The sequence below is a fragment of the Mycobacterium bourgelatii genome, assembly GCF_010723575.1.
GTDB classification, from domain to species: domain Bacteria; phylum Actinomycetota; class Actinomycetes; order Mycobacteriales; family Mycobacteriaceae; genus Mycobacterium; species Mycobacterium bourgelatii.
This window is the reverse complement of the sequence record NZ_BLKZ01000001.1, coordinates 3,279,139-3,335,744: the sequence shown is the minus strand read 5'-3', so window position 1 is coordinate 3,335,744 and position 56,606 is coordinate 3,279,139. Positions and strand designations below refer to the sequence as shown.

General features: G+C 63.9%; 55 protein-coding genes and 2 pseudogenes (2 of these 57 only partly in view). 26 read left to right on the top strand and 31 right to left on the bottom strand.

The features are described from left to right. Positions 1–2,245, top strand: partial view of a tetratricopeptide repeat-containing protein gene (locus G6N68_RS14500; RefSeq protein ID WP_163713371.1) — the 3' portion only. Its footprint begins 533 nt before the window's first position; only the last 2,245 of its 2,778 coding nucleotides appear in the window; its start codon lies beyond the left edge, outside the window; the stop codon is at positions 2,243–2,245. Between the two features lie 293 nt (positions 2,246–2,538). On the opposite strand, the gene G6N68_RS14495 is transcribed toward G6N68_RS14500, so the two are convergent. Further along, complete coding sequence (locus tag G6N68_RS14495) at positions 2,539–2,889, bottom strand: type II toxin-antitoxin system PemK/MazF family toxin (protein WP_240355473.1); 351 nt, start codon at positions 2,887–2,889, stop codon at positions 2,539–2,541. Next, positions 2,871–3,008 (bottom strand): hypothetical protein, encoded by a 138-nt coding sequence (locus G6N68_RS30835; protein WP_240355472.1) that lies wholly within the window; start codon positions 3,006–3,008, stop codon positions 2,871–2,873. Before G6N68_RS30835 ends, G6N68_RS14495 begins: the two co-directional genes overlap by 19 nt. A gap of 269 nt (positions 3,009–3,277) precedes the next feature. Here G6N68_RS30835 and G6N68_RS14485 point away from each other — a divergent pair, with 269 nt between their 5' ends. Further along, complete coding sequence (locus tag G6N68_RS14485; protein ID WP_371871584.1) at positions 3,278–3,499, top strand: hypothetical protein; 222 nt, start codon at positions 3,278–3,280, stop codon at positions 3,497–3,499. Between the two features lie 87 nt (positions 3,500–3,586). On the opposite strand, the gene G6N68_RS14480 is transcribed toward G6N68_RS14485, so the two are convergent. From G6N68_RS14480 to G6N68_RS14465, 5 genes are all read right to left on the bottom strand, one after another. Next, a complete protein-coding gene (locus tag G6N68_RS14480; RefSeq protein ID WP_163713368.1) occupies positions 3,587–4,450 on the bottom strand; it encodes a bestrophin family protein in 864 nt (287 codons plus the stop codon). A 268-nt stretch (positions 4,451–4,718) separates the two neighbouring features. Continuing rightward, the gene (locus tag G6N68_RS14475) at positions 4,719–4,976 is read right to left on the bottom strand and encodes a hypothetical protein (protein ID WP_163713366.1); all 258 of its coding nucleotides are present in this window, start codon (positions 4,974–4,976) and stop codon (positions 4,719–4,721) included. 378 nt (positions 4,977–5,354) lie between these two features. After that, positions 5,355–7,142, bottom strand: coding sequence for an N-acetylglutaminylglutamine synthetase (gene ngg / locus G6N68_RS14470; protein ID WP_163713363.1), 1,788 nt, complete (start codon positions 7,140–7,142; stop codon positions 5,355–5,357). A 244-nt stretch (positions 7,143–7,386) separates the two neighbouring features. Then, positions 7,387–7,719 carry an integrase core domain-containing protein gene (locus G6N68_RS30830; RefSeq protein WP_240355471.1) on the bottom strand — a complete coding sequence of 111 codons (333 nt, stop codon included), beginning with the start codon at positions 7,717–7,719 and terminating at the stop codon, positions 7,387–7,389. After that, entirely contained in the window at positions 7,719–8,516 is a 798-nt protein-coding gene (locus G6N68_RS14465) for an IS3 family transposase (RefSeq protein ID WP_240355470.1), read from the bottom strand. The genes G6N68_RS30830 and G6N68_RS14465 overlap by 1 nt, the downstream gene beginning before the upstream one ends. Before the next feature lie 250 nt (positions 8,517–8,766). On the opposite strand from G6N68_RS14465, the gene G6N68_RS14460 reads away from it, so the two are divergent. Further along, a complete protein-coding gene (locus G6N68_RS14460; RefSeq protein WP_163713360.1) occupies positions 8,767–9,561 on the top strand; it encodes an alpha/beta hydrolase in 795 nt (264 codons plus the stop codon). A gap of 31 nt (positions 9,562–9,592) precedes the next feature. Here the strand turns inward: G6N68_RS14460 and G6N68_RS14455 are convergent, their stop codons facing one another. The 6 genes and pseudogenes from G6N68_RS14455 to G6N68_RS14425 form a co-directional block, all read right to left on the bottom strand. Next, a complete protein-coding gene (locus G6N68_RS14455) occupies positions 9,593–10,714 on the bottom strand; it encodes a coiled-coil domain-containing protein (protein WP_163713357.1) in 1,122 nt (373 codons plus the stop codon). Positions 10,715–10,864: 150 nt separating this feature from the next. Next, a complete protein-coding gene (locus tag G6N68_RS14450) occupies positions 10,865–11,062 on the bottom strand; it encodes a hypothetical protein (RefSeq protein WP_163713354.1) in 198 nt (65 codons plus the stop codon). 525 nt (positions 11,063–11,587) lie between these two features. After that, positions 11,588–12,208 carry a DUF6308 family protein gene (locus G6N68_RS30825; RefSeq protein WP_240355469.1) on the bottom strand — a complete coding sequence of 207 codons (621 nt, stop codon included), beginning with the start codon at positions 12,206–12,208 and terminating at the stop codon, positions 11,588–11,590. 313 nt (positions 12,209–12,521) lie between these two features. Next, positions 12,522–14,027, bottom strand: a complete 1,506-nt coding sequence (locus G6N68_RS14435; protein WP_240355468.1) for a protein kinase domain-containing protein — start codon at positions 14,025–14,027, stop codon at positions 12,522–12,524. Between the two features lie 19 nt (positions 14,028–14,046). Further along, a pseudogene (locus tag G6N68_RS14430) lies at positions 14,047–15,207 on the bottom strand (IS3 family transposase). A gap of 68 nt (positions 15,208–15,275) precedes the next feature. Next, positions 15,276–15,461: pseudogene (locus tag G6N68_RS14425) on the bottom strand (serine/threonine protein kinase StpK7); the annotation flags it as partial. A gap of 478 nt (positions 15,462–15,939) precedes the next feature. On the opposite strand from G6N68_RS14425, the gene G6N68_RS14420 reads away from it, so the two are divergent. After that, positions 15,940–18,585, top strand: coding sequence for a serine/threonine-protein kinase PknD (locus tag G6N68_RS14420; RefSeq protein ID WP_163713346.1), 2,646 nt, complete (start codon positions 15,940–15,942; stop codon positions 18,583–18,585). A 162-nt stretch (positions 18,586–18,747) separates the two neighbouring features. Here the strand turns inward: G6N68_RS14420 and G6N68_RS14415 are convergent, their stop codons facing one another. The 5 genes from G6N68_RS14415 to G6N68_RS14395 form a co-directional block, all read right to left on the bottom strand. Beyond that, positions 18,748–19,080 (bottom strand): YnfA family protein, encoded by a 333-nt coding sequence (locus G6N68_RS14415; RefSeq protein ID WP_163713343.1) that lies wholly within the window; start codon positions 19,078–19,080, stop codon positions 18,748–18,750. A gap of 177 nt (positions 19,081–19,257) precedes the next feature. Further along, a complete protein-coding gene (locus G6N68_RS14410) occupies positions 19,258–19,683 on the bottom strand; it encodes a type II toxin-antitoxin system VapC family toxin (RefSeq protein ID WP_163713340.1) in 426 nt (141 codons plus the stop codon). Next, the gene (locus G6N68_RS14405) at positions 19,680–19,919 is read right to left on the bottom strand and encodes a type II toxin-antitoxin system Phd/YefM family antitoxin (protein WP_163713337.1); all 240 of its coding nucleotides are present in this window, start codon (positions 19,917–19,919) and stop codon (positions 19,680–19,682) included. The genes G6N68_RS14410 and G6N68_RS14405 overlap by 4 nt, the downstream gene beginning before the upstream one ends. Positions 19,920–20,178: 259 nt before the next feature. Beyond that, positions 20,179–20,814, bottom strand: a complete 636-nt coding sequence (locus G6N68_RS14400; RefSeq protein WP_240355467.1) for a TetR/AcrR family transcriptional regulator — start codon at positions 20,812–20,814, stop codon at positions 20,179–20,181. Beyond that, positions 20,811–21,716 carry an oxygenase MpaB family protein gene (locus tag G6N68_RS14395; RefSeq protein WP_240355466.1) on the bottom strand — a complete coding sequence of 302 codons (906 nt, stop codon included), beginning with the start codon at positions 21,714–21,716 and terminating at the stop codon, positions 20,811–20,813. The genes G6N68_RS14400 and G6N68_RS14395 overlap by 4 nt, the downstream gene beginning before the upstream one ends. A gap of 144 nt (positions 21,717–21,860) precedes the next feature. Here G6N68_RS14395 and G6N68_RS14390 point away from each other — a divergent pair, with 144 nt between their 5' ends. Then, on the top strand, positions 21,861–22,397 hold the full coding sequence (locus G6N68_RS14390) for an FKBP-type peptidyl-prolyl cis-trans isomerase (RefSeq protein WP_276068478.1): 537 nt from the start codon (positions 21,861–21,863) through the stop codon (positions 22,395–22,397). A 27-nt stretch (positions 22,398–22,424) separates the two neighbouring features. On the opposite strand, the gene G6N68_RS14385 is transcribed toward G6N68_RS14390, so the two are convergent. Next, positions 22,425–22,772: a WhiB family transcriptional regulator gene (locus tag G6N68_RS14385; RefSeq protein WP_275899974.1), complete on the bottom strand. Its 348-nt coding sequence runs from the start codon at positions 22,770–22,772 to the stop codon at positions 22,425–22,427. Positions 22,773–23,019: 247 nt separating this feature from the next. Between G6N68_RS14385 and G6N68_RS14380 the strand changes: the two genes are divergently transcribed. Continuing rightward, the gene (locus tag G6N68_RS14380) at positions 23,020–23,463 is read left to right on the top strand and encodes a hypothetical protein (protein ID WP_163713334.1); all 444 of its coding nucleotides are present in this window, start codon (positions 23,020–23,022) and stop codon (positions 23,461–23,463) included. A gap of 9 nt (positions 23,464–23,472) precedes the next feature. Here G6N68_RS14380 and G6N68_RS31785 read toward each other — a convergent pair whose 3' ends face one another. Continuing rightward, complete coding sequence (locus tag G6N68_RS31785) at positions 23,473–23,865, bottom strand: hypothetical protein (RefSeq protein ID WP_308205880.1); 393 nt, start codon at positions 23,863–23,865, stop codon at positions 23,473–23,475. 74 nt (positions 23,866–23,939) lie between these two features. Between G6N68_RS31785 and zwf the strand changes: the two genes are divergently transcribed. Next, positions 23,940–25,436 carry a glucose-6-phosphate dehydrogenase gene (gene zwf / locus G6N68_RS14375; RefSeq protein WP_163713331.1) on the top strand — a complete coding sequence of 499 codons (1,497 nt, stop codon included), beginning with the start codon at positions 23,940–23,942 and terminating at the stop codon, positions 25,434–25,436. Positions 25,437–25,460: 24 nt separating this feature from the next. Here zwf and G6N68_RS14370 read toward each other — a convergent pair whose 3' ends face one another. Then, positions 25,461–25,895 carry a VOC family protein gene (locus tag G6N68_RS14370; RefSeq protein ID WP_163713328.1) on the bottom strand — a complete coding sequence of 145 codons (435 nt, stop codon included), beginning with the start codon at positions 25,893–25,895 and terminating at the stop codon, positions 25,461–25,463. Between the two features lie 142 nt (positions 25,896–26,037). Between G6N68_RS14370 and G6N68_RS14365 the strand changes: the two genes are divergently transcribed. Further along, the gene (locus tag G6N68_RS14365; protein WP_163713326.1) at positions 26,038–26,826 is read left to right on the top strand and encodes an SHOCT domain-containing protein; all 789 of its coding nucleotides are present in this window, start codon (positions 26,038–26,040) and stop codon (positions 26,824–26,826) included. Positions 26,827–26,842: 16 nt separating this feature from the next. Here G6N68_RS14365 and G6N68_RS14360 read toward each other — a convergent pair whose 3' ends face one another. Then, a complete protein-coding gene (locus tag G6N68_RS14360; protein WP_205351336.1) occupies positions 26,843–27,262 on the bottom strand; it encodes a pyridoxamine 5'-phosphate oxidase family protein in 420 nt (139 codons plus the stop codon). A gap of 136 nt (positions 27,263–27,398) precedes the next feature. Between G6N68_RS14360 and G6N68_RS14355 the strand changes: the two genes are divergently transcribed. Further along, on the top strand, positions 27,399–28,856 hold the full coding sequence (locus G6N68_RS14355; RefSeq protein WP_163713322.1) for an aldehyde dehydrogenase family protein: 1,458 nt from the start codon (positions 27,399–27,401) through the stop codon (positions 28,854–28,856). Between the two features lie 3 nt (positions 28,857–28,859). On the opposite strand, the gene hrpA is transcribed toward G6N68_RS14355, so the two are convergent. Next, entirely contained in the window at positions 28,860–32,777 is a 3,918-nt protein-coding gene (gene hrpA, locus G6N68_RS14350) for an ATP-dependent RNA helicase HrpA (RefSeq protein WP_163713320.1), read from the bottom strand. A 197-nt stretch (positions 32,778–32,974) separates the two neighbouring features. On the opposite strand from hrpA, the gene G6N68_RS14345 reads away from it, so the two are divergent. From G6N68_RS14345 to G6N68_RS14330, 4 genes are read left to right on the top strand one after another with little or no spacing between them, the layout of a single operon-like run. Beyond that, positions 32,975–34,297: a PPE family protein, SVP subgroup gene (locus G6N68_RS14345; protein ID WP_163713317.1), complete on the top strand. Its 1,323-nt coding sequence runs from the start codon at positions 32,975–32,977 to the stop codon at positions 34,295–34,297. Between the two features lie 48 nt (positions 34,298–34,345). Continuing rightward, positions 34,346–34,528: a hypothetical protein gene (locus G6N68_RS14340; protein ID WP_163713315.1), complete on the top strand. Its 183-nt coding sequence runs from the start codon at positions 34,346–34,348 to the stop codon at positions 34,526–34,528. Further along, positions 34,525–35,421, top strand: a complete 897-nt coding sequence (locus tag G6N68_RS14335) for an SGNH/GDSL hydrolase family protein (RefSeq protein WP_163713313.1) — start codon at positions 34,525–34,527, stop codon at positions 35,419–35,421. Before G6N68_RS14340 ends, G6N68_RS14335 begins: the two co-directional genes overlap by 4 nt. Before the next feature lie 41 nt (positions 35,422–35,462). After that, positions 35,463–36,557, top strand: a complete 1,095-nt coding sequence (locus G6N68_RS14330; RefSeq protein ID WP_163713310.1) for a YihY/virulence factor BrkB family protein — start codon at positions 35,463–35,465, stop codon at positions 36,555–36,557. Here the strand turns inward: G6N68_RS14330 and G6N68_RS14325 are convergent. Then, on the bottom strand, positions 36,545–37,657 hold the full coding sequence (locus tag G6N68_RS14325) for a spore photoproduct lyase family protein (RefSeq protein WP_163713307.1): 1,113 nt from the start codon (positions 37,655–37,657) through the stop codon (positions 36,545–36,547). The genes G6N68_RS14330 and G6N68_RS14325 overlap by 13 nt on opposite strands. 48 nt (positions 37,658–37,705) lie before the next feature. On the opposite strand from G6N68_RS14325, the gene G6N68_RS14320 reads away from it, so the two are divergent. Further along, the gene (locus G6N68_RS14320) at positions 37,706–38,044 is read left to right on the top strand and encodes a DUF3253 domain-containing protein (protein ID WP_205351335.1); all 339 of its coding nucleotides are present in this window, start codon (positions 37,706–37,708) and stop codon (positions 38,042–38,044) included. Positions 38,045–38,087: 43 nt separating this feature from the next. Then, a complete protein-coding gene (locus tag G6N68_RS14315) occupies positions 38,088–38,732 on the top strand; it encodes a cutinase family protein (protein ID WP_163713304.1) in 645 nt (214 codons plus the stop codon). Between the two features lie 46 nt (positions 38,733–38,778). On the opposite strand, the gene G6N68_RS14310 is transcribed toward G6N68_RS14315, so the two are convergent. Beyond that, complete coding sequence (locus G6N68_RS14310) at positions 38,779–39,642, bottom strand: PPOX class F420-dependent oxidoreductase (protein ID WP_163713301.1); 864 nt, start codon at positions 39,640–39,642, stop codon at positions 38,779–38,781. Positions 39,643–39,953: 311 nt separating this feature from the next. Here G6N68_RS14310 and G6N68_RS14305 point away from each other — a divergent pair, with 311 nt between their 5' ends. Both G6N68_RS14305 and G6N68_RS14300 read left to right on the top strand, forming a co-directional pair. Next, the gene (locus G6N68_RS14305; RefSeq protein WP_163718587.1) at positions 39,954–41,156 is read left to right on the top strand and encodes a L,D-transpeptidase; all 1,203 of its coding nucleotides are present in this window, start codon (positions 39,954–39,956) and stop codon (positions 41,154–41,156) included. Between the two features lie 69 nt (positions 41,157–41,225). Then, the gene (locus G6N68_RS14300; RefSeq protein ID WP_163713299.1) at positions 41,226–41,921 is read left to right on the top strand and encodes a DUF899 domain-containing protein; all 696 of its coding nucleotides are present in this window, start codon (positions 41,226–41,228) and stop codon (positions 41,919–41,921) included. Here G6N68_RS14300 and G6N68_RS14295 read toward each other — a convergent pair. Continuing rightward, on the bottom strand, positions 41,905–42,768 hold the full coding sequence (locus G6N68_RS14295) for a cyclopropane mycolic acid synthase family methyltransferase (RefSeq protein WP_163713296.1): 864 nt from the start codon (positions 42,766–42,768) through the stop codon (positions 41,905–41,907). The two genes, G6N68_RS14300 and G6N68_RS14295, sit on opposite strands and share 17 nt — an antisense overlap. A 104-nt stretch (positions 42,769–42,872) precedes the next feature. Next, positions 42,873–43,151 (bottom strand): hypothetical protein, encoded by a 279-nt coding sequence (locus G6N68_RS14290; protein WP_163713292.1) that lies wholly within the window; start codon positions 43,149–43,151, stop codon positions 42,873–42,875. A 406-nt stretch (positions 43,152–43,557) separates the two neighbouring features. Between G6N68_RS14290 and G6N68_RS14285 the strand changes: the two genes are divergently transcribed. Next, positions 43,558–44,973 (top strand): APC family permease, encoded by a 1,416-nt coding sequence (locus G6N68_RS14285; protein WP_263991883.1) that lies wholly within the window; start codon positions 43,558–43,560, stop codon positions 44,971–44,973. 11 nt (positions 44,974–44,984) lie between these two features. On the opposite strand, the gene G6N68_RS14280 is transcribed toward G6N68_RS14285, so the two are convergent. Continuing rightward, the gene (locus tag G6N68_RS14280; RefSeq protein WP_163713287.1) at positions 44,985–45,782 is read right to left on the bottom strand and encodes a DUF1906 domain-containing protein; all 798 of its coding nucleotides are present in this window, start codon (positions 45,780–45,782) and stop codon (positions 44,985–44,987) included. 224 nt (positions 45,783–46,006) lie between these two features. On the opposite strand from G6N68_RS14280, the gene G6N68_RS14275 reads away from it, so the two are divergent. The 3 genes from G6N68_RS14275 (at position 46,007) to G6N68_RS14265 (ending at position 49,722) form a co-directional block, all read left to right on the top strand. Next, positions 46,007–46,447: a Fur family transcriptional regulator gene (locus G6N68_RS14275; protein ID WP_163713284.1), complete on the top strand. Its 441-nt coding sequence runs from the start codon at positions 46,007–46,009 to the stop codon at positions 46,445–46,447. Between the two features lie 33 nt (positions 46,448–46,480). Further along, positions 46,481–48,718: a catalase/peroxidase HPI gene (gene katG / locus G6N68_RS14270; protein ID WP_163713280.1), complete on the top strand. Its 2,238-nt coding sequence runs from the start codon at positions 46,481–46,483 to the stop codon at positions 48,716–48,718. 164 nt (positions 48,719–48,882) lie between these two features. Next, positions 48,883–49,722 carry a glucose 1-dehydrogenase gene (locus G6N68_RS14265; protein WP_163713276.1) on the top strand — a complete coding sequence of 280 codons (840 nt, stop codon included), beginning with the start codon at positions 48,883–48,885 and terminating at the stop codon, positions 49,720–49,722. On the opposite strand, the gene mmaA2 is transcribed toward G6N68_RS14265, so the two are convergent. Together mmaA2 and G6N68_RS14255 are read right to left on the bottom strand one after the other, a co-directional pair. Continuing rightward, on the bottom strand, positions 49,723–50,589 hold the full coding sequence (mmaA2, locus tag G6N68_RS14260; protein WP_163713273.1) for a cyclopropane mycolic acid synthase MmaA2: 867 nt from the start codon (positions 50,587–50,589) through the stop codon (positions 49,723–49,725). A gap of 66 nt (positions 50,590–50,655) precedes the next feature. Beyond that, positions 50,656–51,504 carry a hypothetical protein gene (locus G6N68_RS14255; RefSeq protein ID WP_163713270.1) on the bottom strand — a complete coding sequence of 283 codons (849 nt, stop codon included), beginning with the start codon at positions 51,502–51,504 and terminating at the stop codon, positions 50,656–50,658. A 120-nt stretch (positions 51,505–51,624) separates the two neighbouring features. Between G6N68_RS14255 and G6N68_RS14250 the strand changes: the two genes are divergently transcribed. Beyond that, positions 51,625–52,317 (top strand): cutinase family protein, encoded by a 693-nt coding sequence (locus tag G6N68_RS14250; RefSeq protein WP_371871581.1) that lies wholly within the window; start codon positions 51,625–51,627, stop codon positions 52,315–52,317. A 22-nt stretch (positions 52,318–52,339) separates the two neighbouring features. On the opposite strand, the gene G6N68_RS14245 is transcribed toward G6N68_RS14250, so the two are convergent. Further along, a complete protein-coding gene (locus G6N68_RS14245) occupies positions 52,340–52,591 on the bottom strand; it encodes a hypothetical protein (RefSeq protein WP_163713267.1) in 252 nt (83 codons plus the stop codon). A 783-nt stretch (positions 52,592–53,374) separates the two neighbouring features. On the opposite strand from G6N68_RS14245, the gene G6N68_RS14240 reads away from it, so the two are divergent. The 4 genes from G6N68_RS14240 to G6N68_RS14225 all read left to right on the top strand — a co-directional run. After that, entirely contained in the window at positions 53,375–53,674 is a 300-nt protein-coding gene (locus G6N68_RS14240; protein ID WP_069419359.1) for a PE family protein, read from the top strand. A 26-nt stretch (positions 53,675–53,700) separates the two neighbouring features. Further along, positions 53,701–54,879 carry a PPE family protein gene (locus tag G6N68_RS14235; RefSeq protein ID WP_163713264.1) on the top strand — a complete coding sequence of 393 codons (1,179 nt, stop codon included), beginning with the start codon at positions 53,701–53,703 and terminating at the stop codon, positions 54,877–54,879. Positions 54,880–54,942: 63 nt separating this feature from the next. Beyond that, positions 54,943–56,121 carry a PPE family protein gene (locus G6N68_RS14230; protein WP_163713262.1) on the top strand — a complete coding sequence of 393 codons (1,179 nt, stop codon included), beginning with the start codon at positions 54,943–54,945 and terminating at the stop codon, positions 56,119–56,121. A gap of 74 nt (positions 56,122–56,195) precedes the next feature. Continuing rightward, positions 56,196–56,606, top strand: the 5' end (the start) of a protein-coding gene (locus G6N68_RS14225) for a glycoside hydrolase family 16 protein (protein ID WP_163713260.1). It continues 432 nt past the right edge of the window; only the first 411 of its 843 coding nucleotides appear in the window; the start codon lies at positions 56,196–56,198; its stop codon lies beyond the right edge, outside the window.

The window sequence follows — 56,606 nt, the reverse complement described above, 5'->3', positions numbered from 1 at the left end:
GCCGGGCGCCGTGACATGCCAGCTGCTGGTGTCGATCCTTGTCGACTACATCTTCAGCGCCGCGGCGGGGACAGAACCGAACAGAATCTCGGCCCTCGATCTCCTCGACAAGCTCGTCATGCCTGACGCGACCATCGCGCAAGTCGCCGGCGGATTTGATTGGGGCTTACCAATCACCAACATCCCCAATTATCTCTCGACCGTTCCCAGGCTGAGCTACCTCGATGTGCTTCAAAACCAACTCCACCTTACAAAGAACGCGTCGGCTCCCTCCCGTGTGGTGCTAACAGGCCGTACGGGAAACGGGAAAACCGTTCTTGCATCAGACTATTGCCATATCGAAGCCATCACATATGCGTTTATATGTTGGATCGACTGCCGCGACGTCGATTTCATAGAACCGCAGATCCGCAACCTTGTTGAGCAACTCAACGAGACCGTCCCAACCGGCGCGGCGGTCGGCCCGGTGTTCGCTGGTATCCTCGGTCGCCAGGCCGGCCCCTGGTTGCTCGTCTTTGACGGACTCCAAAACCGAAGCGACATTGAGGAATACATCCCGTCGCGGGGTTACGGCTCGATCATCGTCACATCCAACAACAGCCTCAACTGGTGGCCGAGCACACCAATCATCGAAGTAGGTGAGCTCACTGAAGATGAAGCCATCGACTGCTTCGCAACATATGCCGATATCGCGTCTGCCGAGCTTGACGCTACCCGCGACTCAATCCGAGATATTGTTGTTCGTCTAGGTCTGGTGCCCCTGGCTGTAAGCATGTCCGCGATCTACTTCAGGAACACGGAGGGGCAACTCGACGAGTTAGCTTTGCAGTACTTCAGCGATTTGGACGCGCTCGCCGACGATGCGTCAATACCGCCAGGGTTTCCTACGACTGCGTTCGCGGCGATCCAACATGCCTCCCGCAGCCTTGCAAAGGGCACCCGGACCGGAGAATTGTACGGGCTGTCGGCACGAGCCGTCGTCGAGATCGGCTGCTTGCTCGCACCAGAACTATTGCCGCTCAACTTCATTCTGCAGGCAACAGCGGAATCCGTCCAAGTCAACCTCGCCAACCTTCCGGTACCAAGCGAAGTAGATCGAACTGTCCGGCGTGGAGTCCTGTCTGCGTTGCGCACGCAGTCCATCGCTGAACGAGTAGTGAACGATGGCGAAGGTAACCGCACTCCCGTCAGTGAGACGGTTGCTGTCCATCCGCTCGTCCACGAGATCCTGCGCCGGTCATACTTGGCCGCCGTACCCCCTGGATATCTAGAGTCACAGTGCACCGTCTTCATGTACTTCCTTGTTGGCTGGCTCGGACAGTTGCGGGACCAGGCTGAATTCTTCGCAGTCGAACAGCTTCGGCTCCACGCCAGTGCGCTACTGACGCTCATCGTGGAGAACGAGCCGATGTCATCGCTTTCAACGCAGAATCATCGTGTTTACACCTATGCGAAGGCGCTGCTGCGCGGCGAACTCAGCACATGCGCCGCGAGCCGAGGTCGGCTGCAGGAGGCACTGGAGCTCGGTCACGCTGCGACACAAGACCTAGCACCATGGCTACACGAACAATATGCGCGACTCATCCGAGCAAAGATCCTGAGCAACATGATCGGTGATCTATCCATCGGCGAGGCAGCTCCGGAAGCAGTTGCCACTCTCGTGGATCCACTCTTGGTGGCGGTTCGGGAGGCTGAAGCCAACGCCGACGAGTCAAAACGCAGGGTCGGCTACACGATCGCCGCCGAGACCTTTAGCTATCTCAATCGAACTGACCTACACCGAAATTCGCCGTTGTTATTTGATGCGCGAACAGAACTCGCCGACATTGCGAACCGTGACCCCTCGCCGAACCAGGGAGGTGCCATACAGAACAATCTCACGAATCGCCTTTACGAGGCTGGGCAGTTTGATGAGCTCCTTCACTATGCAGTCCAGTGGCGCGACGCCAACAGCTCGGTCGAAAACGGCGTGCTTCTCGACGCCCTGGTCATCATCTGCCAGCTTCACACCGGCGCAATCGACGATGCACTCGCCGCCATTGACGCTCTCGTGTCCACCACCGTGCACGCCAATTACCTACTCCTGTCGCTACACGAAGCCCTGAAGAAGGTTGGCCGGGAGCTCCACCGTGTGAACCCCGCCCTGCCCGGAGACCGAGATCGGCTCCAGCCCGCGTTGGAGCGCGTACTCGAGCGATACAACGAGCTCGGCGGCCTAGCTGCAGGCAGCACTCCACCTGGCTAGTTAGGACCGTTGGATTGCAGTGATAAGGGCGCTGATCAGATTGGTTGTAAGCGCTCACGCGAGGCCCGATCTCTTCGATGCAATGCGGCAACCGCCATGAGCGAGCTAGGAGTCTTAAGCGTGGGAATTCGACAAATCTTGATATCACCGATATCCAATGGAGTATGTCATGTTCATCTGATGAATCACGGGCCGTGCGAATGCCTCTCACCCGTTGCGTGGGTTCAACTCGGCGAAACCATCAGTGGTAGTCGATCGCCCACCTTGAGGCTGCACCAGCGGGCGGCTCGGCATCACAGGTCGAGCACAAAGCGCAGCGCTTGGTCAATGGCCCGCATCTGGTCTGGGCCGATCAATCCCTGGCGAGATGACAGTCGTTCGACGGAGACCACTCGTAGTTGGTCGCAGCGAGCATAGGAAGTGCGGTCTAATCCGCTGTCCGCTGGCTCAAGCTCGACATGGCTTCGCAGCCCGTAGCTGGCGGTCGTGATCGGGACGACAACTACCAGCCCGCCCGGTCCGTTGTTGAGAATATCGACCGACACCGCTACCGCCGGGCGTCGAAAGGCCGGCTCGTGGCCGATCGGCTGGCCGAGATCGACGTGGTAGACCTCCCCCCGCCAGATCAAGCCGGAGCGTCCCACTCGCGACGCTCGGCCACGTACTGCTCCCACAGTTCGGGGTTGTTACGCAGGCGCTGGTAATCCCCGTTGAGTCCCCGTAGGAACTCCTGCCGTTCCAAGGCGTCGATGGCTGCATGCACGACGTCGACGACGGCGGTTTGACGAGCTTGGCCAGCGACTGGAGCCGCTCAGAATCTCGACGGCGGACTCGGACAGTTGTGGTTTCTGCTGCCATGAGCCCTGTGTAGACGAAATGTAGACATCAGGTTCGATTGCGGATCGTCCGCCTGGCGCTGCTAGATAATTTGGCCAAAGCCTTGAGGTCAGCGATTCATAGCTGCTAGTTCCATGCGCGAATTTCCCCGTCGGTGAGCAGTTTCCAGGACTGCATGCCGAGGAGACGAGCGAGATGGCTCTGCATCTGGACGCCGGTCGGCAATGGGCGCCACCAGATGGTTACCTCGGCCGCGCCGCCATCGAAATGGCGGCGCCCGGCCACGTGGAGGACGTCCGTCGGAACTTCATTGACCTCTTTACCCCGGCCGAGCTCGACGTGCTTGCCGCCCTCAATGAACGAGTCCTGCACCACCTGGCCGAGATCGACCGCCCCGCCAAAGGCAAGCCTTCATGACCTCTTCTAGCTGTGAGCGATTCAGCCGGAGGGACTTGCGTTGTCTGACAGTGTGATTCGCAGAGGCACGGTCGCGGTGCCCCGCGCCTAAATCCCCGCCTGGGCGTAGACGTTCTTGTGGATCGTTTCGGAGATGTGCTCGATGGGGATGTCGTTCGCGTCATGCCCGAAGGGGCTTTCGATCTCGACGCCGATTTCCTCGATGCCGAAGAACGTGTAAGCGATGAAAAGGACGTCGACGATGGTCGTCCAGCCGAAGGTCTCGACCATGGCGAACGGGAGGGTGAAGCAGTAGAGCACCAGCGCCCGGCGCAGGTGAACGGCGTAGGCGAAAGGCATGGGTGTCTTGCGAATTCGTTCGCAGCCGCCGAGGTAGTCGATCAGGAGCTGAATGTTCTGGTCCATCGACGTGAGAATCATGTCGGAGATCAGCCCGCGATCGCGCGCCTCCCGGAGGCAGTCGGACATCTTGCCGGCCACAGCGAGAGCGGGATGTTCGGCGTCGACAGCCTCCTGCGCCTCATCGGGCGGAAGTTCAGCGATTTGTGGCCCGAGGCCTTTGGTTCCGCGCAGGCTGTGCACGGCCGTCCACGGAAAGACGGCTGTCCACCGGGTGAGTCGGGCGACCAGCGCCGGATCCTCCCTCATGTACACGGTGGCGCTCCGGACGAGGTTCCGTGTTTCATTCACGATCCCTCCCCACAGTTTGCGGCCCTCCCAGAAACGGTCATAGCTGGAGTTGGTGCGGAACACCAGAAGGAGACCGAGAGCGAGGCCCATCAAGGTGTGCAACTGGAACGGCATGCCGACCGGGGCGACATACCTGTGAAAGGCGACAACCGCCGCCGACCAAGCGACGCATAGGGATACTCGACCGATGATCTCCCGGACCAGCGAGCCGCGGATGTCAAAGAAGTGGTCCAGCCACTTGTGCGCATCGTATTGGATCATGGTTAGTTTCGGCGTAGTTGGGATAGGGCTCAAGCAGGCGCCCGGAGGCACTTCGTAAGGCTTCCATGGAGACGGCTAAGGCGCGATCCAACCGCAGATCATGCCTCTGCCGCACCGCCGCCGGATCGTCCCAGATTTCGATGGATGGCGCAACATCTGTTATCCGCGCCGACGGCGACGTAACTGGGGCCCAGTAGAAGTCCCGACTGGTGGCCAGGTAGAAGTCCGGGTCCCGCCGTTCGGACAGGCCCGCGGCCCGTATCCGCTGCTATGCCGCCGTCAAACTCACCGTCAAGAACGCGCCGGCGGCGAGGCCGATCAACGCCATGAGGGATATGAAAATCACCGCGACCGCCGCGCGCACGATCTCTTCTTCGGTCAGTCGCCAGCGCGGCTTCTTTTCGACGAGATCTTTGTCCCCTCGACCGCCAATTGCGTTGATGCTTGCAACCGCCGAGATGAAATCGTCATACTCGTCGGCCACGTACAACTCGACCGGGTCGTGCGCGTCGATTGCAATGGTCATATGACAGCCCCCAAGACTCGCAAACGTCGATAGGCGTTATGTGGGTCGAACGCTCAGGCATTCTCGTAGAACCAAAGATACGAACGCGAAGTCGCGATTGCGGAAACGATCCCTAACAGTCTCAGCACAGAGTCGTGCTCTGCCCCAACGATGCTCGGCCAGGGGCGACCCTACCGCCGTGCCACGTCGCCAGATCTGTGGGGTAATGCCCGTTCACACTAGCGGTTCGGCGCGGAGCTGCAATTTCGTTGCGCTGCTTGGCTCGCCGCATTTGTGTGGGTCATGTGAATGAGTGAAGCGTTCCGTCCGGAGCCATAGCCGAGTCTCCCGAACTGGTTAAGGCCGTCGGTAGTCCCCGACCCTCTACAATTCAGGCCGCTAGTCACGTCGCGATTCGTCGGGAGTCCAGGCGAGCGGTTGTTCGGGTTGGCCTGGGAAGAGGAAGTTGACGAAAGCCGTTGCCGTGGGCTGCGGTTCGTGATTGGCGAGTCCAGGTCGTTCGTTGGCTTCGATGAAGGTGTATTCGGTGCCAGTCACGTCAGGCACAAGTAGGTCGATACCCGTCACGGGGATACCGATTGCCGTCGCCGCCTTGACCGCAACCCGACAAAGCTCCGGGTTCACCTGGCTGGTGACATCACGGATCGTGCCGCCCTGATGCAAGTTGGCAGTGGGTCGAACCTGAAGTCGGGTTCCTTGGGGCAGCACATCGTCGTACTGCCAGCCGGCCTTGGACACCGCCTTCTCGGTGATGTCGTCGAAAGGAATGCGGGACTCGTTACCCGTGGCTGCAGAGCGGCGGCGGCTTTCCGCCGTGATCAACTCACGCACGGTGTGTTTGCCTGTGCCGATGATCTCGGGGGGCATTCGCAGCGCGGCGGCCACAACCTGGCCGTCGATCACCACCAAGCGCAGGTCGTCACCGTGCAGTCGCTGCTCAATCAGCACTTCCGGGTGTTGCTCCCTTGCGTATGCGACGGCCTTGGCAAGCTCGCTGGCACCATCGTGAACCGTCACGCCCACGGTGATGCCCTTGCCCTGCTCTCCGCGGACCGGTTTGACGACAACCTCTTCCACCTCGGCCAGAAACGCGTAATCCTTTTCGTCGAAAGTGGCCAGGCGCCCACGAGGAACATTGATGCCCGCCTGCTCGACAAGCCGCCGCGTCAAACGCTTGTCGTCGCAACGGCACATCGCAATCGCTGAGGTGTATTCGGACAGCGACTCGCGGGTGACGACGCTGCGGCCGCCGTAAGTGAGGCGCATCTCGCCGGTCTCGGCGTCCAGAATTTCGACCCGGATCCCGCGGCGCATCGCCTCGTCGGCGATTATCCGGGCGTAGGGGTTCAGGTCATCGACAGTCTCAGGCGGTTTGGTGAATAGCGGCTCGTTGATCGCGTTCTTCCGCTTGATCACCAGCACCGGGACGCGGCGGAAGCCGAGCTTTTCGTAGAGGGCACTGGCGGCGGCGTTATCGTGCGCTACGGACAGGTCCATGTAGGCGCGACCCAATTGGCGGAAATGGTCGGCCAGAGCCCTAGTCAGGGCTTGCCCGATGCCCGGCAGCGCAGCGGCTGGATCGACCGCCAAGGTCCACAAGCTCGAACCTCGCTCCGGATCTGAAAACAGTACCTCGTGGTCGACGCCTGTCACCGCCCCAATCACCGCACCGTCGTCGTCACGCACGGCGACGAGATATGTCACCGCGTCGGCGTGCAGGTGGTTGTGCCAGATCGTCTCAACCGGCGCGGGAACCATTCCGCAACTGACTAACACGCGATTGACGGCGTCAGCATCAGTCGGGGCGTTCAGTGTGCGTATGGTCACGCCTGCGGGAGGTGCTGAATCCTGGTGCTCAGCCTGCTCTGCGAAGCGGAGTCGGTAGGTGTGACTCGGGTCGATGAACAGCTCGTTCGGTGCTCCCGCAACAATGACGTGCGCCTCGCGCGCGTAGATGCAGATATCGCGTCGCCCAGGCGCTTCCTGTCGCAGTACCTCGGTCAGAGTGGCGGGTTCGGCAAACGTCTGGCCAAAGACGAGACGGCCCCAACCCAAGTCCAGCTGTACATCTTTGACCATCGCCTCTATCAGGTGGGGCGGCGAGGCGTCGTGCAGGCCGAGCGTAATTGCCTCGGGATGTTCCTGGGATAAATTGTCGGTAGTCATGACGGCGATCCCCGCCTCCTCGGGTTTCTGTTCGCTGGACCCGACCGAGCGAACCCTTCGAGTGCATCGTCAAGAGCGGGCGAGTAGGTGCTTAGGCCACCCGAGCATGGCATCGAAGCCCTCGACGCTAGGTACTTAACGCCGAGGTTCTTAATCTATCGCACCGCTTCAGTGCAGCTGCACTCAGCGACAACGTCCGCCGCGTTGAGTAATAGTGAGGGGGACCCGTTTGATGGTCCAGTCGCTATGCGGCTTGCGGTTGGTGGGTCGTGGTCCACTGTAGGGCGAACTCGGCTGGGGTGAGCCCATTGTGGGCGGAGTGAGGCCGGTTGGCGTTGTAGTCGATTCTCCAATCTTCGATGATGATTTGGGCTTCTTGCAGGGAGTCGAAGCGCCAGGAGTTGAGTAGCTCGTCGCGCAGTCGGCCGTTGAATGACTCGATCCAGGCGTTCTGCCAGGGGGATCCGGGATCGATGAATAGCGAGCCGGTGCCGTTGAAGCGGCACCAGTCGTTGACAGCATGGGCGATGAACTCGGGTCCGTTGTCGAACCGCACGTAGGCCGGTGCCCCATGCATCAGGGCCAGACGGTCAGGACGTCGACCACGCCGTCGGCGTTGATGGCCCGGTCGACTTCGATCGCCAGGGCTTCGCGGGTGAACTCATCGATTACGTTGAGCATCTTCAACGTTCGTCCGTCGGCGGTGGTGTCGAACTGAAAGTCCATCGCCCAGATCGCATTCGGGCGGATCGGGCACATCGCCCCGACCTGCGCACCGATGCCGGTCAAGCGTTTCTTCCTGCGGCGCTGCGGAACCCGCAGGCCTTCCTCGCGCCACAGGCGGCGGATGCGCTTGTTGTTGACCTTCCAGCCAGCTCGCCGTGCCGCGATCGCAGCACGGCGCCATCCCCAGCGGGGCCGCTGGGTGGAGAACGCGCGTAGCCAGGCCCGGTGGGCCTCCTCATCGCTGATCGGTGGTGGTTGTAGACGCATGGTGGAACGGTGGATGCCGACCACCGCGCACGCCGTTCGGAGACCCCGAACCGCTCGCGCAGCATCGCCGCGGCGCTGCGCTTGCGGTTCGGGGTCAGAAGTTTCCGACGAGATCTCCTTGAGCATGTCGATGTCAAGGGCCTGGTTGGCGACCAGCTTCTTGAGCCTGGCGTTCTCGGCCTCAAGTTCCTTGAGGCGTTTGGCGTCGCTGGCCTTCATCCCGCCGTACTGGGCGACCCAGCGATGCCAGGTCGACTCGGTGATCTCGAGGTGGCGACACACTTCGCTGAGTTGCTGCCCGGTTCCAAGGAGCTTGTTGCCCTCGGCGAGCTTGCGGATGATCTGATCCGGCGTGTGCCGCCGGCGCTTGTTCGTTGCCATGTCGTCGTCGATTCTTCCTGCCCGAACACTCGGGCATCAGAGTCCCACAACGACTGGACCACTACGACGGGCTCACCTCAATAGCGCCAGCGCGCGTAGTAGTCAGGGATGGATTTCCGGGGCGATAGCCCCGAATGACGTTTGCCGAACTGCTCAGGTAAACGGATTCGCCGAAGGGGCTGCGCTATCCCCTGCCCCGCTGCCGCAGGTTGGATGCGAAAGTGAATGCGAACCGATGAAGGGAGGGTCGATGGCACGGCAAGATGTACTGCTCATTCACGGCACCTGGGGGCACGGCAAGGAGTGGGACGCTTTCGGCGCCGAGCTGGCAGAGCGAGGATTCCGTGTCCACGCACCCAGCATCCCCGAGCACGGCCACGCGAAAGAGATCGACATCTGGGCCGCAGCCGACCGGGTGGGCAAGCTCGGTCTCCTCGACTACGTGAATGCCCTGTGCGACGTTGTGAAGTCGATGCAGACGCCTCCGATCATCTTCGGCCACTCGCTGGGAGGCCTGCTCGCACAGTTGGTCGCAGCGCGAGTCCCCCACCGGGGCATCGTCCTGCTCGGGCCCGCACCAGCGGCAGGCGTATTCGCCTTCTATCCCTCGATGCTGATGCTGTGGACGGGGTTTCTCCCGCAGTGGATCATGGGCCGCCCCATGTACCCGGTCGCCAAGAAACGGTGGGACAAATACGTCTGCAACGCAGTCGGTCAACAGTTCTCCGACGAGTTCTACGCAAACCTGTGCGCGGAGTCCGGGCGGGCATACCGCGAGATGGTCTTGTGGCCGTTTGACCGCAAAGGTGCGTCGCGCGTCGACTTCGACAAAATCACCGGCCATGTATTGGTCATCGCCGGCGCCAAGGACAGGTGTTGCGTTCCGGCGATGTGCAAGGCGACAGCTCGCCGATACAAAGGTCGCGCCGACTACGTCGAACTGCCCGGCTCAGACCACATGATGATCGATGGACCTAACATGCCGGCAACGCTCGCGGCATTCGACAAATGGGCTGCGGACAAGGGCATCACCGCCGAAGCGTGACATGCCGTGCTGGCGGTAGGCCCGGTCTTGGTTAGCGGCTCGGCGTCGTAGTGATGTGCACGTGGTCGAAGTGGCCATAGCCAGACGCCTGCGGACCTGCCGGCGTGTAGTAGGTGCCACGCCAGATCACATCCTGCAACCCGAACCGGCCCGCGTTACTCAACGCGAACTCGAGAATCTCGTTCCCGAGTTCGATGCCCTCGGGGCTGTTGGGGTTGGGAATCATGATGTCAATCGCCAGACCGCTCGGATGCCACGGCTTCGAGTCCGGCCGTACCCCCCCGATGGTAGAAATCTGAGGAAACCGAGCACTGACCGCCCGGGCGGCCAGGATGGTGTTGGGCTGTAACCCGGCCTCGGGCGCGACGCCGACCGGCAATGCGTCCGGGATGTCCCCGCCGGCAATTGCGAGGGATGGACCCAGATCGCCGGCAGGAGCCAGGCCCGGAGCCGCCGCCAGGTCTGCCGGAGGCGCATTCTCCGGCAGAGGTGCGCCGGCATTGTCGACCATCGCTTGCTGTTGCGGTGTCAACGCCGCGTACTGCGCCTCCGCGGCGGCAATCTGACGCAGCAGTTCACTCCATTTCGCTTTCAGCTCCGCTTGCACCGCGGCGGCCTGCTCGGCCGCGGCGCGGGCTTCGGCAGCTGATCTGTCCGAGGCCAATGCAGCTTCGGCCGCGCGCTGACGGTTTGCTTGATATGCCTTGATCTGCTCGGTTGTCTGGGCGGCCACCAACCGCTGGATGGACAGCTGGTCGATCAGCTGCTGCGGGGACTCCGCGGTCAGCACGGTCTGCAATTCACCGGTGCGGCCACCCATGTAGGCCATCGCCACCACTCGGCCGGCAGCGACCTGAAGTGGCTGAAGCTGTGCGTTGGCGGCCTCAAGTGCCTCTAGATCGGCGCGGTGGCGGGCTTCGGCCTCTGATTGGGCAGCCAGCCGAGCGTCGACATCGCGCTGAGCGGCTGTGACAGCCTCGCGAGCCTTCACCGCCTGGCGGGACAATTCGTTGAGCCTCGCCATTGCGTCAGCCGCCGGATCCGCTTTCGCGATGCCCATGGAGCCCAATGCGCTCATGGACATAGTCAGCACTGCGATTGCGGCAACCCAGCCGTACACCGTCCGCCGCAGTAACTGGCGCACGCATGTCATACGGATTGTCGATCCTTCGCTTGATGGGCCGATCTAGCCCGGCGATATGTCTCGGATAGGTTACGAATTGGCAGCGATGATGTCTAGTCGGGGGCCTCGATTTACGCAACTGCCCGAACTGCTGACAATTCGCGCTTCGATCGGGCTCCCCTAACCCTCCTGGAGCCTGGTCAGTATCAAATCCAGGGTGTGCTTCACCGCGGCGCGCAGGTCGATGTCGGGCATGTCGAACCAGTTCGCGACGCACCCCGCCAGAACGTTCGCGACCATGGTCGCGATAAATTGCGCACCCACATGTTGACCACGTAGTTCGCCGCCGCGCAGCCCCTCGGCGACGATCTCGGCCACTAGGGCGATCAGTTCCGGGTGCGGGGTCTCACCGACGAGCGCGGTCGATGCACAACTCGATTGACGGCGAACGGTGCCGGCGGACGTTCGGATTGCCGCGCCGGTGGATGTCGAGCTCGGACTCAATGCGGTCGAGCCGTTTGTGAACGAACGGACCGGTCTGGCGTTGAGGGTTAGAACGGAGCCGGCACGTCGGAGGTGCAGTTGGGGGCAGCGCCCAGGCGGTCCGGAGTAGATGAGCAGCGGTGCCCCAACAACAGCAGAGTGAGAGGGCCAGGCAGATGAGAGGGCAGGCGCCCTGATCGCTGCGGCAGCCAGTAGCCAGCGGGCGGGCCGGCGCCACCTCACCCTGCGTGCTGATCCAGGATGTCCGTTTTGGTTCGATGGTCCCCTACCGCCGTCGGGCGCGATCGGACACCGTCGATCCATGCTGGCCGCCCAGCCATCGGCGCCGAATGGTTGTCGACGGAAGTGGCGCAGGTACTGCTGCATGGGGACACAGCATCGCATCACCGCGATGCAATGTTAGGTTGTGGAGCCATCCCGCTTGGCAGCTCGCCACAGAGCGACGTCGATGCGTCGAAGCAGACTGACGTGCGCCGGTGCTGCTTGGCAGACATCGGCAATCGCTTCACGCCGTGAGGGGTCGGAAAGCTCGTCGTGCATCGTCACCCAGAACAGTCCTTTGGGCGGTTTCAGAAAGTTATTGACTTCGTTATCCAGGATGGGCAGAAGTTTGGGCCGCTTGGCTGCCAGCAGCTTGCCGGCGACCACCCAACCGATATCAGGAAGCCCTACCAGTGCTTGGTGGAGGTCATCGGCGGGGCTGCCGACATTGACATCAAGGCGCCGGACCTCCCAAAGGTTCTGCTCGCGCGGTATTTGTCGCAGCTTCGCATTGAACCGGTCGGTCTCGGTTATCAGCAGTGCTGCGGCAGCCTCTGGGGGCACTACGACCTTAAGGGCTTCCACCGCTAGGACATCCGAAGCCTCGAATCGGTTGGGGTCGCCGATCGCGGCAAACTCGTCGAACCAGCGTCCGGTGAACGATTCCGTTCCCCCGTCGAAGTACCCCGTGAGATCTCGGCGGACTTGATCGGCGTTATGGGTGAACCACCCGGCGAGATCGAACCCAAATCGTGGCACGGTGGTCCATTTTGTCTTAGATGGCCGACAACGACACTCGTGCCGTCGTGCCCCGGTGGGTGTGACACCGAAACCGCGTTATTAGGGGCGGCCCTTCAACAAACACAACCGCCTAGGAAGACTTGCCCGAGCACACCAGTTGACCCGGCAACAGCAATGCCGGCCACCTGTGCCTGCGCCAGACGACATCTCGACCTGTTCGGCCTCGAGCACCACACTGTCTGGGCTCCACGGGAACATTGCATGCGATCACGGCGGGGCAGGTGGTGTCAGGAGTTTGGACTCAGTAGTGCGGAGACAAGGCTTCCTGGGATCAGCACTGAGGTGTGTACTGCGGTCCGGCACCTTTGACCGAAGTTGCATAGGCGACGATTTTGTCCAGCTCGTAAGGCCCGCGAGCCTCAGCAAAACTCCTGGCTTGAAATGTTCTCTGTTGGCCCGTTTTCACGCAGTCCACGAAAACATCAGAAACGACTGTCCCAGCCGACGTTCTTACGAACGCCTTTACGACCACGTTCAGCGGGCCGTCCTTATCAAGCGTCAAGCGTCCAGTTACCGACGGACCGCCGAACCCGGTGTCGGCGCCAACAGCTGCATCGGTCAATGTCACCGTTGGAGGATTGACGGTGTCCCACCGTAACCACCGGCCCAAGACTGTCAACTGTACTGAGGCAACGGTTTTTCCACTCGGCACCCTAGCTTCCAATCCGTATTCGCCGCCGGGCGGAAGCTGGTAGATGGTGTTGACAGCCGCGCCTGGTAGGCCACCTTGCCCTTCGGTTGCCAACACTGCACCCCCTTGTTCGATCATCGCCAACTCGAATGGCGAACGAACTAACCCGACATCGGGATTGGGGTTTTTCAACCGTACGTTCAGCGAATCGCCGACTTGGACGAATCCGACTACCTCGACGTCGTGCGCAGTATCAGCGGCGATACCCGCGGAGCCTGGTGGACTGTCACTTGTCGATGCTGTTGGGACTTTGGAGGGGTTGCTCTGCGCGGATGAGGTTGGGTTGGACCGATTCCTTTCGATTGCCTTCCCAGATTGACCCGACAGGCTCTGACCGAGGAAGAACGCAAGGCAAATCGCAATGACGATCGCAACAGCACCGCTTGCCCGGACGATGACGCGCTTGCTCGGTCGCTTCCATCTTGCTGACGTCGCAATATCTTTCGACGATCGGCTAATGGTGGTTGGTGCCGAGTGGAGAGCCCCCGGACTGCTCGGACTCTCGATTGCGGCCCGTGCAGCGGCAGCAAACTCTGCGACGCTGGGATACCGATCGTCGGGGTTCTTGGCCATTCCCTTCGCGATTACCGGGTCGAAGCCTGCTGGCACGTCCGGTCGAGTGACCGTCGGCTGCGGTGGTGAATCGGTGAGGTGTGCGGCCATCTGGCTTTCCAGGGTGTCGCCTGCGAACGGCCGGATGCCTGTCAGGCACTCATATAGCACACACGCTAGTGCGTAGATGTCGGCCCGAGCGTCGACATCCGTGCCCCGGAATCGCTCGGGGGCCATGTAGTGCCAGGAACCTATCATCATCCCCGCCTGGGTCAAGCTAGTCTGCTCGGTGCCCAGAGCAAGACCGAAGTCGATCAGATAGGCGTCATCGTCCTCGTCAAGCAAGATGTTGGAGGGCTTGACGTCACGATGCACCAAACCGGCCTTGTGGGCAGCCTGTAGCGCCTTGGCGACCTGCTCGACAATGCGCACCGCCTTATCCACGGGCATGGGGCCGTTGACCAGCACGGAATTGAGGTCGTTGCCCTCGATCAACCGCATATCGACGTAGAGCTGACCGTGGGTCTGCTGCACGATCAGGTGACAGGTTCGGTCACGCGGCCTGACTGGCCCGTGGGGTCATAATCGCTTCGAATTCGATCGGGGTCAACCGCCCGAGACGGGCTTGGCGCCGGCGGCGATGGTAGGTCCGTTCGATCCAGATGACGATCGCGATCCGCAACTCTTCTCGAGTGCGCCAGCGGCGGCGATCGAGCACGTTCTTCTGCAGCAGAGCGAAGAAGCTCTCCATGGCCGCATTGTCGCCGGCCGCACCGACGCGGCCCATCGATCCGACCATCTCGTGATGGTTCAGTGCATGTACGAATCGCCTTGACCTGAATTGAGATCCGCGATCCGAATGCAGAATGCAACCGGCCACGTCACCGCGGCGAGCCACCGCACTGCTGAGCGCTGTGGTGGCCAGCCGGGACTTCATCCGAGAGTCGATCGAGTACCCGACGATGCGGTTGGAGAACACGTCCTTGATCGCGCATAGGTAGAGCTTGCCTTCGTCGGTGCGGTGCTCGGTGATGTCACTGAGCCACAACTGATTTGGGGCATCAGCGGTGAAGTCACGCTCAACGAGGTCATCGTGCACCGGTGGCCCGACTTTGCCGTTCTTGCCCCGCTTTTTCCCGAACACGCTCCACAGCCGATTCTGCGAGCAGATCCGCCAGGCGGTGCGCTCGGCCATCGATTCGCCGGCATCGCGGGCCTCCTCGACGAGATAGCGGTACCCGAACTCGGGGTCGTCTTTGTGCGCGTCGAACAGGGCGTTGGTGCGGTGGGCCTCGATGCGTTCGGCATCGGTGATGGGATTGGCCAGCCAGCGGTAATACGGTTGGCGGGCGAGCTTGAGTACCGACACGTCACCGCGACGGGGATCCCGTCAGCGGCGAGCTCACTACGAGCGGGTAGAGCCTTTTCCCGGCAGGTTGGCCTGCGACAGATATGCCGTGGCCCGGCGCAGCACCTCATTCTCTTGCTCGAGCAGTTTGATCCGACGCCGCGCTTCCCGCAGCTCTGCGGACTCGGTGGTGCTCTTGCCGGGGGTGGCGCCCTCGTCGATGTCGGCCTGGCGCATCCACTTGTGCAACGTCACCGGGTGGACCCCGAAATCGGTGGCGATCTGCTCGATGGTCACACCGTCATCGCGGTTGTGAGCGACCCGCACAACGTCGTCGCGGAACTCGCGGGGGTAAGGCCTTGCCATGGGGACATCCTTCCAGCCCGCCCACGCTGGGCAAGCCAACTCAGATGTCACCTATTCGTGCAGCAGACCCCGTCGATCTCTCCGTAGTTATGAATTGGGATGACATGCTTGTTGCTCAGCTGTGCTGCAGCTTCGGCTTCGCGGCGAAAGCGCTGCAAGAAGGTATCGTCACCGGCTAGATGCGGCGGCAACAATTTGATCGCGACCGTGCGGTTGTTGGCCGCAGTGTCATATGCCCGCCAGACTTCGCCCATACCGCCGCGGCCGAGTAGCTCCACTAGGCGATAGCGCCCGAACACCCTTTCTTTCACGGGCTCACCATAGGCGGGACCGATGCTGATCGAACAGCAACCCACGAACGCAAGGGAATTGCTCCCCGCCGTTCAGATCGCTCGTAGCAGTGACGTCCAGGAATGCGAACACTTCGTGTACCCGCGTGAGGTGCCACTGCCGTCACCAGCAATTGTCTGCCCGGGTTGGTTCCCGCACCGGAGTTCGGTCGAGAAGTTCAGGTGGTGGAGTTCGGGTTAGCCCGTAGTGTCATGTCCCCGCATCTCCGCCTCAATCGTGCGGGCGGCTTCGGGTCCCTACGCGTGATGCAGTCTCGCCGAGCGTGAGCCCGTGGCCGTAGGTGTAGGAGCAACTTTACGAACTGCCATTAGCAAACTCCTCAGTCGCCGCATGTAGGCGTTGTAGCATCCAGGCACGTTCGTGCGCTTGGAGGGAGGTGCGGTGGCGACGGAGGCGGTGGGCGAGGTCTTCGGACGCTACCGGCTACTCGAGACGCTCCAGTGGGGCTGCACGGGCACGGTCTATCGGGCCTACGACACGGAGATGAAGCGCGAAGCGGCCCTGCGGGTGCTTCCCGCGGAGTCGACCAAGGATCCGGAGCGGTACGAGCAACTCCGGGACGAGGTCGCCAGTGTCGCCCGGGTGAGCAATCCACACATCATCCCGATCTACGACGTCGGTGACATCGACGGACGGCTGTATGTGGCGATGCCCAATGTCGACGGCGTTGATCTCAAGAGCTTGCTGGGTCGGGATGGGCCGATGAGTCCAAGGTCGGCCGTGCGAGTGATCGAGCAGGCCGCCGCGGCCTTGGAAGCCGCCCACGATTGCGGGCTGGTGCACGGCGATGTCAAGCCGTCAAACCTGTTCGTGGCATGCGGGGAATTTGTCTACTTCCTCGATGTCGGCGTCGCCGCTCGTTCCAGGGCGTTGAGCCCGTCAGCTGCCGACGTTGCGATTGGAGATTGGCCGTACCTGGCGCCGGAGCGCTTCGGTGGCGGTCCCGTCGAACCCAGCAGCGACATCTACGCGCTGGCCTGTGTGCTCTACGAGTGCCTGACCGGGCGGCAGGCCGTAGATGGCGAGAGCCTCGAACAGTTCGTCAACGCGCATTCGCAGAGCGATGCCCCTAAGCCCACCGACATCGTCCCCGCTATCCCCACGGGGTTCGACGAAGTGATCGCTCGTGGCATGGCCAAAATGCCAGAAGACCGCTACCAAACGGTCCGCGACTTGGCCATCGCGGCAAGAGACGCTCTTGCCTCCCCTGTCGCCGCACCTCCCGAGCCTGCGACCGAAGTGGAGTTCGGCCGCTATCGGCTTTTCGAGATGCTGGGTCAGGGCAGCATGGGCTCGGTGTATCGGGCCTACGACACCGCGCTAGACCGCGATGTGGCCGTCAAACTGCTGCGACCGGAGATGGCCACCGAGCCAGGCTATGTGGAGCGGTTTCGCCGCGAGGCCTTTGCGGCGGGCCGACTCGCCAACCCGAACATCGTCCCGATTTATGACGCCGGTGAGATAGACGGACGCCTGTATCTGGTGATGCCGATTGTCGACGGCGTCGATGTGCACACTCTGCTGCGTAGGAATGGGCAAATGAGCCCACAGAAGGCCGTGCGAGTTATCGAACAGGCCGCCGTGGCGCTGGATGCAGCTCACAAGTCGGGGCTCGTACATCGTGATGTGAAGCCGTCGAACCTGCTGATGGTCGGCGATGAGTTCGTGTACCTGATCGACTTCGGATTGGTGCAGGAGGCGACTGGCACTCGCTTGACCCGCACGAATGTCAACCCCGGGACTCCTGCATACATGGCTCCGGAGCGCTTCAAGCTCGAGCACGTTGCCGATGCACGTGGCGACGTGTACTCCCTTGCCTGCGTCCTCTACGAGTGTCTGACCGGGCGGCCGCCATATGCCGGTGGCGGTGTGGAGGGATTGGCCGCCGCCCATCTGTTCGACCCGCCGCCCAAACCCTGCAGCATCGACCCCGCCATACCCATCGGCTTCGACGCGGTCATCGCGCGCGGGATGGCCAAGCAGATCGATGACCGGTACCAGACCGCGAGCGAACTGGCTGCAGCTGCCCGTGCTGCACTCGACACCGTGCCCGGCAAGGCTGCAACGCCACCGCCCGCCTCTGACCCCTCCCCCTCGACGCAGGCCGCCGCGTCGGGACAGACCGAGATTGCATCCGCAACCCCGGCGCCGCCGCCCTCCAAGCACCGCCGTCGCCGTGTCTTTGCCATCGCCGCCGCCGGGATCGTTGTCGCTGCCGTCGCCGCATTTATAGGGCTCACGTCGATCGATTCGAAGAAGCGGACTCAGGTGGTGCTGCCGTTTGCCGGTCTTTCCGGACCCGCGGGCCTTGCGGTCAGCGCGAAGGGCGACGTCTACGTAGTCGACGCAGGCAACAACCGGGTGCTCAAGCTGGCCGTGGGCTCGACCAACCAGATCGTGGAACCATTCGGCGGTCTGGAGAAACCCGAGGACATCGCGGTCGATGAGGCGGGCGACGTGGTGATCACCGAACCGAGCCGCCATCAGGTGCAGGAGTTGCCGGCAGGGGCGAACAGCCCGGTCGTCCTGCCGTTCACCGGACTCGGGGAGCCCACGGGTGTCGCTTTCCGTTCGCAGGACTCCCGCGCCGATGGTTCGGTCATCGTGACCGACGCCACGTACAACCGGGTGGTGGCGCTGCGCCTGCAGCCGACCGAGCAGACCGAGCTGCCGTTCAGCGGCTTGGATGGTCCCTCGGCCGTGGCCGTGGATGGTGACGGTGCCGTCATTGTCATCGATCGGCAGAACGAGCGGGTGCTGAAGCTGCCTCAGACGGCGACGGAAGCTACGGTGCTGCCCTACGTCATAGGTCGTCCGGACTACGTGGCTGTCGACAACGAGGGCAACGTGTACGTAACCGACACCCGCGGTAATCGGGTCCTGCAGCTGGTCAAGGAGTCGAGCTCGGTAATCACGTTGCCGTTCAACGGTCTTAACGATCCACACGACGTCGCGGTCGATGCCGCCGGCAATGTATACGTCGCCGACGCCGGCAACAACCGAGTGCTGAAATTACCCCGGGGCTGAACCGTCGGCGCGCGAAATCACTGGCCATCGATGGCGCTGGGGCGCTGAGCTGATCGACCATGCCGCCGAGGTCGTCCTAAAGTTCTTGTGCACCAGCGTCTTTCCATCTCGGGGGCGTGGTGTATTGCTGCAATAGGGAGTTGATCTGCGGTGCCTCCGCCACTAGTGCGTGCGTGGCGCGTACATGATGACCCCCACGCCGGCCAAACAGATCACAGCGCCGATCACGTCCCACCGGTCGGGGCGGAATCCGTCCACCGCCATGCCCCAGGCCAGCGATCCTGCGACGAAAATTCCACCGTAGGCGGCCAGGATTCGGCCGAAATGGGCGTCGGGCTGCATCGTGGCGACGAACCCGTATATTCCGAGCGCAATGACGCCGAGACCTGCCCAGAGCCAGCCACGTTGCTCGCGGACGCTTTGCCAGACCAACCAAGCACCACCGATTTCCGCGAGCGCAGCCAGGATGAACAACAGAATTGAACGCAACAGCATGGTCGATGACCCTATGGAATCTGGACGGTCGCAGGGGCAAGCCATTGCCTGCTCACACGGGTTTCAGTAACCAACGTGGTCTCCTCTCTCCCTTCGCTGATTTCCGCCTGCGGCGCGAACGGCGACGGGTCTCACTCATGTGACTCCCTTCGCAATCGGCCGCGACTTATCTGTGCGTCAACGATCCGGGTGCGTAACCGCGCGTAGGTCCAACTGGTGGATTCCGGCGAAATCACTTGGGTTGCAGGTGTACAACGGCACACCGTGTGCGACGGCAGTGGCAGCGATCAACGCGTCGTAGGCTCGAGCATTAGATTTGCGTCCCGAGGCCCGCAAGTCTGCAGCGATTCCCCCAAACGCCCGCGCGCTTGCGGCATCGAACGGAAGGACTCCAAAATCCGCTTCCGCCTGCTGTAGATGTTGCTGGCGTGCGCTGCGTTCGGCTTCACTGCGGGCGACGAGCGGACCCGCCGATAGCTCGGCAAGGGTGATGGCGCTTATCACCGACTCTTCGGGGAGTTCACCGGGATCGGCCAATCTGCCGAGCAAGATCACCGTCGAGGTGTCGAGCATGCCTAGTTGCCGGTCATCAGATCGACTCATAAAGAAGCGTCCAGCACGCTGTCGAGATCCGAACGCAACTTGTCGAGGTCCACGCGCGGAAGGTGCCGACGTCGGCGAATGAGTTCAGTCGGACTGGTGCTCCTACGAGGCAGTGGGTTGAGTTCAGCCACCGGCGTGCCATCACGTGTCACGATGATCCGCTCTCCGCGCTCAACACGACGCAACACTTCCCCACCGTTGTTGCGCAGGTCGCGCACTGACACAACCTCAGCCATGTACTCATTGTATCACCGGTGAGACACCGCTCTATCGAAGCCGCATAACGCCCTATGACTCCTGCGAAGTGCCGCCGGAGAAACTACTGGGTCGACTCGGTGCGGCCGGCCTTCGGTGCACGACACCACATCTCCTCGTCTAGGTAGCTGCATCCCGAACACAGTGGCAGTAACCGAGTGGATAGCGGTAATCACTCGGGGGATCTTGAGCCGTCCGATACCCCGAATCCTCGCCGCTCGGCGGCGAAAGAGATTGCCGCTATTCGCCGGTCCCGACCGCACGTTCGACCATCGGCGTCAGCACCTCATGGGCGAACCGCCGCAGCTCGTCGTCATCACCGAAGTCGGGATCCGTTGGCGGAGTTGCGATGTAGGTCATGAAGAGCCGCGCGAAGACATCGGCCACCCATCGCACCGGTTGAGTCGGGGCGCCCGGCGCTTCTCCATGAATTTGCCTGGCAATGAACGCGGCACCGATGTCCAGCAGTTCGGCGTTGTCGGCGGCGGATAGCGCCGACTCGGTGTGGGCGGCCCGGCGCAGCATCGGGTGCGAGCGCGAAAAGCGCACTGCCGCGATGAACGCCTCGACAACGCCGTCCTGCGGGTCCTTCGTCTTCTCGATTCCGTCCGCCACGGCGGCGAGGAATCGCTGCGTCTCACGTCGCACCAAGGCTTCGACGAGATCGTCGCGGCGAGGGTACCGCCGGTAGACGGTCATCCTGGCCACCCTCGCTCGGCGCACCACATCTTCTACCGTAAGCCGTTGCAGCCCAACGGTTGCCGCCTCCTGGAGCGCAGCGTCGAGGATCCGCTGCGTCGTGCGGTCGGCGGCCTCGGGGTCGACACCGCCAGTAGCGGCGGAACCGAGCATCCTGACCAGGGCGCCCTCGGTCACCCGGCCGCTTTCAGTTGCTGCGCGCCGCTTGCGCGCGCCCGCGCCATTTCGACATAGCGCGGAGTCCCGAACGCCCAGCGCAACATTCGCGCGTCGAAGTAAAGATACGGACGGATCATGGCGCGTATTAACGGCGACGGGCGATCGAATCCGATGAGTTCACGGGCCCACTTGGGAGCGGCGCTCATTCCCGCATAGAGGGCGAAGCGGTGCAGCGCGGCATCGGCCGCCGGCGGCAGGCTGGGGCCGAACGGTGCGGATAGCAGGAAGTCGATGAATTCTCTGGTCTGGCTGTTCACGGCGAGTTTGGGCCGCATCGTGGCAACGTACTCGTCGAGTTCGGCGGTGTTGGTCGGCACCCAGTCCGCGCCGCCCATCTTGCCGATGACGGCTTGCTCAGCCAGGTAAGCATCCTTTTCGGCTGTGCTCAACGGACGGTTGGTGCGTTCGTAGGTGCGCAGGATCATCCACGGGATGGCCGTGTGCACCCACGCGATCAGGTCGGGATCGAGCGCCCGGTAAGGCACGCCGTCGGGTCGGGTGCCGTTGACGAACGAATGAATGTGCTTGACGTGCTCGATGATTCGGGTTGCGGCCGCGGTGTTTCCGAAGGTGGTGGCAAGCACGTAACCCAGCGTCGCGCGCGCACGTTTGAAGGGGTCTTCCCGATACGTCGACATGTCTTGCACGCCTGCGATAACCGACGGGTGCAGAACTTCGAGCACGATCGCCGCGGTGCCGGCCTGGGTAACGGCCGCGAGGTCGGCATGCACCCGCCAGGACACGCTGTCCGGCCCGATCAGCCCGGGGTCGCCGTCCGGGCCGCCGTAGATGGCTGGGTCGTCGTGGCGCCCGACCATCTTCTCGAAGTCTTCGATGATCCGTTGGCGAGGCAGCTTCACGATAATCCCTGCAATATGGATGAGATGGTTCTTATCTAATCTATACCATTTGGCTGGTAGTCAGGTGTCTGGCGCCGAGCAAAACCTCACTTTGACGGCGGCGAAGCGACAGACGGTAGCCTGACGGCCGTGAAGTCCTCCCGGATGTATTCCTCTGTCGCTCTCGCCGCTTGCACGGCAGCCGTTCTCACGTTCGCGGGAGCGGGCACGGCAAGCGCGGCCGCAACGTGTCCCACTGCAGCACCACAGAACAGCGGAACGCCGGAATGGACGCTTTCGGGGACCACCGGAAGCGTCGCGGTCACCGGCTCCACCGACACGACCGCGCCGGTCGTGAAAGTGACGGGACCGTTCAGCGTGAACCAGACCCAGGTGCATACGTTGCGCGCGGGTGACGGGCCGGTCGTCTCCAACAACGCAACCGTTTCCGTCTGCTACATGGGCGTCAATGGGCGCGACGGTTCGGTTTTCGACAGCAGCTACCAGCGGGGTGTGCCGGTCGACTTTCCGCTCACCGGTGTCGTGCCAGGCTTCCAAAAGGCCATCGCCGGACAGAAGGTCGGGTCCACCGTCGCCGTCGCAATGACGTCCGCGGACGGCTATCCCGAGGGGCAACCCCGGGCCGGCATCTTGCCCGGCGACACGCTCGTCTTCGCGATCAAGATCCTCAGCGCCTCCTGACCTACGACGGCCGGTACGCGAAGGCCGCTATCCGGTCGAGCGTTTGGCGCGCTTTTCGAAGAAGCTCGCCCACGAGACGACGTCGGGATGCTGTTTGAGTAGGGCCCTGCGCTGGCGTTCAGTCATGCCTCCCCAGACCCCGTACTCGACCTGGTTGTCGAGCGCATCGGCCGCGCACTGCTGCATGACGGGGCAGTGTCGACAAATGATCGCGGCCTGGCGCTGCGCGGCGCCGCGCACAAAGAGTTCGTCGGGATCTGCGGTCTTGCACGCCGCCTTCGTCACCCAGGACCGGTCTTCTGAAGCGGCTGAGCGTGGGGCGCTTTTTACCGATACGAGATCAAGTCGCCGGGGAACCGAGCGCATTTCTGACACCAACTCATCCCTTTCGTCTTTGTCGCAATTCGCGACCGTCTCCCCCGGTGCAAACAATGTGCGCTCGATGACGCCTTCGGCAGGGCGATTCGTGCGCTTCTCAATTTTAAGTTGGCCCGTCGGGTGCTAAGTGCACTAATTTTCCGGGCGGCCATACGCGTCCCGCGGCGCGTATTTGCGCAGGTCAGCCGCGCGCAGTCGGCATTGAGATAGCATCCGATGAACCGCCTACCGAAGCGAGGATGCTTTGGCCATCAATCTGCCCGTCATCACTTCGCCAGTCGCAGCGCTGGCATGGACTCGCCAAGCAGTAGAAGCCACGGGCCGACGCGTCGCCGCTCTTATCAAGCTAATAGACCGCGCGGATTCGGCCCTCGATGACGTCGTGGAATTGCGACGATCTATTCAATTTATTGCCGACAACATTGCCGAACTCACCGAGAGCGCGGCCGGCATCAATCACAACGCGGGCCAGATCGCCGCCGAAATCACGACGCTGACTCAAGCGGCGCAGGGCATCGACACCCATGCGGAGCGGTTGGCCGCGGATGCCGCGACCATCGCACGTGCCCTGCCGACCGTGCAGCGGATCGCCGAAATCGTCGACCCGTTAGAGAACACCGTCGTCAGGCTGGGACGGGTGGTCGACCGGCTCCCCGGAGGCAAGCGCAAGACGATCCCCGGCGCATAGTTCTACGGATCACCCGAGGGGCGGTAACAGCGGCGGCCGGCAGGAGTTGGAGGCCGGATCCCACCACCAACCGTCGTCGCAGGCGAGGGGCTGCGGCCCAACCCCGAGGGGGCGGCACACATTGGCTGTTGGATCCCACCATTGTCCCGCCTCACACGCTAGCGGCTGCGGCCCAACTCCCAAGGGCCGGCACGTATTTGCCGTTGGGTCCCACCACTGACCGGCATCGCAGGGCAGCGCTTCGGGTGCGCCTGCTGGACGGCACTGGTTTGCCTTCGCGTCCCACCATTCACCGTCGGCGCATTCCGCTGAACTCACCGCGGGAGATCCGATCGTCACGATCGCCATCGATGCGAGTGCTAACGCCGAAACAGAGAGCAGACGGCAGATGATCGTCCACATCGCGCACCCCCGGTTAGTCCTACGTCGTTGAATTCAGCCTAGACACAGCGGACTGGGATCGACATTATGCACGGGTGGCCCCCAAGAAACCGCAGACCATCTCGTATCCCGCGCCGGAATCGCGCCCCCACCGTACTGACACCGAAACGCTCGAGCCTCACGTCATCGTGTTGTTCGGGGCGACCGGAGATCTGGCCAAGCGCAAGCTGATTCCCGGCTTGGCCCATTTGGATCAGTCCGAGCTCGCACCCAACATCGAAATCGTCGCCACGTCGTTGGAGGACCTGAACGACGACGAGTTCAGGAAGATCGCCAAGAACGCGATCGACTCGTTCGGTTCGCATCAGCTCACGCCGGACCAGTGGGACAGCTTCGCGCGGATACTTCATTACGTGCCTCAGGGGGCGGGACCCGAAGCACTCGCGGAGGCGGTTGCGCGGGCCGAAGCCAACCTGGGCACGGAGGTCCGCCGACTGCATTACCTATCCGTCCCTCCGAAAGCCGCGCGCGCCGTGATCGACATGCTGCGTGAAGCGAACCTCGTTGAACGGTCCCGGGTAGTCATGGAAAAGCCGTTCGGCACCGACCTGGAAAGCGCGATCGCTCTCAACGACTTCTTGCACGAAACCTTCGAAGAATCCCAGATTTTCCGCATCGACCACTTCCTGGGCAAAGAGGCGGCTCAGAACATCTTGGCGTTCCGCTTCGCCAACGGCCTGTTCGAGCCGATCTGGAACCGCAACTTCATCGACCACATCCAGATCGACATCCCCGAAACCCTCGGCCTCGACGAGCGGGCGAATTTCTACGAAAGCACCGGCGCCTACAAAGACATGGTGGTTACCCACCTCTTCCAGGTGATGGCCTTCGTTGTGATGGAACCGCCCACTGCCCTTGAGCCGCGCGCCATCAGCGAAGAAAAGAACAAGGTCTTCCGATCGATGCTGCCGGTCAAGTCTTCTGACGTGGTGCGCGGCCAGTTCGCCGGATATCGCAACGAGAAGGGTGTCGCAAAGGATTCCGACACCGAGACATTCATCGCGCTCAAGGTCGGCATAGACAACTGGCGCTGGGCCGGGGTCCCGATCTATCTGCGTACCGGCAAGAAGATGGCCGAAGGCATTCGCATCATCTCGATCGCGTTCAAAGAGGCTCCGCGAACCATGTTCCCGCCGGGTTCGGGCGTCGGCGCCGAGGGTCCCGACCACCTCACGTTCGACCTCGCGGACGCGTCGAAGGTGTCGTTGTCCTTCTACGGCAAGCGGCCGGGGCCCGGCATGAAGCTCTACAAGTTGTCCATGCAGTTCTCCTCGCAGGAAATCGACACCGTCGCCGACGTGCTGGAAGCCTATGAGCGGCTCATCCTCGACGCGATGCGCGGCGACCACACGTTGTTCACCACTGCCGAGGGCATTGAATCGCTGTGGGAGCGTTCCGCTGAACTGCTCTACGATCCGCCGCCGGTCAAGCTGTATCAGCCAGGTACCTGGGGGCCTAACGCGATCCACCAGTTGATCGCGCCCAACGCATGGCGGTTGCCGTTCGAGCGAGGTTGGCGCGAAAAGCGCTAACGCTTCAAGGGCGCTGTTTAGGCATCAGTTCTGATCGCTTGCCAGGAAGTAAATGACTTCCCACAGGTGCCCGTCGGGATCCCGGAAATATCCGGAGTAGATGCCCCACGGACGCTCCCCCACCGTTCCCACCTGATGGCCGCCAGCCGCCTGCGCGGTGGCCAACACCTTTTCGACGTCGTGGCGAGACGAAACAATGTGCCCCAGCGAGAACCCGTGGCCGCTGACTGCGGCGATGTCGACGCCGGCGTCCTTGGCCAATTCGCTCGCCGGGTAGAGCGACAGCATCAGACCGTCCCGGAGTTTGAACATCGCTGCCCGTCCTGCGGGCTCAGTCTGGCTGCCGGGGAATTCCGTGCCCACGATGCCATCGGTTTCCCAGCCGAAGCTGCGGTAGAACGCAAGCGAACGGTCCAAGTCCGCGACGCCGAGAGTAATCACGTCAACATGCGGTTGCATGATGTCGCTCTCCTTTCGAATCACACTGGTTGTGCGTGTTTTTGGATGTGGCGACCGGGGTAAAACGCAAACTGATCGCCACGCACCGTCCCGGGCGACTTGCGTAGGCTCGAAATGACTCCAACGACGAAAGATTCAGACGATGAAGGCAACGGTGACTCCGGACGCCGAACAGGCCGTTACTGAGATTGCGCAGCGCCATGGGCTGTCCCGCGAGGCGGTGCTGGCCATGTTGTTCGCCATCCATGCCGGCGGCGGCACCATGGCACAGTTTTCGATTCCCGAACTCGGCGGTTCCGGCCAATGGATGCGGGGCGGAATGACGATGGTCGGCAACATGTTCGACAACGCGCTCAAGGCGCGCGTCGACGCCCTGTGCAACGAACTGGCGCAGCTGCTGACCACTACGACGGTGTTCCCCGCCCCGAATACCCAAACCCAGTTCCAGGGAGGGTTTACCTCCTCCAACTGGTGGCCTGCCGACCTGGGCGTCCCGAGCTCGGCCGGCGCTCAGAACAATGCGCGCTACGCCATCTTCCCGACCACGCGACGGCTGGCAATTCAGATCGACGGCGTGACGAAGATTTTTGACACCGCCGATCACCAGATTGGTGGCGTCCAACAGCAGCAGGGCGGCGCAGGCCCCGGCTCGGTCCAGTTCACCAGCCAGTTCGGCACCTTCGACGTATCGAGCTTGCGCGAGCTCGGCACCCGCCAGGTGGCCGAAACGCCGGTTGCCGCGCCCGCTCCGCAATATCGGTCCGAACCCGAAGCGCCCGCGACGGCGCCCGCTGCGCCGTCTGCGGCGGGATCCGGCGACTCCGCGAGCATCATCGCGGCCATCGAGTCGCTTGCCGGGCTGCATCAGCGCGGCATCTTGTCCGACGAGGAGTTCGCCACGAAGAAGGCGGAGCTGCTCAGCCGGCTCTGACGCCTGCGGGGCGCGACTACTCCTTGGAGTAGTCGGTGCTCAACCACCGCCTGGGACGCATCCGAATGATGACCGAGTCCGCGCCCAAATTCTGATCGGTGAATGCGTTGCCTTCCTCCTCACCCAGATAGCGGACCGCGATCGCGCGCGCTTCGTCGTCCTGAGCGGGTTCGATCGCGGTTACGTCGCCTTCCGCGGTGACGTATCGGTACGGTGGCTGTTCGTCCTGGACAGCGATCGAGAACCGCCCGGCCGCGCGGATCAGTTTCTCCTTTACGCTGTCGCGTTCAGTCCACAGCACCACGTCGCCGCCGGGCTGGTACCCGTACCAGACTGGCACCGCCAATGGTGCTCGGTCGGGACGCTCGACCGCGATCACCCCGATCTGGACATCGGCAAGGAAAGCTTCTCGTTCAGCGCTGGACATCGTCGGCATATCACCCTCCAATCGTTGCCCGATGGAACCCGGCTCACGCCCGGGCTATTCCTCATTTGGACGGTAGACACGGTTAGGTTAACCGCGTAACTTCAGCCACGCGGGGGGTCGCGGCGAGGGTCGAGAGGGGATGCTCATGAGCGTTCAGGCCGTACTAGACGAGGTGCGCAACCGACCGGGGACCGGTGACGTGATCCCGGTCATCAATCCCTCGACCGAGGAGCAGATCACCGAATTCACCGACTGCGGGCCAGAGGCTGTCAACGACGCGGTCGCGCGGGCGAAGGAGACCGCCGAGTCTGGGGCGTGGTCCGGCAAGCCGGACTATGAACGCGCCAAGGTGTTGTGGCGGGTCGGCGAGTTGATCGACCAGAATGCCGAACTCCTCGCCGAGCTCGAAATGCTGAATGCCGGCATGTATCCCGCGCAGGCCAAGATGCAGGTGTCCGTGGGTGCCGAGTGGTTCCGCTACTACGCGGGCTGGTGCACGAAGATCGAGGGCATCGCGCGCGACGTCAACACCGGCGGTCTGACCGGTGTCGACTCACACATGCACACGTACACGCTCAGGGAGCCGTACGCAGTGGTGGGGCTGATCTTCCCGTGGAACGGACCGGTGTTCAACTTCTGCGCCAAGCTGGCTCCGTCGCTGGCCGCGGGTTGCAGCAGTGTGGTCAAACCCGCTGAGGAGACGCCACTTTCGGCACTCGTCCTGATGCGGTTGCTGGCCGAGGCAGGCGTGCCCGACGGGGTAGCGAACCTGGTGAACGGTTACGGGCACACGGTCGGTGCGGCCATCACCGCCCACCCCGACGTCGAAAAAGTCGCGTTCACCGGTTCGACGGAAGTCGGGCGTGAGATCGTGCACGCCTCGGCGCGCAGCAACCTCAACAAGGTCACCCTGGAGCTCGGCGGCAAGTCCCCGGTGGTGATCTTCGACGACGCGAAACTGAAGAAGGCCATCACGCTGGCCGCCTTCGGCACCTTCGTGCACTCCGGGCAGGCGTGCGTGTGCGGCTCCCGAATCCTGGTGCAGCGCAGCGTCTATGACCAAGTGGTGGAAGGCATTGCCGCGATTGGCAACCACCTCAAGATGGGTGCCCCGAACGAAGAGGGCACCATGAGCGGGCCCCTGATCAGTCAGAAGCAACTGAACCGCGTCCTTGGTTATCTCGAGCAGGGCAAGGTCGAGGGCGCCGAAATCGTCAGCGGCGGTTACCGACTCGACCGCAAGGGGTACTTCGTGCATCCGACGGTCGTAACGCGGGTCGACCCAGACACCAGCCGGCTGTTTCAGGAGGAGATCTTCGGGCCCGTCGTCACGATTCTGCCGTTCGAAGACGAGGACGAGGCCGTCGCGCTGGCCAACAACAGCACCTATGGGCTGGCCGCCACCGTGTGGACCAAAGACCTTGGCCGCGCGCACCGGCTGGCGAAGCGGCTCAAGGCGGGCACCGTCGGGTTGAACTGCCAGATGCAGTACGACCACTCGATGCCGTTCGGCGGCTACAAGCAGTCCGGCTGGGGCCTCGAGTCCGGCAAGGCGGGCATAGAGACCTACCTGCAGACCAAGATCGTCTGGGCGCAGATGTAGCGGTCACGCTTGATCGAGCAGGGTGTCGATCGCCCGGTAGATCCGCTGCTCGCTGACCGGACGCGGTGTCCCGAGTTGCTGGGCCCACAGGCTGACCCGAAGCTCCTCGATTTGCCGCGCGATGTCGCGGACCGCCACGGCTTGCCGCCGCGCGGGCGGGAGTGCGTGCAGCAGTTCGTCGTAGGCGTCCTGCACGTTGTGTACGCGTTGCATCCGCTGCCGGTCGGCTTCGACCGCGTGCGGCAACCGGTCGAGGCGCCGACCAATCGCAGTCAGGTAGCGAGTGAGGTCGGCGAGGTGATCGCGGCCCGTGGCGGTGACGAACCCGCGCGGCAACAGCCGATCCAGTTGCGCGCGTACGTCGGCAATCGCCTCGGCCTGCGACGGCGGCGGGTTGGGGGGCAGCAACAGTTCGACCTCTTGGGCCGCGGCCAGCACCTTTTCGACGCGTCCGACGATGTCGGCGGTCGTCGCCACGAGCGATTGGGTCACGCGATCCCGCAATGCGGCGAACTCATCGCGCGTCCACACCGCGGCGGGTATCAACGCGTCGACCGCGGCATCCGCGCAGTCCTCCAACAGGGCGGCCAGCGAGCCGTCCGGGTTGACCCCCAGGGTCAGGCGGGACCGTGGGTTCAGTTGGCGCTCAACGGCTTTGACTGGCGACGGCACGCTTGTGCGCACCAAGCGCCGCAAGCCGGGCCGCATGGCCTCGTCTTGCTCCGCCGACGTCGCGAACACCCTAAGGTCGACCGCATCGCCCGCCGCCACGAAAGCCGGAAAGCCCCGAACGGCGCGTCCGCCCACGGTGCATTCGACGACGCGCGGCAGCGCCTCCAAGCCGTCGGGCCAGGAGCGCAAACCCTTCCGTTCCAGCTCGCCGGCGACGGCTTCGGCGACGGCTTGTCTGGCCGGTGTAGCAAGTCGCTGCTGCAGTGCCGCAAGGTCTTTGCCGCGGGCGACCTCCGCACCGTCGGCTTCGATGGCGAAGGTGACCCGCAGATGCGCTGGTAACTTTTCCAGATCGAATGCATTGATGGGCACCAAAACACCGGTGCGACGGTGTAATTCGCGTTGCAATGCCGCGAGTAGCGGCTCGCCGGCTGGATCCAGATTGGACAGCACCGCGCGGGCGGTGTCGGGCGCGGGAACAAAGTTGCGCCGGAGGTCTTTCGGCAACGCCCGGATGAGGGCGGTCACCAACTCTTCCCGCAATGCCGGTACCTGCCAGGCGAACTCGTCACCACCTAGGCGGGCCAGCACGTCGATCGGCACGTGCACCGTCACACCGTCGTCGGCTGCACCTGGCTCGAACCGATAGGTCAGCGGCAGCGCAACATCGCCGGCTTCCCATCTGTCCGGCCGGTCGGCGTCGCCGGTGTCGGTGGTGCGCAGCAGGTCGTCTCGAGTAAACGTCAGCAGGTCGGGGGTGCGGTGCCGCTGCTTCTTCCACCAGGCGTCGAAGTGTCGCGCGGAGACGACCTCGGCGGGGATGCGGGCGTCGTAGAGCGCGTACACCTCGTCGTCGCCGACGAGCAGGTCGCGGCGACGGGCCCGCTCCTCCAGCTCCTCGAGTTGCGCCCGCAGTCGGGCGTTGTCGCGGAAGAAGTGGTGGCGGGTCTGCCAGTCCCCCTCCACCAGCGCGTGCCGGATGAACAATTCCCGTGATACCACCGGATCCACCCGGGCGTATCCCACCCGACGCCGGGCGACCAACGGCAGGCCGTAGAGCGTCACCCGCTCATACGCCAGCACCTCGCCGCGAGCGGCGTCCCAGTGCGGTTCGCTGTAGGTGCGCTGGACCAGGTCGCCGGCCACCCGTTCGACGATCTCCGGTTGAATGCGGGCGGCGGTCCGGCCGTAGAGGCGACTGGTCTCGACGAGCTCTGCCACCACCACCCAGCGCGGCGGGCGCTTGCTGAGCACCGAGCCGGGTGCGAGGACGAACCGCGAATTCCGCGCGCCTTGGTACTCGCGGCCGTCCTCTCTTCGCATGCCCACGTGCGACAACAGCCCGGCGAGCAGCGCCGCGTGGATCGACGCCGGGTCCGCATCGTCGTCGGACTCCGTCACGCCGAGGTCGCGCGCGATGCTGCGCAACTGCCCGACCAGATCCTGCCACTCGCGGATGCGCAGGTAGTGCAGAAACTCATTGCGACACAAGCGCCTGAAAGCATTGCCGGACAATATTTTTCGCTGTTCACGCAGGTAGCGCCAGAGGTTGAGGTAACTGAGGAAGTCGGAGCTTTCATCCGCGAACCGGGCATGCTTCTGGCGGGCGGCCTCCTCGCGGTCGGAGGGACGTTCCCGCGGGTCGGGGATGGTCAGCGCCGCGGCGAGCACCAGAACCTCCCGTACGCACCCCTCAGCCTGGGACTGCAGAATCATCCGGCCCAACCGCGGGTCGACCGGCAGCCGCGCCAGGCGGCGACCGAGATCGGTGATGGCGCCCTGTTGGTCAAACGCACCGAGTTCCTGAAGCAACTGGACGCCGTCGCGGACGCTGCGCCGGTCCGGCGGGTCGAGGAACGGAAAGTTCTCGATATCGCCGAGTTGCAACGCCGCCATCTGCAGAATCACCGCGGCCAGGTTGGTGCGCAGGATCTCGGGATCGGTGTAACGCGGGCGCGCCTCGAAGTCCTCCTCGGAGTACAGGCGGATGCATACGCCGGGCGCGAGTCGGCCGGACCGACCGGCCCGCTGTGCGGCGGAGGCCTGCGAAATGGGTTCTATCGGTAATCTCTGCACCTTCAACCGGCGGCTGTACCGCGAAATGCGGGCGTTCCCCGGATCCACGACGTAACGAATCCCGGGCACGGTCAGCGATGTTTCGGCGACGTTGGTGGCCAACACGATGCGCCGACCGGTATGGGGTGCGAAAACCTTCTGCTGCTCGGCGGTGGGAAGCCGGGCGTACAGAGGAAGGACCTCAGTGCGCTGCAAACGATCCGGCAACCCCGCGAGAGCCTCTGCGGTGTCACGGATCTCGCGCTCCCCCGACAGGAACACCAGGACATCACCCGGCGGCTCGTTCTCGAGTTCGCGGATCGCGTCGACGATGGCGTCGACTTCGTCGCGGATCTCGGTGCGGACGATTTCGTGGTCGGGATCGTCGGGATCGCTGGAATCTTGCCGGGTGCCCGCTGCCACGGGAACTTCGAGGGGCCGGTAGCGAATCTCGACCGGGTAGGTCCGTCCGGATACCTCGATGATGGGAGCGCCGTCGAAGTGGTCGGCGAAGCGTTGCGGCTCGATCGTCGCCGACGTGACGATCACCTTCAGATCGGGGCGCCGCGGTAACAGTTGGCGCAGGTAGCCCAGCAGAAAGTCGATGTTCAGACTGCGCTCGTGGGCCTCGTCGAGGATCAGGGTGTCGTAGCGCAGCAGGCGACGGTCACGCTGTATCTCGGCGAGCAGGATGCCGTCGGTCATCAACTTGATCAGGGTGCGGTCGCTGACCTGGTCGGTGAACCGCACGCTGTAACCGACAACGTCGCCGAGCGGGGTCTGCAACTCGTCGGCGATCCGTTGCGCGACGGTGCGGGCGGCGAGGCGACGAGGCTGGGTGTGTCCGATGGTTCCGCGTACTCCGCGACCCAGCTCCAGGCAGATCTTGGGCAGCTGGGTGGTCTTACCGGATCCGGTTTCACCGGCAACGACCACGACTTGGTGCGCATTGATCGCTTCGGCAATGTCGTGGCGCCGGTCGCTGACCGGCAGTTCGGGGTAGGTGATCGTGGGAACAGCCGCGAGCCGGGTGGTGACCAGAGCTTCGGCCGCCTCCACTTGGGTGACGAGTTGTCGCAGCTTTTCGGGGTTCGCCCCGCGCAGGTTCTTCAACCGCCTGCCCAGCCGCGCCGCATCGCGAGTGGTGAGGTTATCGAGCCGTCGGCGCATTTCGGCGATGGACGGTTCGGCCATTCCGATCAGCGTAGGCGTCCAGGCGCTGTGTGACTCGTCACGTGGGGAGACCAGTCCCGCTGGTCGCGGTTGGCTTGTGCAGCAAACGGGAAATAGGCAAGAACAATCTATGAAATAAACGTGAATGAAACTTGATCTGCGGCCAGAAGTGGTCGGGTCGGGTATAAGCACTTCGCGTTCTGGCTGGAGGACCTGTCATGGATTTCGCATCGCTGCCGCCGGAGGTCAACTCCGCCCGGATGTATGCCGGGCCCGGTGCGGGCCCGATGTTGGCCGCTGCCGCGGCGTGGGAGGCGCTGGCCGCTGAGCTGCAAAGCACCGCCAGCGCGTACGACGCGACGATTGCGGGGCTGACCGCTGGACCGTGGTTGGGTCCGGCGTCGATGTTGATGGCGGACGCGACCGCGCCGTTCGGGGGCTGGTTGTGGGCCACCGCCGCCCAGGCTGAGCGGACGGCGACGCAGGCCACCGCCGCGGCCGCCGCGTACGAGGCGGCTTTCGCGGCGACCGTGCCGCCGCCGGTGGTCGCGGCCAACCGTGCCCTGCTGGTCGCATTGGTCGCGACGAATTTCTTCGGACAGAACACGCCGGCGATTGCGGTCACCGAGGCCCAATATGCCGAGATGTGGGCGCAAGATGCCGCAACCATGCTCGGCTATGCCGGCGAGTCGGCAGCCGCCACGTCGCTGATCCCGTTCAGCGAACCGGCCGCGATTGTCGATCCGGCCGGGGCGCTCGGACAAGCCGCTTCGGTCGCCGAAGCGGCCGGCCTCTCCGCTGGCCAGGCGCAAGGCACCGTGTGGAATGCCGCTGAGGCGTTTTCGGCCGTGCCTGACGCCTTGAACACCCTCGCGAGTCCCGCTGCGGGTTTGACGCCGTTGGACGCGCTCGACATCTTCGACGTGATGGTGGGCGTTGGTGGCGTCGGCGTCGACGCGCCACTGGCTGGCACGGCGCTCCCCTACGACGTCGCCGCCTATTACAACGGTCTGCACACTGACGAACTGGTAAGCGGTTGGGCCGGGGTTGAGCCGTGGCCCGCCGTGGGGCCTGCGCCGGTAGCGCCTTTTCCGCCGCTCGGTTCGGCGGTGTCGGCGGGTGTCGGCGAGGCCGCTTCGGTGGGTCGATTGTCCGTGCCAACCGGCTGGACCGTGGCGGCCCCGGAAATGCGCCTGCTGGCCAATGCATTGCCGGCCGCCAACATCGCCGCGGCCGCAGAAGGATCCGCAGTGGAGGCCGGAGGCCTGCTCGGTCAGATGGCGCTGGCCGGTATGGCCGGGCGCGCCATGGCCGGCCCGATCGGCGGTGGCGGCGCGGCGACACGCGTCCGGAGTGGTGAGCGCGTGAAGGGTGCCACAAGCAAGCCGAGCGGTGAGGCGGTCGAGCCGCCGAAGGTCCCGGCCGGCGGCCCGATCACCAGCATCGCCGCTGAGCTGCGTGAACTGGCTTCGCTGCGGGATTCGGGCATCCTCACCGAGGAAGAATTCGTTCAGCAGAAGCAGCGCCTGCTGACCTATTGAGACCGAACGAACAGCTTTACGTCCTGCCCGACCGGGTATGAATGCCGTATGACGGACCGCAGCGAGCGCCAGAGCCACTCCGAGCAGCTGGAAAACATTGTCGACGACCTCGACGAAAAGGTTGCCGAGGAGCGCGAGGCCGAAGGCGTGCCGGGTAAGCCCAGCGACCGGGAGCAGGCCGCGGCCGAGGCCGACGCCGCGGAGGGCCCGGGGCAAGAGCCGCCGGATTGAGTCTTCACACGAAGCTCGTCGGCGCCGCCGCCACTCTGGTCGCCGCCACGGCGGTTTGCGCGGCACCGACCCGACCGGGCTCTGACCCCGCCCCCACGATCAGCACGACGGGAATGACCTACGTCGCGCTCGGCGACTCTGCGGCCGCGGCGCCCTTGGTGCCGTATCAAGCCGACCCGCCGGGATGCCTGAAGTCGACCAACGACTACCCCTCGGTCCTGGCCAGGGGCATCGGCGCCCGCAGCTTCAGTGACGTCACCTGCAGCGGTGCCACCACTGCCGATGTCACCTACCGGGCGCAACAGACGCGGCGCGGATCGGTTGCTCCGCAGATCGACGCGATCGGCGTCGACACGGAGTTGATCACCGTCACCATCGGCGGAAACGACATCGGGCTAGCCGGCAGTGCTTCCAAATGCCGGCGCGCCTCGTTGTCTCTGCCGGCCTGTTTCGACGACCTCGCCGCCACCGGGGAGGACCGGTTCAGCGCGGCGATCCGTCGCCAGATTCCGGTCTGGGAAGACATGGTGGACGCGATCCGGACGAGGGCGCCAGGCGCGCGGATTGTTCTCGTCGGTTACGGCACGTACGTCCGGCCCGGTGGATGTTTCGGACGGCAGCCCATCAATCCGCGAGATGCCGACTACTTCCAGGCCAAGGTCGACGAACTCGACGAGGCACAACGGGCGCTGGCGACCAGGAAGCAGGTGGACTTCTTCGACACCAGGCCGGTGTCGGTCGGACACGACATGTGCGCCGCGGCCGAAGATCGGTATTTCGAAGGGTTCGTCCTGAGCCATGAAGCCGCGCCACTACATCCGAACGGCATGGGCGCCGCCGCGGTGGCCAACGCGTTGGCCCAGCACCTGGCCACAACTCCGACAAACACCTAATCCCGGGTGTGGAATGCCCTGTCCGGGGGGATTCGGTTGATATGACCGACGTCGACACCGGCAACACCTCGTCAGAGCGCGAGCAGCGCCCGCTCGACCCCGACGACCCGAGCAAGCCGGAATCACCTGACGATCTGACGAGGGCCTCGTGGATGTTCGTGCTGCGAAAAACCGCCTTCGAATTCCGCAAGGATCAGTGTCTCGACCTGGCCGCGGCGCTCACCTATTACGCGGTGCTGTCGTTATTTCCCGCGTTGCTGGTGCTGGTGTCACTGCTGGGCGTAATCGGCGAGGGCCGACGTACCACCGACGCCCTTGTCGACGTGGCGGCCCAACTGGTTCCCGACTCCGCACTCGACATGCTGCGCCAACCGATCCAGCAGGTCGTAGACAATCCTTCGGCGGGTGTCGCTCTGGTGGTCAGCGCGCTCGCCGCGCTGTGGTCGGCGTCCGGCTACATCGGCGCGTTCGGACGCGCGATGAACCGCATCTACGAGATCGGCGAGGGGCGCCCGATGTGGAAGCTGCGCCCACAGCAAATGCTGTTGACATTGGCGGGATTGCTGCTGGCCGCCGCCACCGGTTTCCTCTTGATCGTCAGCGGCCCGATCAGTAAGGCGATCGGCGGCGCAATCGGTCTGGGCAGCGCCGCGCAGACAGCATGGGCGGTGGCAAAGTGGCCGGTCGTCCTGCTGCTCGTCACGCTGGCGGTCGCGATGCTCTATTACGCGACGCCGAATATCCAGCAGCCGAAGTTTCGTTGGCTTAGCCTCGGCGCCGCCGTCGCCATCGTGGTCTGGGCACTGGCCTCCCTCGGATTCGGCCTGTACGTAAGTCGTTTCGGCAGTTACGACAAGACCTACGGCGCGGTGGGCGGCGTCATTGTGTTCCTGCTGTGGCTGTGGATTACCAACGTGGCACTGCTGTTCGGCGCTGAGCTCGACGCCGAGCTGGAACGGGGGCGACAACTGCAGGCCGGCATCGCCGCCGAACACGAGCTGCAATTACCGCCCAAAGACACCCGGGTCATCGAGAAGAACGAAGCCGCCGAACGCAAGGACATCGCCCGGGGCCGATGGCTGCGCAGGAACCGGGGCAGAAACCGGGTGAAAAATCGGGGCGCTCAGAACGCGTAGCGGACCCGACAGGTCGGCAGCTTGACCGCGATCAGGTCGGTCAGCTCCTGCACCCACCGACCCTTCCAAGGGCTCTTGTACCGGACATTCCACTGGCCGCTCTGACTGCGCTTGAGCTGCTGCAGGTCCGGACGCCAAAGCAACTCTTCACCTTTGGGATGCCAGCCGAGATTGACGTCGTGCAAGCCCTCGTTGTGGGTCAAGAAGATCACTTCGGCGGCGAGCTGCCGTTTGGTGCGTTCGTTGGTTCCGTCGGCGATCTGCTCGAGCAGCTCCGCCCAGTCGGTCAACCACCCCTCGTGGACGATCACCGGGCTGAAATTCAGGTGCACTTCGTATCCAGCCTCGACGAAGTCGTCCAGGGCGGCGATCCGGTCGGCCACCTTGGCCGTCCGGATGTCGACGACCCGCGACGTCTCCGCCGGCATCAGGCTGAACCGCACCCGGGTTCCCCCCCGGGGGTCGTAGCCGAGCAGGTCGGGGTTGACCAGCTTGGTCGCGAAGCTGGCCTTGGCATTCGGAATGCGGGCGAACAGCTCGACGAGGTCGCGCACGTTGTCCGACACCATGGCGTCGACCGAGCAGTCGCTGTTTTCGCCGATGTCGTAGACCCAGTCAACCGGGTCGCATTGGTTGGGTGCGGGCTTGACGCCTTGCCGGGCGGCGTGCCGGTCCAGATAGCCGGTGATCCGTTCGATGTTGGTGAAGACGGTGATCGGGTTGGCGTAGCCCTTGCGGCGCGGGACGTAGCAATAGGAGCAGGCCATCGCGCAGCCGTTGGCGGTGGAGGGCGCTATCCAATCGCTGGACCGTTCGTTGCGGCGCGCTGACAGGCTCTTCTTCTCGCCGAGAACGAGCACCTCGCGCTTGATCCGGACCCAGTCCTCGACATTGCCCTCGTTGCCGTAAAGACCCGGTATCGCTTGGTGGGAAGGCACCTCGATGCGCTGGGCGTCGGGAAACCGGTCCAGCACCTGTTGGGCCCGTGCAAACCTCTCGATGTTCGGTTCGTGGTAGATGCGTCTGATGTCCAGGAGTCGGTCGGCGAGTGCGATGGGCACTCGCCCCGCGCTGCCGTCGTTCGGGAGGATGGACGTCATGGCAGGTGCAACGCCGATAGGTGCGGCACGGTTCCGAGCAGTCGCTTTATGACTCGGATACGTGACGAACTTCGCAGGGTGCTTGACGACGGGGGTCCGGCGGCTGACGACGCCGAAATGGCGCTGGCCGATGGGCCCGTCCGGCAACGACTGAGGTCATCGATCCGCGCGCTGGCCGCGCACCGCGGCCCGAAGAGCAGCATTTGTCCATCCGACGCCGCCCGCGCCGTCGGCCGCGACGACTGGCGCGACCTCATGGGCGACGCCCGTGACCTGGCCCGGGAATTGGCCAAATCAGGGGTCGTGGAGATCACCCAGCGCGGCGACGTCCTTGATCCCGACGGCGCGTGGCGCGGTCCCATCCGGATCAGAATCGTCCCTCGTTGACGCCGACGCGCCACCTGCTGCGGCCGTGTGTCAGCATTTGGGGATGAATTCACGCAGTCTTGCTCGGTTTGTGGGTGTCGCGATCGTCGCGACATGGGCGCTGCTGAGCGCACCCCTCACCACTTTCGCCGCTTCGGCCGACCCGTGTTCGGACGTCGCGGTGGTATTCGCCCGCGGTACCCATCAGGATCCAGGCCTCGGCAATATCGGCGAGGCCTTTGTCGACTCCCTGGCAGCGCAGACCGCTGGGCGCTCCCTCAACGTCTACGCCGTGAACTATCCCGCGAACGACGACTATCACAACAGCGCGAACGCCGGGGCCAGTGACGCGACCGCTCACATCCAAGAGGTCGTGGCCAGCTGCCCCAACACCAAGCTCGTGCTCGGGGGTTATTCGCAGGGTGCGACCGTGATCGATCTGGCCAGCACATCGGTGTCACCGCAGGCGGCCAATCAGGTCGCCGCGGTGGCCCTGTTCGGCGAGCCGACCAGTGGCTTCTCCTCGATGCTGTGGGGCGGCCAGCCGCTGCCGACCATCAGCCCGGCCTTCGCGCCGAAGACCATCAGCCTGTGCGCCCAAGACGACCCGATCTGCACCGGCGGCGGCAACATCATTGCGCACGTTTCCTACATCGAAAACGGAATGACCGCGCAGGCAGCGACTTTCGCGGCGAGCAGGCTGAAGTAGGGGGCGCCGCTGCGCTGCCACTGCGCTGACTCTGCGTGTGGGGCGGCTAAGTGCGAGAAGCCTCCGCCCTGAGCGCAGAGTCAACGCCCGCGGGGTGGCTCGCTGACTGGCCTGGCGCCGACGGGATGAGCTCGGCGTGTACCGTGCGGCCGTACTTGGACCGCATCAGCCGGTGTGCCGTGGGCACCGCTATGCCATGCAGTAGCGGGTACTTCCGCCGCAGCAGCCGAGCCGCTTTGCGATATTCAGCCCCCTCCAGCAAGCGCACCGTGCCGGCTTGTACCGGGCCGGTTGACTTACCGGATCCCGTGGCGGGTCCGAATTCCACGTTCGGGTTACGTCGAATCCGACGCACCTTGATCGCCCGCTCGAAGCTGCGGAAATAAGCACGGTCGCCGTCGACGACGATGCTGACCGGGCTGGTACCGGGAGTACCGTCTTTGCGAAACGTGGTGAGGTTGATGGTTTTCTGCCGCACGAAGGGAACCAGCGTCGCGGTGGTTGCGGGCTTGACCCTGCCAAGGACGTAGCCGAGTTGCCGTAGCCGCAGTACGAACGCGATTACCAGCTGCGCCGAAATCGCAGCCAGCAGCCACACCTGCAAGGTAGAGCCACCCAATTCGAGGTCCACCACATGGTTCACCGTGTGCACGGTGTTGGCCACGGCGAACCCCGCAAGCGCGGTGGCCAGGGAATCGGCCCAGATCAGCGCCAACAGCAGCGCGACACCCAGACCAAGCTGGAAGGCGCCGACATCATGCAAGAAGTGCAAATGCGCCGGAAACTGCACGACCTCGGCGAACGAAGCCGGATCGACCAGGCACCAGATCCCGATGCCGATGAAGGTCGCGCCGGTGAGCGCCGTCACCGCGACCAGGTATATCCGCGCCAAAGCGCCTGAGTTACTCATACTTCCACCCTCCGTAGGTCCTTCGTAAGTGCGTGGTATTCGTCCATAACCCTCAGACGAGAGAGGGTGCCGATATGTGACAGCTGATTACGACTCGGCGGCAGTGGGCATAGGCAGTGCCAAGGGGCCGGACCTGACTCCGGGTTTCATGGCAGGGAAAACGGGCTACCTCATAGGTAACACTGTTAACAGTGGGCGCAGCTGAAACACGCACCCACACAAGAGAATGCAAGGATGCGGCAACTCCAGTGGCTTCCACAAACAACGGTCAGCGTCGCCGCCGGTTTCTTGGCGGCTGGGCCCGCAGACTTATGCTTGCCGTCTTGGTCGTTGTTGGCCTGGTCGGCGGAGTGCAGCTCACCTCACAGCTACGCTCCGGGCAGCTATCACCGAAAATATCTGGCCCAGCACAGATTACGATCACGCCCGGTCCCAATGCGCGCGACGTCAACCCGGTCGCACACGTGCAGGTCGAAGCCGAGGTCGGGACATTGGACGAAGTGCGGATGGTCAACGAAAATGGCTCGACCGTCGAAGGCGTCATGACCCCCGACAACACCGTGTGGAAGCCGGTCGTGCCGCTGGGCTATGGCCGGAACTACACCCTGACCGTGACCGGTCGAGGGACCAATGATGTTGTGTCCGAACAGGTGTCGTCGTTTTCGACGGTGCAACCGTCGAACCAGACCAGGGTGTCGTTCACCACGACATCGGAGGCCGCCCTGCGCGAGGGCGGCACCTACGGTGTCGGCACGGTGATTGTCGCCCACTTTGATGAACCGATTTCCGACCGGGCAGCCGCCGAAAGACAATTGGTGGTGACCACCGACCCGGCCGTGGAAGGTTCATGGTTCTGGGTCGACGACCAGAACGCACATTGGCGGCCGGAGCGCTACTACGCTCCGGGCACATCGGTGACGGCCGAGGCAAAGATCTATGGAATCGGTTTGGGCGATGGGCTATTCGGCCAAGAAGACACCCGCGTCTCATTCCGCATCGGTGATGCGCACATCTCCATCGCCGATGACACCACGAAGCAGGTCAGCGTTTTCAGCAACGGAACGCTGGTCCGTACCATGCCGACCTCTATGGGTATGGGCGGCACCGAAACGGTCGGCTCACAGACCCTCTCCTTCTGGACCCCTCCCGGCACCTACACCGTCATGGACAAGGGCAGTCCGGTGATCATGGATTCCGCGACATTCGGGCTCCCCCGCAACTCGCGGCTCGGATATCGCGAAACCATCAACTACGCCACCCGCATCAGCACCGACGGCATCTATCTGCATCAACTCGACTCGACGGTGTGGGCGCAGGGCAACACGAATACCTCCCACGGATGCCTGAATCTCAATGGCGCCAACGCTAAGTGGTTTTATGACTTTTCGGTCCCCGGCGACGTGGTCGAGGTCCGCAACACCGGCGGTCCCCCGCTGAAACTGGCCCAAAACGGCGACTGGACGCTGAGTTGGGACCAGTGGCGTCAAGGCAGCGCCCTCTCACCACACCGATGACTTTTCGGCGGCTCGACGGTCCATACCTGTAAGGACGCCTCGAGCCTCGATCAGCAAAGGTGGATTCGCATGACCAACGCACTACCCCCCGTCGTCGACCAGCAGACCTGGCGCGCCGCACTCGACGACCTGCGCAAACGCGAGAAGGCAGCTACTCGCGAGCTGGACGCCATCGCCGCACAACGGCGCCGGTTACCGATGGTGGAACTGCCCGATTACACCTTGATCGGAGCCGACGGACCCGTTCGCTTGGTCGACGTGTTCCACGGCCGTGCTCAACTCATCACCTACCACCACATGTGGACCAACGGCGCGGAATGGCAGTGCGGCGGGTGTACCGGCTTCACTTCCCAGTTCACTCGGCTGGAATTCCTGGACAACTACGACGCGCGGTTCGTCGTCGTCACCAATGGGCCCATCGACGAGGCGTTGGCGTACCAGCGCAAGGTCGGCAACCGGATGCAGTGGTATTCATCGTCGGAAAGCCCGTTCGGAGCCGATATGGACGCGCCCCCGGGTGGCGGCTTCGCGGTCAACGTGTTCCTGCGCGACGGTGACACCGTCTACCGCACCTGGCATACCAACGGTCGAGGCACCGAGCAGCTCAGCCACACGTTCGCGCTGATCGACGTCCTGCCCTGGGGCCGCCAGGAGGAATGGCTCGATTCGCCCGAGGGCTGGCCCGCGCGGCCAACCTATTCGGGATGGCTCGATTCGCCCGACATCGCCCGCGCCTATGGGCCGGCCGCTACTTCTGCAGGGTGAACTGGTTGACGTCGATGTAGCCACTGCGAAAGAGGTCAGCGCAGCCGGTCAGGTATTTCATGTACCGCTGGTAGACCTCTTCGGACTGGATCGCGATGGCTTCGTCCGCACGCGCACCGAGGGCCTCGGCCCACAGATCGAGCGTCCTTGCGTAGTGCTGCTGCAGGGATTGGCGCCTGGTCAGGGTGAAACCGGCCGCGGCCGCGTGCTCTTCCACCATGACGGTCGACGGCAGCCGCCCACCCGGGAAGATCTCGGTGAGGATGAACTTGACGAAGCGAATCTTCTCCATCGAGATCGGCAGGCCGGTTTCATCAAGCTGCTCTTTGGTCAGGCCGGTGATCGTGTGCAGCAGCATCACCCCGTCGTCGGGCAGCATCTTGTTTGCGCGCGCGAAGAAGTCGTCGTAACGGTCATGGCCGAAGTGCTCGAACGCGCCGATCGACACGATCCGGTCGACGGGCTCGCTGAAGTCTTCCCACCCCTGCAGCATCACCCGCTTCGTGCGCGGGGTGTCGAGTTCGTCGAATGACCTTTGGACGTGGCCGGCCTGGTTTTTCGACAACGTCAATCCGATCACGTTGACGTCGTACTTCTCGATAGCCCGGAGCATGGTGGCGCCCCACCCGCAGCCGACGTCGAGCAACGTCATGCCGGGCTGCAGCCCCAGTTTGCCCAGCGCCAAATCGATCTTGGCGATCTGGGCCTCCTGCAGCGTCATGTCCGCACGTTCGAAATACGCGCAGCTATAGGTCTGGGTGGGGTCCAGGAACAGCCTGAAGAAGTCGTCGGACAAGTCGTAATGCGCCTGTACGTCGGCGAAATGCGGGGTCAGCCTCTCAGCCATGGTCGATCTGGATGCCTTCCGGCTAAGTGGCCGCGCGGGTCGCGAGCCAAACCCCGCCGGGTTACCCGATGGTGAGCCGGCGCAAACATTTCGCCGGCGCCCGGTCAGCCGTGCGGCGCTTCGCTGATCTTGCTGTCCGGCTTCCCCACCGTCTGGCAGTAGGCCGACACCGACGTGCGCGTTGCCGTGAGCTCGAGACCACTGGGTTCGGTGCCGGTCTTGTCTTTCAGCATCTTGCTGACTTCGTCGTTCTGCTTTTTCTCGTCGTGCGTGACAAAGTCTTTACACTTTGTATCGCCGCCGGTGTTGATGACTTCCGAGGGCGAACACCCGCTGAACAGCAGCGCGGCGACCGCGATCGCTATAGGCGCAATTGGCTTCATCGTGGGCCCTTTCCCGAATTTGGCGTGGTCGATAGCTATATAGACCGGGAAAGCCAATTTCAAACGCGAGAAAATTCAGTTGCAGGCGCTGCACGACTCGAGCAGCGGGGGCCCGTAAGTGGTCGCTCCGCACTCGCATTCCCAGCTGATGTGCGGACCGCACGAGCACGAGATTGTGGCGACAATCATGTGCCCGGGCAACAGCCAATGGCCGCCCTGGCACCGCAGCGGGCGACGGTCCATCCACTGCGAACGCCGGCGCGCCGACTCCCCCACGTCAACACTCACGTGCTCACAGTGTCATCGGCTGGCCCGCCAAAGCCAGCGCGATAAGTGAATCGTTATCCTTTGTTGTTACTCGTTGACCGTGTCGTTGTATTCGTAATCGCCAACTGAGAGGCGACCTTTGGTAAGCAAGCTTGGCTTCTGGAGCGTCGTCATGCTCGGCGTCAACGCGATAATCGGCGCCGGTATCTTCCTGACGCCGGGTGCCGTGATCAAGCTTGCCGGTCCGCTCGCGCCGATGGCCTACATCTTGGCGGGCCTCTTTGCGGGCGTGATGGCAATGGTGTTCGCGACGGCGGCGCGGTACGTCAGGACAAATGGTGCGTCCTACGCGTACACGACCGCGGCCTTTGGCCGCAGGATTGGCATCTACGTCGGTGTGACGCATGCGATTACGGCCTCCATCGCGTGGGGGGTTCTCGCTTCCCTTTTTGTTTCAACGCTGTTGAAGGTCGTCTTTCCCGGTCGCACGTGGGCCGACAGCGACCAACTGCTCAGCGTCAAGACCCTGACTTTCTGCGGCTTCATCGGGGTGCTGTTGGTAATCAACCTGTTCGGCAACCGGGTGATCGAGTGGGCCAACGGGATTTCGACACTCGGCAAAGTGTGCGCGCTGTCGATCTTCGTGATCGGCGGGTTGTGGATCATCCTCACCCAGCACGTGAACGACTATGGAACGTCTCGTTCGGCGTATGAACCCAAACCCTTTTCCTTCTTCGGTGCCGTCGAGATGGGCACCAGCACGGTGTCGAGCCTGGCGCTTGCCACCATCGCCGCGCTGTACGCATTCACCGGGTTCGAGTCGATCGCGAACGCGGCCGAGGAAATGAAAGATCCGGACCGCAATTTGCCCCGGGCCATACCGCTGGCGGTCTTGTCCGTCTGCGTGATCTATCTGCTCGCCTTGGGGGTGGCGATGCTGCTCGGGGCGGACGACGTGGTGGCATCCCACGACATCGTCAAACTGGCCGCGCCCATCGATAACGACACTTTCCGGACGGTCGTCATCGTCGGAGCGCTGGTATCGATGTTCGGCATCAATGTGGCCGCCTCGTTCGGTGCGCCGCGACTGTGGACCGCCCTCGCGGACGGGAGGGTGCTGCCGACCGGTCTGTCGCGCACGAATCGCTTCGGTGTGCCGATGATCGCTTTTGCGATCACCGCGTCGTTGGCGATCGCGTTCCCGTTGTCGCTGCGGTTCGACAGCGCCAGCCTTACCGGCCTGGCCGTGATCGCCCGCTTCATTCAGTTCGTCATCGTGCCGATAGCCCTCATTGCCCTGGCCCGCTCCAAAGCGATAGAGCATGCGTCGGTACCGCGAAATAGTTTCACCGACAAGGTGTTACCGATTTTCGCGGTGGTGATCTCGCTGGTGCTTGCGGTGTCCTTCGACTACCGGTCCATCTTCGCGACCGGTGACGGACCGAACTACTTCTCGATCACGCTGGTGGTGCTCACCTTCGTCGTGGTGCCGGCCTTGGCCTACGTTCACTTCTTCCAAACTCGGAAACGCATGGTGCCGCAGACAGAGCGTTAGCCGCTCGAAGGTCAGCGAACGAAGGCCCACTGCCCGAAATCGTCGGCAAGAACGTCGTCGACGTCGACCACGATGCCGCCGAGGACGGGGCCTTCGACCACCGACTGCAGGAGCACCGCTCTGGACTCGCGCACGCCGTGCGACCACGCGATTGTCTGCCAGGCCCACCAGTGTCCCGGCGTCGACGAACGGCCGATCACACCGTCTCTGATCGCCCACGCGCATGCGTTCGCATGTCCGTAGATGCCGGTGCGCTCCACGCCCAGCACCGAGTTGATCCCTCGAAGCCATTGCAGCGCAACGTCATTCCACGTGCCCTGATTGATGTCCTCGTCGACGCTGAAGAAGATCGGAGCCGAACCGGGTCCGCCGGCGGCCGCGTGTATGGCCTGTGCCGTGCGCGCATCGGCCACGCCGCCGTCGTACCCGCGGGTGTAGTCCGACGGCGCGTTGGGCCACCCTGGTTTGCCGTACTGGTAGTTGCTGACGATGTGCAGTCCGGCCGCGCGTAGCGAGTCCGCGTATGCGCGGGTGAGCGGCTTCGCCTCGAAGTTCGCGCCGGGCCGACATTCGGATACGTAGTTGACCACCCCGGCATAGCCTGCCGCTTTGATCTCTTCGGGTGCGATGCGCCGCTCGGCAAAGTCGATGAGCTGTATGCCGGCGGCCGATGACGGCGGGGCTGTCGACATTGCGGCCAGTGGGGCCAGGCCGCCAAGCAGGACCGGCGCCAGGGCGTATTTGAAGACGTCACGTCGGGTAGCGGTGCGGTGAGCGCCGACTTCGCGCGGCACGGCCGATTCGGACATCGCGTGATGGTAACAAACGGCGCTAAATGGACAAGGTTTCGTCGCGGGGCGAAGGCCACCCGTTGTCCGTCGAACGTCACGCTAGCGCGTCAATCGCATCCCAGCGCCGCGCCAGCGTGACGTTCGGCACCAAAGCGCTTGCATTACAACGTTATTCGCGGCCGCCCAAGACACATCTCCATCGAGTCTTGACTCGGTCCAGAAAGGGGCGTATTGATGACGACGTGCCCTCAACGGCGGACTACGCCGACCGGCTGCGAATGGCCGAACTGCGTGTGACCCGGCCCAGGATTGCGGTCCTGGAGGCGGTGTATGCCCATCCACACGCAGATACCGAAACGATCTTTTCGGCAGTGCGGGTCGGCCTCCCCGAGGTTTCCCGACAAGCCGTCTACGACGTGCTCAACGCACTGACCGCAGTTGGTTTGGTACGGCGTATACAACCGCTGGGTATGGTCGCCCGCTACGAGTCGCGGGTCGGAGACAACCATCACCACGTGGTGTGCCGGTCGTGCGGTGTCATTGCCGATGTCGACTGCGCGGTGGGTGAGGCGCCCTGCCTGACACCGTCTGACGACGAAAACATCTTGGATGGCTTCGTTCTCGTTGAGGCCGAAGTCATCTATTGGGGCCTGTGTCCCGAATGTTCCACCGTCCGTTCGTAATTCAGCCCGATTCAACTCACTGGAAGGAATGTAGTGTCAACCGATACCTCTGATAGCCGCCCGCCCGCCCCCAATGAGTCGGCGAGCACCAGCGAGAGCGAAAATCCGGCAATCCCCTCTCCTAAGCCGAAGGAAGGGGCGCCACTGAGGAACCAAGACTGGTGGCCCAACCAGGTCGATGTATCCAAGCTGCACCCACAGAACCCGTTGGGCAACCCCTTCGGCGCAGACTTCGACTACGCCGCGGAGTTCGCCAAGCTGGACGTGGATGCCCTCAAGGCCGACCTGATCTCGGTCATGACCACCTCGCAAGACTGGTGGCCGGCCGACTACGGCCACTACGGCGGTCTGTTCATCCGGATGAGCTGGCACGCCGCCGGTACCTACCGGATTTTCGACGGCCGCGGCGGCGCCGGCCAAGGCCTGCAGCGCTTCGCCCCGCTCAACAGCTGGCCAGACAACGCGAATCTGGACAAGGCGCGTCGACTGCTGTGGCCGGTCAAGAAGAAGCACGGCAACAAGATCTCCTGGGCGGATCTGCTGGTGCTCGCCGGCAACGTCGCCCTGGAGCACATGGGATTCAAAACCTTTGGGTTTGCCTTCGGACGGCCCGACGTCTCAGAACCCGAGGAAGTCCTCTTCGGCGAAGAGGACGAATGGTTGGGCACCAGCAAGCGCTACTCCGGCGAGCGCGAACTCGCCCAGCCGTACGGCGCGACCACGATGGGCCTGATCTACGTCAATCCCGAAGGCCCCGAAGGCAAACCGGATCCCATCGCCGCGGCGAAAGACATCCGCGAGACGTTCGGCCGGATGGCCATGAACGACGAGGAGACGGCCGCCCTCATCGTTGGCGGGCACAGCTTCGGCAAGACGCACGGTGCCGGCGACGCCGACCTGGTCGGACCAGAGCCGGAGGCCGCCCCGATCGAGCAGCAGGGCTTGGGCTGGAAGAGCTCGTACGGCAGCGGAGCTGGCAAGGACGCGATCACGAGCGGCCTTGAGGTGGTCTGGACGCCCACACCGACCAAGTGGGACAACACCTTCCTGGAAAACCTGTACGGCTACGAGTGGGAACTGACCAAGAGCCCCGCCGGAGCCTGGCAGTACACGGCGAAGGACGGTACCGGTGCGGGCACGATCCCGGATCCGTTCGGCGGACCTGGCCGCAACCCCACGATGCTGGTCACCGACGTCTCGTTGCGCGAGGACCCGATCTACCGCGAGATCACCAGCCGTTGGTTGAAGAACCCCGACGAGTTGGCCGACGCGTTCGCCAAGGCCTGGTACAAGCTGCTGCACCGCGACATGGGACCGATCTCCCGTTACCTCGGCCCCTGGATTCCCGAGCCGCAGCTCTGGCAGGATCCCGTTCCGCCCGTGGATCACCCGCTGGTCGACGAGCAGGACGTCGCGGACCTCAAGGCCAAGGTGCTCGAGTCCGGTCTGACGGTTCAGCAGCTGGTGAAGACGGCGTGGTCGTCTGCGGGCAGTTACCGCAACACCGACAAGCGCGGCGGCGCCAACGGGGCGCGGTTGCGTCTCGAACCGCAGCGGAACTGGGAGATCAACGAGCCGTCCGAGCTGGACAAGGTGCTGCCGGTTTTGGAGAAGATCCAGGCCGACTTCAACGCGTCCGCCTCCGGGGGAAAGAAGATCTCGTTGGCCGACCTGATCGTGCTGGCCGGGTCCGCCGCCGTCGAGAAGGCGGCCAAGGACGCCGGCTACGAGATCTCGGTGCATTTTGCGCCCGGACGGACCGACACCACGCAGGAGCTCACCGATGTGGAGTCGTTCGCGGTGCTCGAACCGCGGGCCGACGGGTTCCGCAACTACGTCCGACCCGGCGAGAAGGCGCCGCTCGAACAGTTGTTGATCGAGCGGGCTTACCTCCTGGGCGTGACCGCTCCCGAGCTCACGGTCCTGGTCGGTGGTCTGCGGGCCCTTGGTGCCAATCACGGTGGCAGCAAGCACGGTGTGTTCACCGACAAGGTCGGCGCGTTGACCAACGACTTCTTCGTCAACCTGCTCGATATGAACACGGAGTGGAAGGCGTCGGAGACCGCGGAGAACGTCTACGAGGGATTCGATCGGGCTACCGGGACGCGCAAGTGGACCGCTACCGCCAATGACCTTGTGTTCGGCTCGAATTCGGTGCTGCGGGGCCTCGCCGAGGTGTACGCGCAGGACGACAACGGCGGCAAGTTCGTCGAGGACTTCGTCGCGGCCTGGGTCAAGGTCATGAACAACGACCGGTTCGACCTGAAGTAGCCATCTGAACTAACCATCGCTCGGTCGACACCCCGCGGGCCAGCCCCGCGGGGTGTCGTCGTCTGTGTCTGGTTTGCGCACGTCGTCGGGTTTATCCGAGCCCGCACCGGCTACCCCTCCCGGTGACAACCGACGTGGCAGCCGTAACAGATAGGAAGCAGCGCATGGGATTTCCCGAGCAGCAACAGGCCGTCCCGGGCATTCAGGCCCGCATGGATCCGGTCCCGGATTGCGGCGAGCAGAGCTACGTCGGTTCGGGAAAACTGGTCGGTAAGAGCGCCGTTATCACCGGCGGTGACAGCGGCATTGGCCGCGCCGTCGCAATCGCCTACGCGCGAGAAGGCGCCGACGTGCTGATCTCCTATCTGAACGAGGACGAGGACGCCCAAGCCGTCGCACGATATGTGGAGGACGCCGGGCGCAAGTGCGTGCTGGTCAAAGGCGACCTTTCCGACCCGGACCATTGTCGTGCCGTTGTCGATCGCGCGGTGTCGGAGTTCGGTCAGATCGACGTCCTGGTCAACAACGCGGCCTACCAGATGATGCACGAGACGCTCGAGGAAATCTCCGACGAGGAATGGGACTACACGTTCAAACTCAACGTGGGAGCCTATTTCTATCTGGCCAAGGCGGCGCTGCCGCACATGAAGGCCGGTGCGTCGATCATCGGCAGTTCGTCGGTGAATTCCGACTCGCCCAACCCCACCCTGGCCCCATATGCCGCCACCAAGGCGGCGATAGCCAACTTCTCGGCCAGTCTGGCCCAACTTCTTGGGCCGCAAGGCATTCGGGTCAACAGCGTGGCGCCGGGCCCGGTGTGGACGCCGCTGATTCCCGCGACCATGTCGCCGGAGAAGGTGAAGGCGTTCGGCGACAACGTGCCGCTGGGGCGTGCCGGTCAGCCGGCGGAGTTGGCCGCGGTCTACGTGCTGTTGGCCTCCGACGACGCGAGCTACATCTCCGGGGCCCGGGTCGCCGTCACCGGCGGCAGGCCGATTCTGTAGCTACTGCTTGACCAGCGTGAACTGGTTGACGTCGATGTAGCCGTCGCGGAACAGGTTGGCGCAACCGGTCAGGTAGTGCATGTAGCGGTCGTAGACCTCTTCGGACTGAATCTCGATGGCCTGCTCCTTGTGAGCCTCCAGCGCCTGTGCCCACAGGTCGAGCGTCCTGGCGTAGTGCGGCCGCAGCGACTGGTTGAGGGTCAGCGTGAAGCCCGCGGCGCTGGAGTGCTCCTCCACCATCTCGATGAGCGGCGGCGCACCGCCCGGGAAGATCTCGGTCTTGATGAAGTGGAAGAACCGCAGGATCCGCATGGACAGCGGCAAGCCCAGGTCGGTCATCTGCTGTCGCGAGTAACCGGTGATCGTGTGCAGCATCATCACGCCGTCGTCGGGCAGTATCTCGGCGGCGCGCTTGAAGAAGTCGGCGTGCCGGTCGTGGCCGAAGTGTTCGAAGGCGCCGATCGACACGATGCGGTCGACGGGCTCGGTGAACTGTTCCCAGCCGTTGAGCAGCACCCGCCTGGTCCGAGAGGTGTCCATCTCGTCGAACTTCCGCTGTACGTGCGCGGCCTGGTTCTTGCTCAGCGTCAGGCCGACGACGTTGACGTCGTACTTCTCGATGGCCCGGCGCAGGGTGGCGCCCCAGCCGCAACCGATATCAAGCAAGGTCATCCCGGGCTCCAGGCCCAGCTTGCCCAGCGACAGGTCGATCTTGGCGAGCTGAGCTTCTTCCAGGGTCATGTCGTCGCGCTCGAAGTACGCGCAGCTGTAAGTCTGGGTCGGGTCCAGAAACAGCCGGAAGAAGTCGTCGGACAGGTCGTAGTGCGCCTGCACGTCGTCGAAGTGCGGCGTCAGATCTTCGGCCATGGTGTTGTGGTGCCCTTCCGAGGTCGTTCGGCGAATAATGCTCCCACGCCGCTGGCAGCCTGTGCACTAGTGCAGTCGATTCAATCGCGCCTTGGCGGCGCTGACCGACTCCTTCGCGGCGTCGCTGGCTTTCATCGCCTTTTCATATCGAGCCTCGGCGCTGTCGAGAGCGCGTTCGGCCTCCCGCAGCGTAGCCGCAGCATCGTCGCGGCGTTGCCGAGCCGCATCTCGTTCGGATTGCAGCTCGGACACCTTGGCGTCGGCTTTCGTCTTGACCTGCTCTGCCTCGGCGACGGCAGCCTGCAGTTTCTCCTGCTCCTGCGCCTTCTGGCGCGCCTTGTCGTCCTTGCTGTCTGCGCGCTTGCTGTCATCCCGCGCGGATGCCGACGGTTTCGGCTTCTCCTTGCGGGACTCCTTCCGGGACGGCGCTGGGGCCGCCTCGCCGAAGCCACCGAAGCCGGACCACTGCTCAGCTTTGGTCAGTCGACCCAACCGCCCCCTGACCTCGGCATCAGCGATTGCGGCCTGCAGCGTGCCGGTCAGGTCGTCGCGCAGCGTCGCTGACGGCGTCTTCACGTTTCCCGACTCGGAAGCCAGTTTGAACGCGTCCTTCGAGAGTTCTTCGATGAGGGCCCGTTGCTTGGCGGACAACTCGCGGATCTTGGCGCCGTCCATCTCGGTGTGCGCCTGCTGCAGTCGGTCACCAAGGGCGGCCAGGCGCTGGACCGCGTCGGGGTGCCGAAGCGCCAGCAAGTTGGCCGTCCAAGCCACCGTCGTCGGCTTGCGCGCAGCGGAGATGCGCTTGGCGGCGTCGGCATCACCGCGGGACTTGGCGGCCTTGGCCAACCTGGTGCGTTCGGCAGTAAAAGCTTCTGGTGGTACCACGTATAAGGCGTCGAGTTCCTCGTCGGCCATATGGCCATGATCCCTCGCCGACCGAACGAGATGAGCAGTCTTGCCGCAGCGGGTGGTTACGGCTGAGTGAAAGGCGGTAGAAGCATGCCAACAGTGCCCAGGAGTGGCTACCATCATCCCGTGCGTGCCATCGTTTCTCGTCAATCGATCGTTGTCCTCGCGGCGATGTTTATCGCGGCGTCGCTTTCGGTGGCTGCCGCCGTCCTGCCGCCCGGAACGCCGGGGGGCGTGGGAATCGCCGCAGCGGCGAACTGCCCCGACGTGGAGGTCGTTTTCGCCCGCGGCCGGTATGAATCACCTGGACCCGGAATCCTCGGCAATGCCTTCATCAACGCGCTCCGCTCTCGGATCGGCGGCAAGAGCATGGCGACATACGCGGTGCGGTACCCGGCCGACACGGAGATCGACATCGGCGCCAACGACATGAGCCACCACATTCAGAGCGTGGCCGCCAACTGCCCAAACACTCGGTTGGTGCTTGGCGGCTACTCGCTCGGCGCGGCGGTGACCGATGTGGTGCTGGCGGTCCCGATGAATGTCTTTAAGTTCGACAGCCCGCTCCCCGGGGGGATTGACCAGCACATCGCGGCCGTCGCCCTGTTCGGCAATGGCAGCCAGTGGGTGGGTCCGATCACCAACTTCAATCCCATCTACAACGACCGGACCATCGAGCTGTGTCACGGGGCCGACCCGGTCTGTAACCCGGCCGACCCGAACACCTGGGAGCAGAACTGGCCGCAGCACCTGGCCAATGCGTACGTCAAGGACGGGATGGCGAACCAGGCCGCCGACTTCGTCGCGAGCAAGCTGTAAGCCGGCTAACCGGGCGACCGGTTCAGCGGAGTAGCTGTCGGGCCACCGACCCAAGCTGCTTGCGGCTTGCGGCCGCGAGGGTGTGCTGCTTTAGGAAGCCGTGCTGAAGGCGACGGGCTAGCAGCAGGGCGCCCAAAGCGATCGCGCGTCTACCGAGCGCTATCCGACTGGTCCGCTGTTTCCAGGTAAGGGTCTTGGCGTCCGCGCGGCGGCCGAAGTGGTAGCCGATGCACAGGGCCGCCACCAATGCGGGGGCAACCGCCAGCGCCGTCATGAATAACAGCGTCCCGCGCCACCGTCGCGCCGAAGTCACATGCGAGCTACGCCTTGGCCAAGAATGCGGGCCGGTCCAAACCCCATCGGTTGGCCCGAGTCGGTCGAATTCAGCCGGCGACCATGGCGGCGGCGATAAAATCAGATTGAAATTTAATCTGTCCACTCAGACGCAGGGCGTGCCGTGGGCATAGAGAATAAATATATTCACCAGAATTTTAATTCTTGACCACGAATTAGGTCATATTTTCATCCTGAACAATATTCTTTGTGATTAGTAGGGACTGTGCTAGCGGTCCAGTCTCCGATACCGACAATGCCGACGGACGAATGTCTTCGACCAAGCTGCAAAGGCGCCGCGAAGCGCTCTCACCCACAACTCGTTGACGTTGCTGGCGATCGGTGTTGAGGGGTGCTAGACACTAAAATTGCTTGGGCTAGAGGGAAATAGACGCATCACCGCGTAAGGGTGAACGCACCACGGAGCTTGCCGTCGGGGGCTGGGCGGGCCGTGGACCGGCACCAAGTGGCGCGACAAGCGCGCGGCTCGAATATCGCCGCAGCCCGCCTAAACGTCCTTTGCATTACCTGTGAAAAATCTGAGTTAAAATCAGGATGAATGTTGATCAAACGTCAAGATCAGCATTGTTTTGACGGTTTCGGGCGTTTTGAACCCGCCCTCTCGCTGTCAATACCGTCCTCAACGACAACGGAACGCCATGAGGTGTTCGACGAGCACAGCGACGTGTTCGCATTTATCCCCACTGGTCGCTGGAGGAATCTTATGTCTTTCGTCACTGCGTATCCAGAGGTGTTGGCGGCGGCCGCCAGCAACCTGCAGTCGATCGGTGCTTCATTGAACGTCGCGAACGCCACTGCGGCCGGCCCGACGACCGGAGTCGTCCCAGCGGCCGTCGATGAGGTTTCGGTGCTGACGGCGGCCCAGTTCGCCACCCACGCCGCCCGGTTCCAGGAACTGCACGCCAGGGCCGCGCAGATTCAGGCGGCGTTGTCGGCGACGTTGGCGACCAGCGCGGGTTCGTACGCGGAGACCGAGGCGGCCAACGCGGCTGCGGCGCTCTAGTCGGCCTGGGTGAGGAGGGGGTACTGATGGTGGACTACGGATTGTTGCCGCCGGAGATCAACTCGGCGAAGATCTACGCCGGCCCGGGCGCCGGCTCGCTGGTGGCGGCCGCGGCGGCATGGGCCGGCCTGGCCGCTGAACTGCAAGAAGCCGTCGCGGGCCACCGGTCGGTGATTACCTCGCTGACCAGCGGCCCCTGGCTGGGACCGGCCGCGGGGTCGCTGCTTGCGTCGGTGAGCCCGTTCATCACTTGGCTGGAGATCAGCGCCGACGAGGCCGCGAATGCCGCGAGTCAGGCGAGCGCGGCAGCGACGGCGTACGAGGCGGCGTTCGCCGGCTCCGTTGCGCCCCCATTGATCGCGGCCAACCGCGCCTTGCTGGCCGAGTTGGTCGCGACCAATATCTTGGGGCAGAACAGCCAGGCAATCGGGACGACCGAGGCTCAGTACGCCGAGTTCTGGGCGCAGGATTCCGAGGCGATGTACACCTACGCGGCCAGGGCGGCCGCGGCCACCAAGCTGGCGGATCTGCCCGCACCGGCGGAAGTGGTGGACCCCGGCGCCGCGGTCGACCAGGCAATCGCGGTGTTCAAGGCGCAGAACCAGGTCGTCGCCACCCACGTCGGCAACGTGCTGAACCAGATCAACCCCAGGGTCTCCGAAGTGCTGAAGACACTGGCCGGGCCGATCAACGGTTCCGCGATCGACCAGTGGTTGGTGGCCCACACGCCGTTCGACGACGTGGTTGGGCTGTTCAGCAAGTACCTCGCGCCATATGTCTCTACGGTGGCGTGCGGAATTCAGTCGACGCAGTCCTTCGGCCAGGTCAGCAACGGTCTGACGGCCATGGCCAATTTCGCGAAGCCGGCGGCCACGGCGGCCAAGGCGGCCGAAGGCGCGGCCCAGGCGGCCGGGGCTGCCGCGGCCAACGCGGGGGCGAACATCGGGTCGACTGCGGCCGGTGTGGCAGCGGGCCTGGGCAAGGCGGTCCCGATCGGCGGGCTCTCGGCGCCGGCAAGTTGGGTGCCCTGGCAGACCACCACCAATCCGGGAGTCGCCACCGCGATAACGGCGGCCGCCGAAGGCACGAACAGCTTCCCCATGGCCCCGCCGTTCGGGCAGTTCCTCAACGGCGGTTACGGCCGAAATCAGCCGACGTACGGGTTCAAGCCGTCCGTCATGGCGAAGCCGCCGGCCGCCGGTTAATCGGCCGGATCACCGCAGCGGCTGCCGGCTGAGCGGTCTACAGGCATCAGGGGATGACAAGCGATGGTTGACTATGGCGTCTTGCCGCCCGAGATCAACTCTGGGCGCTTATATGCCGGTCCGGGGGCGGGACCGCTGCTCGCAGCCGCATCGGCGTGGGGCGCGTTGGCGGCCGACTTGCAGGCGGTCGCGGCGGGCCACCGTTCGGTGATTACCGGGCTGACGAGCGGTCCGTGGCTGGGAGCAGCATCAGCGCAGCTGCTCGCTGCCGCCACTCCGTTCATTACCTGGCTGGACAGCAGTGCGGAGGAAGCCGAAGAGGCCTCCGCCCAGGCCTACGCCGCGGCGACGGCCTTCGAGGTGGCGTTCGGGGCAACTGTGCCCCCGCCGGTGATCGCGGCCAATCGGGCGTTGTTGGCGGCGCTGGTGGCCACCAACTCCCTCGGGCAGAACACCCCGGCGATCGCCGCCACCGAGGCCGCGTACATGGAGTTCTGGGCTCAGGACGCGGCGGCCATGTACGCCTACGCGGGCAGTTCGGCGGCGGCGACGCAGTTGGGGGAATTGCCGGAGCCGGCCGAGGTGGTGAACCCCGGCGGGTTGCTCGACCAGGCCACATCGGTGCTCAAAGCCCAGACCGAAGCCGCCCAGGACGGGATCTTCCAGGCGACGTCACAACTCCACGCGAGGGTCAGCGACGTCTTGAAGACCCTGTCGGCGCCGATCGACGGCCAAGCGATCGACCAGTGGCTCATCGCCCACACGCCGTTCGACGACCTCTCTGTTTACACGAAATACATCCCGCAATACTTTCCGGTACTGCAAGCGGTGTTTCAGTCGGGACAGGCGCTGGGGCAGGCGAGCAGCGGTTCGATCAATCTGGCCAAGTTCGCCGGTGTGGCTCCGGTGGCCCAAGGCGCCGCTCAGGCCGCCTCGGCGGCCGCCAACGCCGCACCCAAGCTGTCGAGCAGCGTCGGCAGCGTGGCGGCGGGCCTGGGTCGGTCGGTTCCGGTTGGGGGCTTGTCCGTTCCGGCATCCTGGACGGCCAGCGTCACGCCCAACCCGGGGGTCGCAGCCGCCGCGAACGTCTCGGCGATCGAGGCCGCCGTCGAGGGCGCCGTCGCCGACCACGTTCCGGTGGCCCCGCCGTTCGGGCAGTACATCAACGCCGGTAACGGTCGCAAGACCCCGTCGTACGGGTTCAGGTTGACCTTCATGACCAGGCCTCCGGCGGCCGGTTAGTGGCTCCGGACGGCGCCAAGCGGCAGGTCGTCGATTTTCATCGGGTCCGACGCGGCTGCTAGGGTGCCTTGCTAATGCCGGAAATTGATCGTCGCCGTTTGCTATTGATGACGGGCCTGCTGACCGGCGCGGCCGCGCTACCAGCGGCCCCCGTTCACGCTGATCCACTCCCCCGCCCGTTGGACCGGGTCCCACCGCCGGCGGCGCCCAGCGGCACCACGGGGACATACATCTTCCACGACGAGTTCGACGGCCCGGCCGGTTCGGCCCCGGACCCCTCGAAATGGACGGTGTCCAAGGCCCGCGAAACGATGAAGGATCCGACGTACTGGGAAATGCCCGAGCACGTCGGGCAGTACCGCGACGACCGGCGGAACGTCTTCGTCGACGGCAACTCCAACCTGGTCATTCGCGCCTTCAAGGAGGGCGACACCTATTACGGCGGCAAGGTGTTCAGCCCCTGGCAGGGGGGCATCGGCCACACC

Coding starts and splice junctions, on each gene's coding strand:
- G6N68_RS14485 (WP_371871584.1), top strand. CDS start 3,278: ATGGCTCTGCATCTGGACGCCGGTCGGCAATGGGCGCCACCAGATGGT.
- G6N68_RS14480 (WP_163713368.1), bottom strand. CDS start 4,450: ATGATCCAATACGATGCGCACAAGTGGCTGGACCACTTCTTTGACATC.
- G6N68_RS14475 (WP_163713366.1), bottom strand. CDS start 4,976: ATGACCATTGCAATCGACGCGCACGACCCGGTCGAGTTGTACGTGGCC.
- ngg (WP_163713363.1), bottom strand. CDS start 7,142: ATGACTACCGACAATTTATCCCAGGAACATCCCGAGGCAATTACGCTC.
- G6N68_RS30830 (WP_240355471.1), bottom strand. CDS start 7,719: ATGCATGGGGCACCGGCCTACGTGCGGTTCGACAACGGACCCGAGTTC.
- G6N68_RS14465 (WP_240355470.1), bottom strand. CDS start 8,516: ATGGCAACGAACAAGCGCCGGCGGCACACGCCGGATCAGATCATCCGC.
- G6N68_RS14460 (WP_163713360.1), top strand. CDS start 8,767: ATGGCACGGCAAGATGTACTGCTCATTCACGGCACCTGGGGGCACGGC.
- G6N68_RS14455 (WP_163713357.1), bottom strand. CDS start 10,714: ATGACATGCGTGCGCCAGTTACTGCGGCGGACGGTGTACGGCTGGGTT.
- G6N68_RS14415 (WP_163713343.1), bottom strand. CDS start 19,080: ATGCTGTTGCGTTCAATTCTGTTGTTCATCCTGGCTGCGCTCGCGGAA.
- G6N68_RS14410 (WP_163713340.1), bottom strand. CDS start 19,683: ATGAGTCGATCTGATGACCGGCAACTAGGCATGCTCGACACCTCGACG.
- G6N68_RS14405 (WP_163713337.1), bottom strand. CDS start 19,919: ATGGCTGAGGTTGTGTCAGTGCGCGACCTGCGCAACAACGGTGGGGAA.
- G6N68_RS14390 (WP_276068478.1), top strand. CDS start 21,861: ATGTATTCCTCTGTCGCTCTCGCCGCTTGCACGGCAGCCGTTCTCACG.
- G6N68_RS31785 (WP_308205880.1), bottom strand. CDS start 23,865: ATGTGGACGATCATCTGCCGTCTGCTCTCTGTTTCGGCGTTAGCACTC.
- G6N68_RS14370 (WP_163713328.1), bottom strand. CDS start 25,895: ATGCAACCGCATGTTGACGTGATTACTCTCGGCGTCGCGGACTTGGAC.
- G6N68_RS14365 (WP_163713326.1), top strand. CDS start 26,038: ATGAAGGCAACGGTGACTCCGGACGCCGAACAGGCCGTTACTGAGATT.
- G6N68_RS14360 (WP_205351336.1), bottom strand. CDS start 27,262: ATGCCGACGATGTCCAGCGCTGAACGAGAAGCTTTCCTTGCCGATGTC.
- G6N68_RS14355 (WP_163713322.1), top strand. CDS start 27,399: ATGAGCGTTCAGGCCGTACTAGACGAGGTGCGCAACCGACCGGGGACC.
- hrpA (WP_163713320.1), bottom strand. CDS start 32,777: ATGGCCGAACCGTCCATCGCCGAAATGCGCCGACGGCTCGATAACCTC.
- G6N68_RS14345 (WP_163713317.1), top strand. CDS start 32,975: ATGGATTTCGCATCGCTGCCGCCGGAGGTCAACTCCGCCCGGATGTAT.
- G6N68_RS14340 (WP_163713315.1), top strand. CDS start 34,346: ATGACGGACCGCAGCGAGCGCCAGAGCCACTCCGAGCAGCTGGAAAAC.
- G6N68_RS14330 (WP_163713310.1), top strand. CDS start 35,463: ATGACCGACGTCGACACCGGCAACACCTCGTCAGAGCGCGAGCAGCGC.
- G6N68_RS14325 (WP_163713307.1), bottom strand. CDS start 37,657: ATGACGTCCATCCTCCCGAACGACGGCAGCGCGGGGCGAGTGCCCATC.
- G6N68_RS14320 (WP_205351335.1), top strand. CDS start 37,706: ATGACTCGGATACGTGACGAACTTCGCAGGGTGCTTGACGACGGGGGT.
- G6N68_RS14315 (WP_163713304.1), top strand. CDS start 38,088: ATGAATTCACGCAGTCTTGCTCGGTTTGTGGGTGTCGCGATCGTCGCG.
- G6N68_RS14310 (WP_163713301.1), bottom strand. CDS start 39,642: ATGAGTAACTCAGGCGCTTTGGCGCGGATATACCTGGTCGCGGTGACG.
- G6N68_RS14305 (WP_163718587.1), top strand. CDS start 39,954: ATGCTTGCCGTCTTGGTCGTTGTTGGCCTGGTCGGCGGAGTGCAGCTC.
- G6N68_RS14300 (WP_163713299.1), top strand. CDS start 41,226: ATGACCAACGCACTACCCCCCGTCGTCGACCAGCAGACCTGGCGCGCC.
- G6N68_RS14295 (WP_163713296.1), bottom strand. CDS start 42,768: ATGGCTGAGAGGCTGACCCCGCATTTCGCCGACGTACAGGCGCATTAC.
- G6N68_RS14290 (WP_163713292.1), bottom strand. CDS start 43,151: ATGAAGCCAATTGCGCCTATAGCGATCGCGGTCGCCGCGCTGCTGTTC.
- G6N68_RS14280 (WP_163713287.1), bottom strand. CDS start 45,782: ATGTCCGAATCGGCCGTGCCGCGCGAAGTCGGCGCTCACCGCACCGCT.
- G6N68_RS14265 (WP_163713276.1), top strand. CDS start 48,883: ATGGGATTTCCCGAGCAGCAACAGGCCGTCCCGGGCATTCAGGCCCGC.
- mmaA2 (WP_163713273.1), bottom strand. CDS start 50,589: ATGGCCGAAGATCTGACGCCGCACTTCGACGACGTGCAGGCGCACTAC.
- G6N68_RS14255 (WP_163713270.1), bottom strand. CDS start 51,504: ATGGCCGACGAGGAACTCGACGCCTTATACGTGGTACCACCAGAAGCT.
- G6N68_RS14245 (WP_163713267.1), bottom strand. CDS start 52,591: ATGACGGCGCTGGCGGTTGCCCCCGCATTGGTGGCGGCCCTGTGCATC.
- G6N68_RS14240 (WP_069419359.1), top strand. CDS start 53,375: ATGTCTTTCGTCACTGCGTATCCAGAGGTGTTGGCGGCGGCCGCCAGC.
- G6N68_RS14235 (WP_163713264.1), top strand. CDS start 53,701: ATGGTGGACTACGGATTGTTGCCGCCGGAGATCAACTCGGCGAAGATC.
- G6N68_RS14230 (WP_163713262.1), top strand. CDS start 54,943: ATGGTTGACTATGGCGTCTTGCCGCCCGAGATCAACTCTGGGCGCTTA.